The following is a 57,012-nucleotide window of genomic DNA, read 5'->3' as shown; positions in this document are numbered from 1 at the left end:
CCAGCAGGTACTTGCGGAAGATCTGGCCGAGCACCTGGGTGGCGTGCTCGAGCTCGTCGCGGGGCATCTGCTCGGTGACTTCGTCGGCCATGTCCAGGGCGTCTTCGGCACCGTTGACCGCGGCGATCTTGAGCAGAATGTAGGCCTGCACGTTATTGGCCTTGACCCCTTCGCCATGGAAAAACATCGAGCCCAGGCGGTACTGGGCCTGGCCCTGGCCCTGCAGCGAAGCCTTTTCGAACCATTTGAGCGCCTTGTCGAGATGGCGCGGCGTGCCGCTGTAATAGAACTCGCCCAGCTCGTACTGCGCTTCGGCATCCCCGGATTGCGCCGTCTGCTCGCAGGCCTTCAGTGCGTTCGGCAGGTCTTCGGGCGCGGTATCGAGCGTGCAGCGGCCCGTCGTTGGAATCAGCAACGAGTTACCGCCCTCCGCCAGGGCCAGCAGGGGCTGAAGAAGCAACAGGCAGCCCAGGGTCAGGGCGCGGCCGGTGCGGTTCATGGGGATCGACTTACCTCTGCAAAGCTACGGCCAATGTCTCTGGTGGCACATTATGGGATAAGCAGCGCCTACCTTACAAAGTTTTACTCGAATTTCTACAACACGGTGAGCAGTGCAAGGGTGTGACAGGGTTAACGCTTTGCTCATTTGTCGCCTTTGGCGGCCTCATCGCGGGGCAAGCCCGCTCCCACGCATGCCGTTATGGCGTGGAAGCGGGCTTGCCCCGCGATGGAACACCCTTACTTCAGCTTGGCGAACGCCCGCTCGGCTGCATCCAGGGTGATCTGCAGTTCCTTGTCGCCATGGGCGATGGAGGTGAAGCCCGCTTCGAAGGCGCTTGGCGCCAGGTACACGCCGCCGTCGAGCATCAGGTGGAAGAAGCGCTTGAAGCGCTCGGCGTCGCTGGCCATCACGTCGTCGAAGGTGACGATGTCGTCGGCGCCGCTGAAGTACAGGCCGAACATGGCCCCCGCCTGGGTGGTGACGAACGGGATGCCGGCAGCATCGGCGCGCTGTTGCAGGCCATCGAGCATACGGCTGGTGAAGGCGCTCAGCTCGTCATGGAAACCCGGGCGGCTGATCAGCTTCAGGGTGGTCAGGCCCGCGGCCATCGCCAGCGGGTTGCCCGACAGGGTACCGGCCTGGTAGACCGGGCCCAGCGGGGCGATGCAGCCCATGATTTCGCGTTTGCCGCCGAAGCAGCCGACCGGCATGCCGCCGCCGACGATCTTGCCGAAGGTCGACAGGTCCGGGGTGATGCCGTAGTGGCCCTGGGCGCCGCCCAGCGACACACGGAAGCCGGTCATCACCTCATCGAAGATCAGCACCACGCCATGCTTGTCGCACAGCGCGCGCAGGCCTTCGAGGAAGCCCGGCGCCGGCGGTACGCAGTTCATGTTGCCGGCCACTGGCTCGACGATGATGCAGGCGACGGTCTGGCCGACGTCCGCCAGGGTTTTCTCGACGGCGGCGATGTCGTTGAACGGCAGGGTCAGGGTGTGCTTGGCGAAGTCCGCCGGCACCCCGGCCGAGCTCGGCACGCCTTGGGTCAGCAGGCCGGAGCCGGCCTTGACCAGCAGGCTGTCGGAGTGACCGTGGTAGCAGCCCTCGAACTTGATGATGGCGTCGCGGCCGGTGTAGCCACGGGCCAGGCGGATGGCGCTCATGGTCGCCTCGGTGCCGGAGCTGACCATGCGCACCATCTCCATCGACGGCACGATCGAGCAGACCAGGTCGGCCATCTCGGTTTCCATGGCGGTCGGCGCACCGTAGGACAGGCCGTGCTCGAGCTGCCGGCGCACGGCATCCAGCACGTCGGGGTGGCCGTGGCCGAGAATCATCGGGCCCCAGGAACCGACATAGTCGACGTAGCGCTTGTCGTCCTCGTCGATGACGTAGGCGCCTTCGGCGTGCTTGAAGAACAGCGGGGTGCCGCCGACGCTCTTGAAGGCGCGCACCGGCGAGTTGACGCCGCCGGGGATGTGTTTCTGGGCTTGGGCGAACAGGGCTTCGGAACGGGACATGGAGTCTTCTCTCGAAATCAGGAAACGAACAGGGCGTTGAAGGCGCGGGCGCGGCGGGTGACTTCCTGCGCGCTGTCGGCACCGAACAGGCCGTGGATCACCGCCAGCAGGTCGGCGCCATGGGCGACCAGCGGGGCGGCGTTGTCGAGGGTGATGCCGCCGATCACGGCGATCGGCAGCTTGACCTGGGCGCGGGCCTGTTCCAGCAGTTCGACGCTGGCAGCGGGCGCGCCCGGTTTGGTGACGGAATTGAAGAAGCGACCGAAGGCGACATAGGTGGCACCCTCGCTGGCGGCCTGTTGCGCGAGTTCGAGGCTGGCGTGGCAGGTCGAGCCGATGATCGCCTGGCGGCCGAGCAGGGCGCGGGCCGGGGTGAGCGGGCCGTCGGTCTGCCCCAGGTGCACGCCGACACCCAGGCGCGCGGCCAGTTCGGCGTCGTCGTTGATGATCAACTGGGTGCCGTAGCGTTCGCAGAGCTTCGTCAGCTCCTCGGCTTCGCGCAGGCGACGTCCGGCGTCGTCGCTCTTGTCGCGGTACTGCAGCAGGCAGACACCGCCTTCAAGTGCTGCCTCGACATGGCTCAGGAAACGGCCAGCAAGCAGCTGGCTGTCAGTGATGGCATACAGACCGCGGAGCGTCATCGGATGGCCTCGAGTCAGGAACAGAAATCCAGGGGCAGGCGGCGCGGCACGTACTGGCCCTTGCCCAGTTGCTCGGCGTCGCGCAGGGTCCGCCAGGTGTAGTCCAGGGCGCTGCGCACGGCGCTGCTCAAATCTTCACCCAGGGCCAGCCGGCCGGCCAGGGCACTGGCCAGGGTGCAGCCCGAGCCGTGGTAGCTGCCCGGCAGGCGCTGGCAGATCCAGGTGTGCTGCTGGCCGTCGCGGCTGTACAGGCGGTTGTGGATTTCCACCTCGTCGCCGTGACCGCCGGTGATCAGCAGGTGTCTACAGAATGGCAGCAGCTTCTCGGCACATTCGTCTGCAGTACCTTCTGGCAGTTCCGCCAGGATACGTGCCTCCGGCAGGTTCGGCGTGGCAATGGTGGCCAGCGGCAGCAGGCGTTCGCGCAGCGAGTAGCCGACCTCGTCCTTGCCCAGGCGACCGCCGCCGCCGGCGCGCAGCACCGGGTCGCAGACCAGTGGCAAGTGCGGATGGGCGGCGAGCAGTTCGGCGACGGTGTCGACCATCTCGATCGAGCCGAGCATGCCCAGCTTCACCGCAGCCACCGTGGAGTCGGCCAGCACGGCGTTGGCCTGGGCCAGGACCCACTCGCGGTCGAGCACGCGGAAGTCGGAAACGTTGACGGTATCCTGCACGGTCAGGGCGGTCACGGCGGGCGCGGCGTGACAGCCCTGGGCGATCAGGGCTTCGATATCTGCCTGCAGCCCGGCGCCACCACTGGGGTCGTGGCCGGAGAGACAGAGGACAACGGGGCGGGAGCTGTAGGTATTCATGGTCGGCGAGCTTATCACCAAACCTTTTTCTGCGGTTCGCCCGCGGCGAGAGAATTGCTGATCAAGTGGTCAGGTTGGCCTGGTTGTATATTCTGAAACATGCATTCTAGAGCCTCTGAATGAAAATTCTAGGTGGCTGCTGGCCAGTGCTAGAGGCTATGCTAGAGTGCTCGGATAACTCGATAAATGGGTTCTGCCGGATCACGTCGTCTCAAAGGGATGGGAGGCAACCGCGACGCGACCGCACAGGCCATGCTGGGGCTGTATGCGCTATTTGCTGATTGTGCTTCTGGGCTGCTTGCCCATGCTGGCCGGAGCGGTCGAATTCGACGACGCCACCGGGCGCCTGCCGCTGGGCCGCCATATGCAGGTCTATGAAGACCAGGACGGCAGCGCCAGCATTGCCCAGGTCAGCTCTGCGGCGTTCGCCGGGCGCTTCCAGGCACATCAGGACGAAGTGCTCAATGCGGGCTACTCCACCTCGGTGTTCTGGCTGCGGGTCGATCTCGCCTATGCCGCCGCCCCTTCGGCCGCGCCACGTCAGTGGCTGCTGGAACTCGCCTACCCGCCACTGGATCACCTGGAACTCTACCTGCCGGACGCGCAGGGCACCTATCGCCTGGCCCGGCGCACCGGTGACGCGCTGCCCTATGCCAGCCGGGAGATCCGCCAGAACAACTACCTGTTCGAGTTGCCGCTGCAGCCCGGCCAGGCGACCACCGCCTACCTGCGTCTGCATAGCCAGGGCTCGATCCAGGCACCGCTGACATTGTGGTCGGCCGAGGCCTACCTGGAAGACCAGCCCACCCGGCTTTATGTGCTGGGCATGATCTACGGCGTGCTGCTGGTGATGCTGGTGTACAACCTGTTCATCTACCTCAGCGTGCGTGATGTCAGTTACCTGTACTACATCCTTTATATCGCTTCGTTCGGTCTCTACCAGGTGTCGGTCAACGGCGCTGGCATTGCCTATTTCTGGCCGGACAGCCCATGGTGGGCCAACGCCGCCACCCCGTTGTTCATCGGTGCCGCCGGGCTGTTCGGCTGCCAGTTCGCCCGCCACTTCCTGCAACTTGGCAGCCTCAGCCGGGGCTTCGACCGCCTGCTCAAGGGCTTGATGGCCGGCGGCGCGCTGGTCATGGTGCTGGCGGTGACCCTGCGCTACGGTGTGGCGCTGCGCATGGCCACGGTGCTAGCGCTGCTGTTCACCGTCAGTATCTTCAGCGCCGGGCTCTATGCCTGGTGGCACGGATTGCGCGTGGCACGCTGGTTCATCATCGCCTGGACCGCCTTCCTCGCTGGCGGATTGGTCAACACGCTGATGGTGCTGGGCTACCTGCCCAACGTGTTCATCACCATGTACGCCAGCCAGCTCGGCTCGGCACTTGAGGTGGCGTTGCTGTCGCTGGCCCTGGCCGACCGCATCAACAGCCTGCGTGAGCAGCAGGCACAGACCCTGCGCGAGACCGGGCGCACCCTGGAGCAACTTAACTTGCAACTGGCGCGCAGCAACCGGCTCAAGGACGAGTTCCTGGCCACCGTGACCCATGAGTTGCGCACGCCGATGAACGGCGTGATCGGTTCGCTGGAGCTGCTGCACACCCTGCCCATGAGCGCCGAGCAGGCCCAGTACCATCGCACTGCCACAGGGTCGGCCCAGGACATGATGGCGATGGTCGACGACATCCTTATCCTCACCGAGCTGCAGGCCGGGCGCCTGCGCAACCAGGGCATGGCGTTCAGCCTGCGACGCCTGCTCCAGGAACTGCGGGCCGGTTATGCCAGCCAGGCGCTGGCCAAGGGCCTGTACCTGAGCCTGGACATCCCCGCCGACTTGCCCGACAGCCTGGTCGGCGATGCGCAGAAGCTCGCCCGCTGCCTGGCCTGCCTGGTGGACAACGGGCTGAAGTTCACCCATCAGGGGGGCGTCACCGTGCAGGCCCGTGGCCGGCGTACCGGGCCGGACAGCCTGGTCCTGAGCCTCACGGTCAGTGACAGCGGCATCGGCTTCGACGATCTGGACCAGGCGGTGCTGTACCAGCGTTTCTTCCAGATGGACGGTTCGATGACCCGGCGCTACGGCGGGCTGGGCATCGGCCTGTCGATCTGCCGGCAACTGGGCGAGTTGATCGGCGCGCAACTGTCCCATGAGTCGACGCCGGGGCTGGGCAGCCGCTTCGAGCTGACCCTGGCCCTTGCGGTGGCGCAGGTGCAGGTACCACCGGCGCGTGTCGCATCAGGCCTGGAGCGCTTTTGACGGACCCTTCGCAGCGGGCTTGCCCCGCGATCAGGGCGCGAAGCGCCCCCATGTAGTCCGTTTTGTCACTTTGACTCGAGGGCCTGCGGTGCTTCACTGGGTTATCCAGGCATGAACGGATCCAGGAGGCCGCCAATGAACCTGCACCAGTTCGCTGAAACCCACGAAGTCACCAACCAACCGCCGTCCCTGGACGGCGCCAACCTGTATCGCCTCGACCAGCCCCTGCAGGAGTGGTCGCGGCGCTTCGGCGCCGGCTGGGCCGAGTCGCGGATCGACGCCTATGGTGCCCTGGCCGGCGGTCCGTTGATGGCCGCAGGTTTTCTCGCCAATGCCCACAAGCCCGAATTCAACAGCCATGACCGCTATGGCCACCGCATCGATCTGGTGGAGTTCCACCCCGCCTATCACCAGCTGATGCGTACCGCCGTCGAGCACGGCCTGCCCTCGCTGCCCTGGGCCGAGCCGCGGGACGGTGCCCATGTGGCACGGGCCTCGATGACCTATCTGCACAGCCAGGCCGAAGCCGGTACCGGCTGCCCGCTGACCATGACCTTCGCCGCTGTGCCGGCCCTGCGGTTGCAACCTGAGCTTGCTGGCTACTGGCTGCCGAAGGTCCTGGCCCGCGAATATGACCCGCGCAACGTCGGCGACCGGCACAAGGCCGGTGTCACCATCGGCATGGCCATGACCGAGAAACAGGGCGGCACCGACGTGCGCGCCAATACCACCCGCGCCTACCCGGTCGGCACCCCTGGCCCGGGCCAGCCCTATGAGCTGGTGGGCCACAAGTGGTTCTGTTCGGCGCCCATGTGCGACGCCTTTCTCACCCTGGCCCAGACCGACAAGGGCCTGAGCTGCTTCCTGCTGCCGCGCCACCGGCCCGACGACAACCGCAACCAGTTCTACATCCAGCGCCTGAAGAACAAGCTGGGCAACTGTTCAAACGCCTCCAGCGAGGTGGAGTTCCGCGGAGCCCTGGCCTGGATGATCGGCGAGGAGGGGCGCGGCGTGCCGACCATCATCGAGATGGTGGCCATGACCCGTTTCGACTGCATGGTCGGTTCCAGCGCCCTGATGCGCCAGGCCCTGACCCAGGCCGCGCACCACTGCGCCCACCGCAAGGTTGGCGGGCGCGTGCTGGCCGAGCAGCCGCTGATGCAGAACGTGCTCGCCGACCTGGCCTTGGAGAGCGAGGCCGCCCTGGCCCTGAGCCTGCGTATGGGCCAGGCCCTGGACCGCCTCGACGACCCGCAGCAGGCGCACTTCGCCCGCCTGGTCACGGCCGTGGGCAAGTACTGGATCTGCAAGCGTGCCCCCGGGATGATCAACGAGGCCGCCGAGTGCCTGGGCGGCGCCGGCTATGTCGAGGACAGCATCCTGCCGAGGTTGTACCGCGAGGCGCCGGTCAACTCGACCTGGGAGGGCTCGGGCAACGTGCAGTGCCTGGATGTGCTGCGGGCCTTGTCGAAGGAGCCGGGCGTGCTCGAGGCGCTGTTCAGCGAGCTGGGGGATGGCCATGGCGACCCGCGGCTGGCGGCGTTCATCGGCAACCTCAAGGGCGCCTTCGCCGATACCGGCGATATCCAGTACCGCGCCCGGCAACTGACCGAGGATATCGCCGTGGCGCTGCAGGCCAAGCTGTTGCTCGAGGCAGGTAACGCCACGGTGAGCGATGCGTTCATCGGCAGCCGCCTGGGCGGCGGCGGGCGGGTGTATGGCGCGTTGCCGCGCGGCGTGGATGTCGAGGCGCTGGTGGCCAGGGCCACGCCGGTGTGGGCCGGGTAACGCCCTCGTGGGGGTGTATTTGCCCTGCAACGCAGGCAAGATGGCTGTCATGCATTCCATAAGACAGGAAGCCCAGCGTGAGCCAAGCGTTTGTAGTCGTTGATACCCCCGAACAGGCCGTCGACCGTCTGGCGGCCTTGCATGAACAGGCCACCGGGGCCTTGAGCCAGGCCCTCAAGCGCTACCTCAAGGACCGCACCGAGCCGGGCGACGAGGAACGCGCGCTGTTCCGCTACCCGGCCCTGCGCCTGACTTACTCCAGCCAGGGCGAAGTCGCCGCCACCACCCGCGCCTACGCCAAGGTCCAGGTGGACGGCACCTACAGCGTCACCGTCACCCAGCCCGCGGCGTTCCGTGGCTACCTGCTCGAGCAACTGCGCCCGTTGATGCATGACTACACCGTGACCGTGGCAGTCGGCGTCAGCGAGCAGAACATCCCGTACCCCTATGTGGTCGACCAGGGCGACGAACTGGCCGGCAGCGGCATCACCGCCGCGCAGCTGGCGCGGGTGTTCCCCAGCACCGACCTTTCAGCGGCCACCGACAACATCGCCGATGGCCTGTACGACTGGGAAAGCGCCGAGACCCTGCCGCTGGCGCTGTTCGACGCCGCCCGCGTGGACTTCTCCCTGCGCCGCCTGGTGCACTACACCGGCAGTGACTGGCGGCACATGCAGCCGTGGATCCTGCTGACCAACTACCACCGCTACGTCGACCAGTTCATCGCCCATGGCCTTGAGCAGTTGCGCGAGGACCCACGCTTCGTGCGCATGGTCCTGCCGGGCAACGTGATCATCGAGAAGGGCATGGACAATGGCGAAGCCCAAGCCCTGGTCGCCAGCGTGGTCTGGCACCGCTACCAGATGCCGGCCTATCACCTGATCGCCGCCGACGGCGATGGCGTGACCCTGGTCAACATCGGCGTCGGCCCGTCCAACGCCAAGAACATCACCGACCACCTGGCGGTGCTGCGCCCGCACTGCTGGCTGATGATCGGCCACTGCGGCGGCCTGCGCCAGTCGCAGACCATCGGCGACTACGTACTGGCCCACGCCTACATGCGCCGCGATGGCATCCTTGACCGCGTGGTGCCGCCGAACATCCCGATCCCGGCCCTGGCCGAGGTGCAGCTGGCGTTGCAGGAGGCGGCCGCGCAGGTCACCGGCGAGCGTGGCGAGCAGCTCAAGAAGCGCCTGCGCACCGGCACCGTGCTCACCTACGACGACCGCAACTGGGAGCTGCGCTGGGCCCAGGAACGTCCGTTGATCAACCTGTCCCGCGCCGTGGCGGTGGACATGGAGAGCGGCACCATCGCGGCCCAGGGCTACCGCCTGCGCGTGCCGTATGGCACCTTGCTGTGTGTCTCCGACAAGCCGCTGCACAGCGAGATCAAGCTGCCGGGCTCGGCCAACGCCTTCTACAACCGCGCGGTCAGCCAGCACCTGAAGATCGGCATCGCCGCCCTCGACCTGTTGCGCACCGAGCTCAACTCGCTGCACTCGCGTAAACTGCGCAGCTTCGATGAGCCGCCGTTCCGCTGAGGATCCATGCCCCTGCCACCCCGTAGCACACCGCGCCGCCCTGCGGCGCGGCCCACCGGCCCGCGTCGCCAGCCCAAGGCGGCGCCGGCCGAGCCGCGCCTGATCCTGTTCAACAAACCGTTCGATGTGCTCACCCAGTTCAGCGACGGCGAGGGGCGGGCCACACTCAAGGATTTCATCGACATCTCCGGCATCTACCCGGCCGGACGCCTGGACCGCGACAGTGAAGGCCTGCTGCTGCTGACCAACGACGGGCGCCTGCAGGCGCGCATTGCCGACCCGAAGCACAAGCTGGCCAAGACCTACTGGGTTCAGGTGGAAGGCGAGCCGAGTGAAGAGCAACTCAAGCGCCTGCGCGAAGGGGTTGAACTCAATGACGGACCGACGCTGCCGGCCGAGGCACGCTTGCTCGAGGAACCCGGGCTTTGGCCGCGTAACCCACCGGTGCGTTTTCGCAAGAGCGTGCCGACGGCCTGGCTGGAGCTGGTGATCCGTGAAGGACGCAATCGCCAGGTGCGGCGGATGACGGCGGCGGTGGGCTTGCCGACCTTGCGCCTGGTGCGGGTGCGCATCGGCGACTGGACGATCGAAGGGCTGGACCAGGGTTGCTGGCGCGAAGTGCCGGCGAAGCTTTGACATTCGAGTTATGCACGTACCCTGTAGGAGCGGCCTTGTGTCGCGAAAGGGCTGCAAGGCAGCCCCAGGTCCCAGCGTCAAAGCGAAAAATGCTGGGGCCGCTGCGCGGCCCTTTCGCGACACAAGGCCGCTCCTACAAGGAAGTGCGGGGTTGCCAGGCCGCTACACCCCTTCGATAAACCCCACCACCACGCTCTTGATGATGAACGCGAGCACACCAAGGCCCAGCACAAAGAACAGGATCAGCGTGCCAAAGCGCCCGGCCTTGGACTTCTTCGCCAGGTCCCAGACGATGAAGCCCATGAAAGCGATCAGCACGGTGACCAGGACGATCATCATCCATTCTTCGAATACTGCGGGATCCATCGGTTCACTCCAGGCAGATTGAGCCCCCGATCATACGCCGCACGCGCAAGGATTCAACGCAGGTGGGTCAATGGCAGCTCGGTGCTGGCCAGCACCTGGTTGAGCACGAAGCTCGAGCGCACGCTGGTCACCCCTTCGATACGGGTCAGGCTGCCCAGCAGCAGCTTCTGGTAGTGGTCCATGTCCGGCACCACTACCTTGAGCTGGTAGTCGGCGTCCATCCCGGTGACCAGGCTGCATTCGAGCACCTGGGGCAGGCTGCGGATCGCCGCCTCGAAGGTCTCGAAGCGCTCGGGCGTGTGCCGGTCCATGCCGATCAGCACATAGGCGGTCAGACTCAGGCCGAGCTTCTTGCGGTCCAGCAGGGCTACCTGGCGCGAGATGTAGCCGTCGTCCTCGAGCTGCTTGACCCGACGTGAGCATGGGGAGGGCGACAGGCCGATGCGTTCGGCCAGTTCCTGGTTGGAGATGCGCGCGTCGCGCTGCAATTCGGCGAGGATGCTCAGGTCGTAGCGGTCGAGCTTGCTCATGGAAAGGGCCTTTTCTGTTCGGATTGCTGCGAATTATCGATCCTGAGTGAAAAATTGCGCAAGCGCTATTTATCAGAGCAATCTTCGCAATCCTCTGCCCCGGCATCTGGCCTATCTTTATCACCAGAATCACTGCCCGGACATCAGTCCACGGCGACGCGCCCTAGGCGGGCGGTCGCGGCCAGCCATCCAACAGGATCCGCCAGGCCCCCGGGCTACGCACTGTCCAGAAGACGGCGCGAGGTGAGCCGGTGCCACAAGCGCCGAGCACGGACGACAATTCCCGAAGGGAGGCCGCAAGGCCTCCCTTTTTTATTGCGCCGCAGTCTGAACGACTGAGGCCTTGCGGCGGCCGACCACGGCCAGCGCCGCCAGCAGCACCAGCAACCCGCCCGCCACGGCAATCAGGAAGCCGCTGCGCGGTGTCGTGGCGTCCACCCATTGGCCGGCGACTGCCGCGCCGATGGCCACGCCGACATTCAGGCCGGCGAGCAGCCAGGTCAGGCCTTCGGTCAGCTGGCGCTCCGGTACGCTGCGCTCCACCAGGGCCATGGCCACGATCATGGTCGGGGCGAAAAACACCCCGGCCAGCAGCACCGCCGCGGCCAGCAGGGTGAGGTTGCCGACCATGAGCAACGGCAGGGTCGCGAGCGTGGTGGCCAGTGCCCCGAGCAACAACTGGCGGGGCAGCGGTAGTTGCCAGCGCAGGGCGCCGAACAGCAGCCCCGAGACACAGGAACCCACGGCATAGGCCGACAGCACCAGGCTGGCGGCGGCTGGCTGCCCTTGTTCGCTTGCGAAGGCGACGCTGACGATGTCCACCGTGCCGACGATCATGCCCATCGCCACCATCAGCAAGGTCAGTTGGCGTACTGCCGTGCGCCGCCACACCGGCAGGTCATTGGCCAGTGAGATATCGACAGGCGCCGGAGGCGGTTCGCTGGCGGTCTGCAACGTCAGTGCCGCCGTGCCCAACAACAACAGTGCGGCGGCGGCCAGCAACCCGGCCTGGGGCCACAACACCACGCTGAGCCCGACCGCCAGGGGTGGCCCGGCGATGAAGCTGGCTTCGTCGAGCACGGTTTCCAGCGAATAGGCTGTCTGCAGTTGCGGTTGGCCGCGGTACAGATGCGTCCAGCGAGCTCGAACCATGGCCGACATGCTGGGCATGCACCCGGCCAGCAGGGCGGCGACAAATAGCAGCCAGTCGGGGCCGCGCAGCCAGGCGCAGGCCGCCATCAGCAGCAGCCCGAGCACGCTCAGCAGGCCGGCCAGCGGCAGCACCCGGCGTTGGCCCAGGCGGTCCACCAGGCGCGAGACCTGCGGCGACAGCAGGGCGTAGGTCAGCACGAAGCAGGCCGCCACCGCCCCGGCCAGGGCATAGCTGCCGCGCCATTGTGCCAGCAGGGTGATGATACCGATCCCGGTCATCGGTAAGGGCAGGCGTGCCAGCAGCCCGGCCAAGGTGAAGGCTCGAGTCCCGGTGGGGATGAACAATCGGGTGTAGGGGTTGGACATGTTGCTTCCTCCATGAGGCTGCCCGCTTGCCGGTCGCTGGGTGGGGCGTGAATAATACATACAGGGCGTATGATTAAATATTCATACGCGCTGAATGTAAATATTCATACGAAGTGTACGTAAAGGAGAGGCCATGGTTCGCCGCACCCGTGCCGAAATGGAAGAAACCCGTGCCGCCCTGCTGGCGATGGCTCGCCAAGTGCTCGGCGAGCAGGGTTACGCACAAACGTCCATGGACGATCTGACTGCCCGCGCCGGGCTGACCCGCGGTGCGCTGTACCACCATTTCGGCGACAAGCAGGGCCTGCTGGCGGCCGTGGTGGCGCAGATCGACGGCGAGATGGATGCGCGCCTGCTGGCAATCTCTGAATCCTGCGATGATCCTTGGCAAGGCTTCTGCCAGCGCTGTCAGGCGTACCTGCGCATGGCCCGTGAACCGGAGATCCAGCGCATCGTCCTGCGCGATGCGCGGGCCGTGCTGGGCGCCGCCTCGCCCGAGGCGCAGCAGCATTGCATCGCGTCGTTGCAGCGGATGCTGGACGGGCTGGTCAAGGTGGGCGTGGTGGCCGAAGCCGACCCTTGGGCGCTGGCGGCGCTGGTGCATGGCAGCCTGTCGGAGGCGGCGTTCTGGATCGCCCAGGACGAGGACGGCGATGCCCGGCTCGGCCAGGCGCTGGCGGCGCTGGAGCTTCTGTTGCGCGGTCTTTTGGCGCGCTAGGCTGTCGGCTATTTCATCTGCCGGTCGCGGTCCGTGGAGTAGACTGCGACCGGTAAAGGCGGGCGTTTTCATCGAGAGGAACAACATGAGTTCGCGCATCTGGCGGTTGGCAGGTGTTGGTTTGCTGGGCCTGGGCCTCAGCCTGGGGGCCCTGGCCGAGGGGCCTGGGGACGGGCATGACGGTCGTGGCGGCCAACAGGAGCAGGGCGGTGGCGAACGACGTGGATCGCCGCTCAATTCGCGTGATGAAGTGCGCCAGACGCAACCGCCACGCCAGGGCTACTACCAGGACATTCCCCGTCGTTACGGCGACAACCGTTACTGGGAAGCGGGTGGTCCGGGTCAGCGCCCCGGCGGCGACTGGTCAGGCCGGCCCGATGGTCATGGCAATGGCTGGGGGCCAGGGCCACAGTACCATCCCGGGCATACCGTCGACCGCTTCCCGGACCGTTACTGGAAAGTGCCGTACCGCGGGCAGGACTATTTCTACTCCGGCGGTTACTGGTACCGGCCCCATGGCGGCGGCTACGTGGTGGTCACACCGCCCTACGGTGTGCGGGTCGGCTACCTGCCGCCCTATGCCCGAGAGGTGTGGCTGAGCGGTGCGTTGTTCTTCCTGGTGGCCGACACCTATTACCAGTACCTGGCCGATAGCCGCGAGTACGTGGTGGTCAATCCGCCCACCGTGGCGCCTGCGCCTTTGCCGCAGCAGGGTGGCGGCTACGATGTGATCGCCTATCCGATGTACGGCCAGGGGCCTGAGCAGCAGGAGCAGGACCGCTATCAATGCCATCGCTGGGCGGTGAGCCAGTCGGGGTTCGATCCGGCGACCGCCACCTATGCGCCGCCGGCCAATGTGACGGACAACTATCGACGGGCGTTGGGGGCGTGCCTGAGCGGGCGCGGCTACAGCATCAATTGACAGGGCATTGGCGATAACGGGCTACACCGGGTCGGCGTGGACCATCACATCGGCCCGCGGGTAGCGCTGGCGAATGACCTGCGAGGCCTGCACGCACAGCTCATGGGCGGCATGCAGCGGCATGTCGCCGGGCAGTTCCAGATGCAGTTGCACGAACCACTGGCTGCCGGACACCCGCGTGCGCAGGTCGTGCACCCCCTTCACGCCGGGGATCGCCAGCACTACTTCGAGCATGCGCTCGCCGATATCGGTCGGCAGTTCCTTGTCCATCAGGATTGCCGTGCTCTCGCGGGCGATCTGCAGCGCGCTCCACAGGATGTACAGGGCGATCCCCAGGCCGAACAGGGCGTCGAGCTGCGGCCAGCCGAAGCGGGCCAGCAGCAGCGCAAGCAGGATGCTGGCGTTGAGCAGCAGGTCGGAGCGGTAGTGCAGCGAGTCCGCGCGCACAGCGGTGGAGCCGGTCAGGCGGATGACCTTGCGCTGGAACGCCAGCAGCGCCACGGTCAGCGCCAGCGACAACAGCATCACCGCGATACCGGCGGCGGTGTCGCCCAAAGGCTGCGGCGACTTCAGCCGCTCCACCGCCTGGACCCCGATCAGTACCGCGCTGACCCCGATGAACAGCGCCTGGGCCATGCCGGCAAGGGCTTCGGCCTTCCCATGGCCGAAACGGTGGTCGTCATCGGCCGGACGCAGCGCGTAATGCACCGCCAGCAGGTTGAGGAAGGAGGCGGCGGCATCCAGCGCCGAGTCGGTCAGCCCGGCCAGCAGGCTGACCGAGCCGCTCAGCCACCAGGCCACGGCCTTGCTCAGCACCAGGATGCAGGCCACGCTGAGCGAGGCGCGGGTGGCCAGGCGCAGCAGGCGTTGATGTTCGGCGGTGGCGGTCATGCGCAGGGATCGTCCGGATCAGGTCAGGCCGCAGGCACCAGGCCGTAGCTGGCCAGTTGCTCGACGCTGCCGCGGTGCTGGATCAGCCGCGGGTCGTTCAGTGGCAGGCGCTGGCCCAGTTCGCTCTCCAGGATAGCCTGCAGCTTGGTCCTGTCGACCTGGCCGTCGGCATTGATCGCCGGCTTGAGCTTGGCCGGGTCGATCTGCGCGTTCTTGCCGCCGGGGTAATAGATGGCGCCGGTGGCGAAGTCGATGCCGAAGGCGATCAGGCCGGGAATCACGTAGAACAGGATACCGATGGCGTCCATGGCCGCGACCACGGGGTCGATCTTGCCTTCGATCTGGCCGCGACGGTCTGGGTAGAACAGGGTGCCGCAGGCCGTCAGCTGGGTCAGCAGGGTGGCGATGAGGGCGCCACCGATGACGCGGGATGGGATGCGCATGTGAATCTCCGGAAGAAAACGACAAACAACGGCGCGGCAATCGCCTGCGCCTGAGGTTAAGACCATGATAGGGCAGCCTCGGTTCGCCGTTATACTCGGTCGATTGTTCGAGGACCACCATGATTTCATTACCGATCGATGCCGTACTGTCCGACCTGCGCCAGGCCCTGGCCGAACGTGACGAAGCGGTGCTCGAGGCGCCTCCCGGCGCCGGCAAGACCACCCGCGTGCCACTGGCCCTGCTCGCTGAGCCCTGGCTGCGGGGGCAGACCATCCTCATGCTCGAGCCCCGGCGCCTGGCCGCCCGCGCCGCCGCCGAACGCCTGGCCAGCGAACTGGGGGAGAAGGTTGGCGAAACCGTGGGCTACCGCATCCGCCTGGACAGCAAGGTTGGCCCGAACACGCGTATCGAAGTGGTCACCGAGGGCATCCTCACCCGCCGCCTGCAGGCGGATCCTGCGCTGGATGGCGTGGGGCTGCTGATCTTCGACGAGTTCCACGAACGCAGCCTGGATGCCGACCTGGCCCTGGCCCTGAGCCTCAACGGCCGGGCGCTGCTGCGTGACGAGCCGCCTCTGAAGATCTTGCTGATGTCGGCGACGCTGGAGGGCGAGCGTCTGTCGCGCCTGCTCGACGCGGCGCCGATCATCAGCAGTCAGGGGCGCATGCATCCGGTGGATATCCGCTGGAGCCGGCCCTGGCAGCCCGGCGAGTTCGTCGAGCCACGCGTGGTCGACTGCGTGCTCCAGGCCCTGGCCGACGAATCCGGCAGCCTGCTGGTGTTCCTTCCCGGCCAGGCCGAGATCCGCCGTGTGCACCAGGCACTGCAGGAGGCGTTGGGCGAGCGCCCGGATATCTTGCTCTGCCCGTTGCACGGTGAGCTTGACCTGAGTGCCCAGCGCGCCGCCATCGAGCCGGCGCCCAAAGGCCTGCGCAAGGTGGTGCTGGCCACCAACATCGCGGAAACCAGCCTGACCATCGACGGCGTGCGCGTGGTGATCGACGCAGGTCTCGCGCGGGTGCCACGCTTCGATCCCGGCAGCGGCATGACTCGCCTGGACACCCAGCGCATTTCCCGCGCCAGTGCCACCCAGCGTGCCGGGCGTGCAGGTCGCCTCGAACCCGGCGTGTGCTATCGGCTTTGGTCCGAAGCGCAACACGACCAGCTGGCAGCCCACGGCAGCGCCGAGATCCTCCAGGCCGACCTGGCCGGCCTGGCCCTGCAACTGGCGCGCTGGGGTGTGCCGCCGGAGCAGCTCAGCTGGCTCGACCAGCCGCCAGCGGCCGCCTTTGCGCAAGCCCAGGACCTGCTGGCCCGGCTCGGCGCCTTCAAGCCCGGCTGCCGCGACAACCTGAGCGTCCATGGCCAGGCCATGGCCGAGCTGCCTGCGCATCCGCGCATCGCCCATCTGCTGCTGCGCGGCCAGGACCTCGGGCTGGCCGACATGGCCTGCGACGTCGCCGCGTTGCTGGGCGAGCGCGACATCCTGCGCGGCGGCGGTGCCGACCTGCACAGCCGGCTGACGCTGCTCAGCGGCGAAAGCCGCGTCTCCCGTGGCGGGCAAGGCGGCGTGCAGCGCGCCCGGCAACTGGCCCGGCAGTACCGCGGCCAGTTGCGTGGCAAACCGCGCAGCCCGGTCGCCGACCCCGACCATCCCCGCTGGCTGGGCGCGGTGCTGGCGCTGGCCTACCCCGACCGGGTGGCGCAGCAGCGCCGCGAAGGCGGCGCCGAGTACCGCCTGGCCAATGGCCGGGCGGCGCTGTTCGCCGAAGCCGATGGGCTGATGAAAAGCCCGTGGCTGGTGATTGCCGATCTGGGCAGCCGTCAGGGGCAGCGCGAAGAGCGCATCTACCTGGCCGCCGAGTTCGACCCGGCGCTGTTCGACGATGTGCTGGCCGAACAGGTGGAGCAGGTTGAACTGCTCGACTGGGATGAGCGTGAACAGGTGCTGCGCGCCGAGCGCCAGCGCAAGGTCGGCGAGCTGGTGCTCAGCCGCGAGCCGTTGCCGGGGCTCGATGACGACGCACGGGCCAGGGCATTGCTGGGGCTGGTGCGGCGCAAGGGCCTGAACCTGCTGACCTGGACCCCGGAACTGCGCCAGTGGCAAGCCCGCGTCGCGCTGCTGCGCAAGCTGGATCTGGAAAAGGACGGCCACAGCGAGTGGCCCGACCTGGGTGACGACGCCTTGCTCACCAACCTGGAAAACTGGTTGCAACCTTATCTGGGCAAGGTGTCGCGGCTGAGCCACTTCGCCAACCTGGACCTGCCCTCGATGCTGCGCAACCTGCTGCCCTGGCCGCTGCCCCAGCGCCTGGACGAGCAGGCGCCCTCACACTTGGCCGTACCCTCGGGCTCCAGCATTCGCCTGGACTACAGCGAGCAGCCACCGATCCTCGCCGTGCGCCTGCAGGAGCTGTTCGGCCTGGCCGACACCCCGCGCATTGCCAATGGCCGCCAGCAGGTCAAGCTGCACCTGCTGTCGCCTGCGCGCCGACCGGTGCAGGTGACCCAGGACCTGGCCAACTTCTGGCGGACCACCTATGCCGAGGTGAAGAAGGACCTGAAAGGGCGTTATCCCAAGCACTACTGGCCGGACGATCCACTGGTGGCGCAAGCCACGGCCAGGGCCAAGCCAAGGAAAGCCTGACGCCTGGGTTGGTTCGAGGGAATGCCGGCCTCAGGCGCCGGCTTCACCCTCGAGCAGCATGAACAGGCGGTACAGCACCACGGTGCTGAACAACTGCAGGAAGCCGCTGAGGCTGTCCAGCGCCAGTTGCACACCGGGCTGCGGCTCGGGGAACAGCTGCAGCAGCAGGCCGTCGATCAGCCACAGCGGCGCCAGCACCGACAGCATGCAGACCATGATGCGCAGGAAGTGCCCGGTGGTCATGCGCGCGCTGGTGCGCATCGACTCGATCACCGGCAGGCCGCGCAGCACCAGCAGGTACTCGGCGAACACCAGATTCACCATGATCCACACGCCGGGGAAGATGAGCAGCGCCAGGCCCGCCATGATCAGCAGCGAGCTGATCACGATCAGCAGGGCGAGCATCGGCCACAGCTGCAGTGCGCGGGCGAACAGGTCGCGCTTGGCGGTGTCCTGGCCATTGCTGCGAGTGTCGAGGTAAAGGATCAGTGCGGCGCTGTACAGCGGGTAGAACAGCAGGCTGACGAGCATGCCGTAGGCTGGCGAGGCCTGCTCGCCCAGCTGGTTGTAGAGCAGTTGGGTGCCGAGGACTTCGAGTACGATCAAAGGCAGGCACAGTTGCAGGATGCTCGTCAGGTGACGGCGGAAGAAGTACAGGGAGTCGCGCAGAACGCTCAGCGGATTCATCGGTCAACATCGCATGGCAGAAAAAGCAGGGCGTAACTTTAGCCCAGTCGGCCCGCTTGCTGAAAAAAGTTTCATGGCCCGGACAATTGAATCGCCAAGCCCGGGCCTCCATCTTTGACGCTGTCCGATGTCCTGTTCAGCGCACGAGGTTGCCCCGATGAACACTGAAGAACAAACCCTGATCGATGGCCTGTTCGGCCGTCTCAAGCAAGCCGAGGACCCGGCCCAGCCGCGTGATGCCCAGGCCCAGGCGCGGATCGAGGAGCACCTGCGCCAGCAGCCGGCGGCGCCTTACTACATGGCCCAGGCGATCCTGGTCCAGGAGGCGGCGATCAAGCGCCTGGACGAGCAGAACAAGCAGCTCGAGGCCGAACTGCGCCAGGCACGCGCGCAATTGGATGCGAGCCGCCCCAGCAGTGGCGGTGGTTTCCTGTCCAGCATCTTCGGCGCGGGAGCCCGCAATCCGGAGCCGCAGCGCCCGGTCGCGCCGCCGTCTCCTTCCTCGGGAGGCTGGCGCGAACCGGCGCCCCAGGCTTATGCCCCGCCACCGCAGCAGCAGGGCTTCGGCGCGGCGCCCGCCCCGGCGCGCGGCGGCGCCAGCAGCTTCCTCGGTGGTGCCATGCAGACTGCCGCGGGTGTGGCCGGTGGCGTGTTGCTGGCCCAGGGCATCAGCAGCCTGTTCAACCATCACTCGCAACCTGAAGAAATCGTCGAGGTGATCAAGGAAGAGCCGGCGCCAGCCAGCGACGCTGGCGGCTGGAACGACCAGGACAGTCAGCGTCAGGTGGCGGACAACGGTGGCTGGGGCAATGACCAGGGCGGTTATGCCGATGCCGATTACAGCGGTGACGGTGGCGGCTTCTTCTCGGACGACGACTACGTCTGAGGGCTCTGGCATACTGCTGCTTCCTATCGCGGGGCAAGCCCGCTTCCACGAAGACGTGGGAGCGGGCTTGCCCCGCGATCGTTTGCCACTGCCAGAGAGAGGCTTCAGGTGAAGAAAATCGCGCTGTTCGCCGATGTGCAGAACCTCTACTACACGGTTCGCCAAGGCCATGGCTGCCATTTCAACTACGCCGCGCTGTGGGCCGAGGTCAGCCGCGAAGGGCAGATCGTCGAAGCGGTGGCCTATGCCATCGACCGTGGCGACAGCAAGCAGCAGCAGTTCCAGCAGATCCTGCGCAACCTCGGGTTCGAGGTGCGCCTCAAGCCTTTCATCCAGCGTGCCGATGGCTCCGCCAAGGGCGACTGGGACGTGGGCATCACCCTCGATGTGATCGAGGCAGCGGCGCGGGTCGACCAGGTGGTGCTGGCTTCGGGCGACGGTGATTTCGACTTGTTGCTGGAGCGGGCGATGCAACGCCATGGCATCGAGACAGTGGTCTACGGTGTGCCCGGCCTGACGGCCCTGGCGCTGATCCGCGCCGCCAGTCGCTATGTGCCCATTGAAGGCAAGCTGCTGTTGCGCCACTGACCTGTTCCAATGCTGGGCTGGAGCGGTGCGTGGGAGCGGGCTTCAGCTCTTCTTGCCATTGCCCTCCAGATGCCCCAGCGGCACCCGTCGCGCCACCGCGCTCGACAGGATGATCGACGTCTTGGTGAAGCCCAGCTGCGACACGCGGTTGATCAGTGCCTCCAGCTCGCCCATCGACGTGACGGCCGCCTGCATGATCACGCACGGGTCGCCAGTCACCCGATGGCATTCGGTGAGTTCGGGGATTTTCTCCAGGGCCTCGTAGGCCTGCTGGTTGCCATGGCTGGCCAGGCGCAGTTCCATCACGCACTGGATAGGCAGGCCGATTTTCTCCAGGTCGACCTTGGCCGTGTAGCCGCTGATCACCCCGCTGGCTTCCAGCTTGGCCACCCGTTCGGCCACCGCCGGTGCCGAGAGATTGACCTGGCGCGCCAGCTGCGCGTAGGTGGCCCGGCCATTTTCCAGCAAGGCGGCGAGGAGCATGCGGTCGTACTTGTCCATGGTGATTCCTGTTGACTTTGCAATCGATGGGAAAGGCGCTGCATAACCATGCATTACAAAGTGTTTCGGTGTTTTAAACGTGTTTTGTAACTTAAGTTTGCGTCAGGGCCTTTCTAAACTAATCCACCCGTAAACGGATTTCGAGCCCTTGCCATGTCCACTGCCCGTCGCTTCCCGTTGTTGCTTGTCGGCGCCTTTCTCGCCCTGTACCTGGTCTGGGGCTCGACCTACCTGTTCATTCGCATCGGCGTGGAGTCCTGGCCGCCGATGCTGATGGCCGGGGTGCGTTTCGTGATTGCCGGTAGCCTGCTGTATGGCTTCCTGCGCTGGCGCGGCGTGCCGGCGCCGACCTGGCCCCAGTGGCGCGCGGCCGGGGCGATCGGTTTCCTGTTGCTCAGTTGCGGCAACGGCGGGGTGACCCTGGCCGAGCATGCCGGGGTCGCCTCGGGCGTGGCGGCGTTGGCGGTGGCCACGGTGCCACTGTTCACCCTGGTGTTCGGCCTGTTCTTCGGCCATCGCAACTCGCGCCTGGAGTGGGCGGGGATCGCTCTCGGGCTGGTCGGCATCGGCATGCTCAACATGGGCTCGAACCTGCAGGCCAGCCCCATGGGCGCGGCACTGATCCTGTTCGCCGCGGCAACCTGGGCCTTCGGCTCGGTGTGGAGCAAGAGCCTGCCGCTGCCCCAGGGGGCGATGGCCAGCGCGGCGGAAATGCTGGTGGGCGGTGCCGCGTTGCTGATCGGCAGTGCCGTCAGCGGCGAGCGCCTGACGCAGATGCCCACCGCCGCCGGTTGGGGCGCGTTGGCCTACCTGGTGTTCTTCGGCTCGATCCTGGCGTTCAGTTCCTACATGTACCTGCTCAAGCACGTGCGCCCGGCGGCGGCCACCAGCTATGCCTACGTCAACCCGGCGGTGGCGGTGCTGCTGGGGATCGTCTTCGCCGGCGAGCAGATCGGTGCCGAGGAGTGCGTGGCCATGGCAGTGATCATCGGCGCGGTGGTGTTGATCGGCCTGCCGCAGTGGCGCAAGGCGCCGGAGCAACCTGTGCCGCTCAAAGGCGAAATGTGCAAGTAGGGTAGGGCGTTGCGGTAAACTTGCCGCCTTCGCTGAACCCCCTGACGGTATTGCCATGAATTTCGCCCAACTCGGCCTGATCGAACCGCTGCTGCGTACCCTGCAGACGCTGGACTACACCACCCCCACCCCGGTCCAGGCCAAGGCCATCCCCGCCGTGCTTGCCGGTCGCGACCTGATGGCCGCCGCCCAGACCGGCACCGGCAAGACCGCCGGCTTTGCCCTGCCGGTACTGCAGCGCCTGGCGCTGGAAGGGGAGAAGGTCGCCAGCAACTCGATCCGAGCGCTGGTGCTGGTGCCGACCCGCGAGCTGGCCGAGCAGGTGCACAACAATGTGCGCGAGTATGCCGAGAACCTGCCGCTGAGTACCTACGCGGTGTACGGCGGGGTCAGCATCAACCCGCAGATGATGCGCCTGCGTCGTGGCGTCGACCTGCTGGTGGCGACCCCAGGCCGCTTGCTCGACCTCTTCCGCCAAAACGCGGTGAAGTTCAATCAGGTGCAGACCCTGGTGCTCGACGAAGCCGACCGCATGCTCGACCTGGGTTTTGCCGAAGAACTGCAATCGGTGTACGCGGCTTTGCCGCGCAAGCGCCAGACACTGCTGTTCTCCGCCACCTTCTCCGAGCAGATCCGCCTGCTCGCGGGCCTGGCGCTGAACGATCCGCTGAGCATCGAGGTGAGCCCGCGCAACGCCGCCGCCACCACGGTCAAGCAGTGGCTGGTGCCTGTGGATAAAAAGCGCAAGACCGACCTGTTCATCCACCTGATGCGCAAGCAGCGTTGGAAGCAGGTGCTGGTGTTCGCCAAGACTCGCAACGGTGTCGATCAACTGGTCGAGCGTCTGTTGGCCGAGGGCGTGAACGCCGACGGCATCCATGGCGACCGCCCGCAGGCCACGCGCCAGCGCGCCCTGGACAGCTTCAAGGCCCGTGAAGTCCAAGTGCTGGTAGCCACCGATGTGGCTGCCCGTGGCCTGGATATCGACGACCTGCCGCTGGTGGTCAACCTCGACTTGCCGATCGTTGCCGAGGACTATGTGCACCGTATCGGTCGCACTGGCCGCGCGGGCAATAAGGGCGAGGCAATCTCGCTGGTGTGTGCCGACGAGGTGCAACTGCTGGCGTCGATCGAGACGCTGATCCGCCAGGTACTGCCGCGCCATGAGGAACCAGACTTCATCCCCGACCACCGGGTACCGGTGACCGATGCCAGCGGACAGGTGCTGAAAAAGCCGAAGAAACCCAAGAAGCCCAAGGAGAACAGCACCAAGCGTGGCCTGGGGCGCTGGATGGACAGCGCAGAGGCGGGCGCTGCGGCACCGGTGGCCAAGGCGGTGCGCAAGGTGCCGAGCTTTGGTGGCAAGCCGGGCAAGCGCAAGCCTTGAGATCTTGGGGCCGCTTTGCGGCCCTTTCGCGGCACAAGGCCGCTCTCATGGAACAAACCGTAACTTATTGATTTATCTAGGCCCTGTGGGAGCGGCCTTGCGTCGCGAAAGGGCCGCAGAGCGGCCCCGGCGATCTTTGCATCAACACTGAGAACCTGGGGCTGCTACGCAGCCCTTTCGCGACGCAAGGCCGCTCCCACAGGGGGACAGTTCCCTGCGCGACAGCGCAGCCCGGCAATCTCAGGCCATGCGCGCCAGCCAATCCGCCGCCGCGCTCCCTGCCCGCAACCCACTGGCAAAACACGCCGTCAGCAAGTACCCACCCGTCGGCGCCTCCCAATCCAGCATCTCGCCCGCGCAGAACACCCCTGGCAGGTTGCGCGCCATCAGCCCCTCATCCAGCCCTTCAAAGCGCACGCCGCCGGCGCTGCTGATCGCCTCGTCCAGCGGCCGGGTCCGCACCAGCGTGATCGGCAGGGACTTGACCGCCGCCGCCAGGCGCTCGGGGTCGGCAAAGGTCGCCTGGTCGGTCAACTCGCGCAACAAGGCCGCCTTCACCCCGTCGATCCCCAGCTGGCCGTGCAGGTGCTTGGCCATCGAGCGCGATCCCCTGGGCTTGGCCAGGGCCTGGGCAATCTTGTCCACAGGCCGGTCCGGCAGCAGGTCGAGCAGCAGCGTTGCGTGCCCGTCGCGGTCGATCGCTTCGCGCAGCGCCGCCGACCAGGCATACACCAGACTGCCCTCCACCCCTTGGGCGGTGAGGATGAATTCGCCCTTGCGCGACCCGGCGCCGGGCATGCCGAGGGCGATGTTCTTCAGCGGCGCGCCGGCGAACTTGTCCTTGAGCAGATCGCTCCAACCCTCGACCTCGAAACCGCAGTTGCTCGCCCGCAGCGCAGAGATATCCACACCCCGTTCAGCCAGCAGCGGTACCCAGGCGCCGTCCGAGCCCAGGCGCGCCCAGCTGCCACCACCCAGGGCCAGCACCACGGCATCGGCCTGTACCTGCAGCTCGCCTTGTGGATAACTCATCCGCAGGGCGCCTTCGGCTGTCCAGCCCAGCCAGCGGTGCCGGGTGTGGATAACTACGCCGGCTTCGCGCAGGCGCTTTAGCCAGGCGCGCAGCAGTGGCGCGGCCTTCATGTCGCGAGGGAACACGCGGCCCGAGGTGCCGACGAAGGTTTCGATGCCCAGGCGGTGAATCCACTGGCGCAGGGCCTCGCCATCGAAGTCGCGCAGCAGCGTGTCGATTTCGCCCTGGCGCGTGCCGTAGCGGCCGACGAAAGCGGGGTAGGGCTCTGAATGGGTGATGTTCATGCCGCCGACGCCGGCCAGCAGGAACTTGCGGCCTACCGAAGGCATGGCGTCGAACACTTGCACCGCCATCCCGCGCCGGGCCAGGGTCTCGGCGGCCATCAGGCCGGCAGGGCCGCCACCGATCACGGCGACAAGGGGGCGGGAAGCGGGGCGGGGATCGTTCATGGCGGGCGACAGGCTGTGGAAAAGAGCGCGCATTCTACCCCAGCAGGGCCTGCCACGACACTGTTCAAAAAACGATCAATTCTTTGCAGCTCAGGCAGTTAAAGGGCTGGAGCGGCTTTCCCGCAGGTTATCCACAAGCGGTTCCACAGTCATTGTGAACAACCGAGCACCCGCGCCGCGCTGTGGTGGAGGATGCCGTGGCGACGGGCCAGGGCTTCGCGGTCCTTGCTGTAGCCGCCGCCGATCACGCCCATCACCGGGATGTCGCGGCCCAGGCACTGGCGCAGCACATGCTCGTCGCGGGCGGCCAGGCCCTCGTCGGTCAGGTGCAGGTAGCCCAGGGCGTCGTCCTTGTGCACATCGACGCCGGCGTCGTACAGCACCAGGTCGGGCTGGTACAGCGGCAGCAGGTAGTTCAGCGCATCCTCGACCACCTTGAGGTAGGCGCTGTCGTGCATGCCGCGGGGCAGGGGGATGTCCCAGTCGCTCTGGGCCTTGCGCGCCGGGAAGTTCTGCTCGCAGTGCAGCGACACGGTGATTGCCTCCGGGGTGTCGTGGAGCATGCGCGCGGTGCCGTCGCCCTGGTGCACGTCGCAGTCGAAGATCAGCACCCGGTGCACGCGGCCGGCCTCCAGCAGGTAGCGGCTGATCACCGCCAGGTCGTTGAAGATGCAGAAGCCGGCCGGATGATCGTAGTGGGCGTGATGGGTACCGCCGGCCAGGTGGCAGGCGATGCCGTGTTGCAGCGCCTGCTCGGCGGTCAACAGCGAACCGCCCACGGCGCGCACGGTGCGCCGGGCCAGGGCCTCGCTCCAGGGCAGGCCGAGGCGGCGCTGGTCCTCGCGGGACAATTCGCCGTTCATGTAACGCTCGATGTAGTCGCGGTCATGGGCCAGGGCGAGGATGTCGTTGGGGCAGATCTGCGGGCGCAGCAGGGCGGCGTCGGTGGTCAGGCCGCTGTCCACCAGGTGATCGCGCAGCAGGCGGAACTTGTCCATCGGGAAACGATGGTCCGGTGGGAACTCGGGGCTATAGTCGTCGTGGTAGATCAGCGGCAGAAGAGGCATGTCGGTTTCAGGTTGAGGGCCTGTGTCGATCTTGCCTGTTTTGCGGTGATCACGCTCGCCCATTGAAAAGGAGCTCCTGGATGTAAGCTTGCAACAAGTCCTACGCTGTACACTGCGAGACCGTGATTTCGGAGCCATGCCGATGCCCCCCATCCTCGAACTGGAAAGTCCGCGCCTGGTGTTGCGCCAATGGCAGGACGACGACCTGCGCGAGTTCGCCGCCCTGTGTGCCGACCCGCAGGTGATGCGCTACTTCCCCGCGCCGATGACCCGGGTCGAGGCGGCGGCGCTGATCGGCCGGATCCGCGGCCATTTCAACGAGTACGGCTTCGGCCTGTGGGCCCTGGAGCGCAAGGACAGCGGCGCCTTCATCGGCATGACCGGCCTGCTCAACGTCAACTTCGACGCCCCGTTCGGCCCGGCGGTCGAGATCGGTTGGCGCCTGGCCCGTCGCCACTGGGGGCTGGGCTTCGCCAGCGAGGCGGCCTGGGCCTGCCTGCGCTGTGCCTTCGCCCAGTTGCACCTGGACGAGGTAGTGTCGTTCACGACCGAGGGCAACCTGCCGTCGCAGAAGGTGATGCAGGCCATCGGCATGGTCCAGGACCTGGCGGGCAGCTTCGAGCACCCGCGCCTACCTCCCGGCGATCCGCTGCGCCCCCACGTGCTGTACCGCATCGACCGCGCCCGCTGGCAACAGAACCTGCGCGGCTGAATAGGTCGCCATTCGTACGACGGGACGAACGGTAAAACCCTGTATCATTCGCCGGTATAACAGCGCCGTATTGCCTTGCCAGGAGAACCCCATGAGCCACGTACTCGACGATCTGGTCGACTTGCTGAGCCTCGAGTCCATCGAGGAGAACCTGTTCCGCGGACGCAGCCAGGACCTGGGCTTCCGCCAGCTGTACGGTGGCCAGGTGCTCGGCCAGTCGTTGTCGGCGGCCAGCCAGACGGTCGAGGACGCCCGCCACGTGCATTCGCTGCACGGTTACTTCCTGCGCCCGGGCGATGCCAGCATGCCGGTGGTCTATTCGGTGGACCGCGTGCGTGACGGCGGCAGCTTCAGCACCCGGCGGGTCACGGCGATCCAGAAGGGCCAGCCGATCTTCACCTGCAGCGCGTCGTTCCAGTACGACGAGGACGGTTTCGAGCACCAGGCGCAGATGCCGGACGTGGTCGGCCCGGAAAACCTGCCCAGCGAAGTCGAGCTGGCCAGTGCCATGGCCGACAAGCTGCCCGAGCGCATCCGCGAAAAGGTGCTGTGCGCCAAGCCCATCGAGATTCGCCCTATCACCGAGCGCGATCCGTTCGACCCCAAGCCGGGCGAACCGATCAAGTACGCCTGGTTCCGCGCCGACGGCAGCCTCCCGGACATCCCGGCGCTGCACAAGTACCTGCTGGCCTACGCCTCGGACTTCGGCCTGCTGACCACTTCGTTGCTGCCCCATGGCAAGTCGGTGTGGCGCAAGGACATGCAGATCGCCAGCCTCGACCATTCGCTGTGGTTCCACCGTGACCTGCGCGCCGACGAGTGGCTGCTGTACGCCACCGACAGCCCCTGGGCCGGCAACGCCCGCGGCTTCTGCCGTGGCAGTATCTTCAACCGCGCCGGGCAGTTGGTAGCCTCGTCCACCCAGGAAGGCCTGATCCGTCATCGCAAGGACTGGGCATGAGCCTGCGCGACATTCGCCACTGGGTATTCGACATGGATGGCACCCTGACGGTCGCCGTGCATGACTTCGCGGCCATCCGCGAAGCGCTCGACATCCCCTCCGACCACGACATTCTCACTCACCTGGCCGCCTTGCCGGCGCCGGAGGCGGCGGCCAAGCATGCCTGGCTGCTGGAGCACGAGCGCGACCTGGCGATCGCCTCGAAGGCCGCAGACGGCGCGGTGGAACTGGTGCGTGAGCTGGCCGGACGCGATTGCCGGCTGGCCATCCTCACCCGCAATGCCCGCGAACTGGCCCATGTTACCCTCGAGGCCATCGGCCTGGCCGACTGCTTCCCGGTCGAGCACATCCTCGGGCGCGACGAAGCGGCGCCCAAGCCCAGCCCGGACGGGCTATTGCAGATCGCCCGGGCCTGGGGCGTGAGCCCCGGTGAAATGGTGATGGTCGGTGACTACCGCTTCGACCTCGACTGTGGCCGGGCCGCGGGCACCCGCACCGTGCTGGTCAACCTGCCGGACAACCCATGGCCGCAGCTGGCCGACTGGCATGCGGCCGATTGCCGGGCGCTGAGGGCGTTGCTGGGCTGATGCCTCTGCACAATCTCTCCCACAGGGGCTGGGCCGAATCCTGGAAACCTTGCCATCTTGAGGCTCGAGCTTTCCCCGCGATCCTCCAGACCTGTCTAAGCTGCACTGCATCTTTTCCCTCGATGGAGACCCACCCATGAGCACCAAGGCCCTCTACGTCCTGCCCGGCGGCGGCTACGACAAGGTCCAGGTCGGCACCTGCGAAACCGCCGCGCCCAAGGCCGGCGAGATCACCGTGCGCCTGCACGCCAGCTCCCTCAACTACCACGACTTCGCCGTGGTCAGCGGCATGTGGGGGCCGAGCGAGCGGCGCATCCCGATGGCCGACGGCGCTGGCGAAGTGATTGCGGTGGGAGCAGGGGTCAGTGAGTTCCAGGTCGGCGATGCGGTGGTCAGCACCTTCTTCCCCGACTGGCTCGACGGTCAGGCCCAGGTCGAGGGTTTCGCCAGCGTGCCGGGTGACGGCATCGACGGCTATGCCCGTGAACAGGTAACCGCCCGGGCCACCGCCTTTACCCTCGCTCCCAAGGGCTACAGCCATGCCGAGTCTGCAACCCTGACCACCGCCGGCCTCACGGCCTGGCGCGCCTTGATGAGCGACGACCACCTCAAGCCCGGTGACAGCGTGCTGGTACAGGGCACCGGTGGCGTGTCGATCTTCGCCCTGCAATTCGCCAAGCTGGCCGGCGCCACGGTGATCGCCACCTCGTCCAGCGACGCCAAGCTGGAGCGTCTCAAGGCGCTCGGCGCGGATCACCTGATCAACTACAAGACCACGCCCGCCTGGGGCGAAAAGGTCCGTGCACTGACCGGCGGACGCGGCGTGGACCATGTGATCGAAGTCGGTGGTCCGGCCACGCTGGAGCAGTCGATGGTCGCCGCCCGGATCGGCGGGCATGTGTCGCTGATCGGCATCCTCACCGGCGTGGCCGGGCAGTTGCCGCTGGTGCAGGCGCTGGTGCGGCAGATTCGCCTGCAGGGCGTGCTGGTGGGCAGTCGCGCCCAGCAACAGGCGATGGTCCGCGCCATCGACGCCAATGGCCTGCGGCCGGTGGTGGACAAGCATTTCGAGCTGGAGCAGATGGTCGAGGCGTTCAGGTACCAGGAGAGCAACAGGCATTTCGGCAAGATCTGCCTGACCTGGTGACCGTCTGCGCAAGGCCCTGTGAAGAGGTGGCGCGCTGTCTGGCGTGGGAGCCAGTTCAGGTATGGGACAGCAATGGAAACATCAGCACCTGCCTATCGACACTGGTGGGTGCCGCCCCCCAGACGAACAGCGCATCATCGTTATCCACAACCCGCGCCGCGAAGCCCTCGCTGTTCAGCGGCGCAAACCCCAGCACCACCTCCCGGGTCGTTGCCGTGACCAGTTCGGCCACCGCATCGGCCAGCGCTAGCTCCCGCTCGCAGAATACATCCACCAGCACCATCCGCTCGCCGTCGTGCTCCACCACCACGTATGCTTCGTGTCTTGAGGAATGGAACAAGGCTTCTCGGTAGGGGCCGTCACAGTAGAACATTGTCAACGGCACATTCGGCATCAGGCTCAACCGTGCCTGTGGACAACTTTTCATTACCGCTGCCATGAAGCGTTCACGTTGTGTGCTGTCGCCAAGATCCACAGGATGGAACGTGCTGACTTCAGGGGGCGTCGACCAGGCTTGGAAATATTCGTGTTCGATCACCCGGCGGAAACCGAACCGAGGATAGAGATCCAGCACGGTGCTATTGGCGAACAGGTACAACAGGTCACATTGACCTGCCCATCGCTCTACAAGCACTTCCATCAGGTAGCGGCTGTAGCCACGGCCTTGTGCCGCGGGCGCTGTCATCACCGTGCCGATCTGGACACAACGCAGATGCTGGCCATCGAGGGTGAAGTCGAGCAGGTTGGCCGAGGCGTTGGCCAGCATTTTCCCGTCGCTAACCAGTGAGCATGGCTGGTTGTCTTCTTGCCAGAAGCCAGCCTGGTACCAGTCTTCGAAGTCGAAGCCGTAGGTCTGACGGGTGAGGGCGTTGAGTTCGGCACGCAGGTGCGGGTCGTCGTGGTAGTGCTCGATCTGCGCGAGCGCGGGGTCGTCGAGGAGGATTGCCATGGCGTCCATACCTGTCCGTGAAGTGAGGGTGAACGTTAACCGTTGCGCGGATGAAAAGTTGTAAGGGTTTGTGCCATCGCGGTGGGGGCAGACGCAGAAAGATGGCCGCCCGCACCGCAGTCAGGCGGCGGTCTCTGTTTACGCCGCAGTTTCACTCCCTGCATACACCACCACCGCCGCCCGCAACTTGCACCCGCCGAACAGGCTCATGCGCTGGAACGCCTGATGGCTGACCGGCAGATGCTGACAGTCCAGCGCCTGCCGGTGACGAGCGTGGTCGGTGTCGGGGTCGTGCAGGTAGACGAAGTCATCATCGCAGGCGGTGACCAGCACCCAGTGCAGTGCCTTGCTGCCGGTCAGCCGGTAGTTGCTGATCAGCACCAGCGCCAGGCCGCCTTCGGCCAGCACCCGGGGCAGATCGGGCGCCTGCCGCGCGATGACCACGTCGCTGTCCTGCAGCTCGGCGCAGAAGTCCTCATGGACCAGGCGCATGACCTCCTTCTTGCCGGGCTGGCGCACGCCGTCGAGAAACAGCGGCCCCTCGGTATTGAGCAGCAGCCTTACGCGAAAGCCCCGGCGCCAGGCGGCCAGCGCCAACCCATGAGGGCTGCAGCCGCCGTGGCCGGAGGTCATGAACACGGTGGTCGCCTCGCGCCATAGGCGCAGTTCCTCGCGACGGCTTGGCGTTCGTTGCGGTTGCAGCGCGGCCATGGCCATCAGCAGGCAGGCCGGGCCGCAGGTGAAGTCGGTGGTCTGGGCGTAGTAGGGGACCGGTCGCGTCTCGCTCGTCGGGTGCTGGAGGATGCGCTTTTCGTAGCGCAGGGCGCTGGTGTGGTCCTCGTAGTAGTCGTCGACCTGTGCGAAGCGCCGGTAACCATGGCGTTCGTACAGGGCGATGGCCTTGGGATTGTCGGTGCGCACCTCAAGACGCAGGTAGGCGCGCTCGTGCTCCAGGGCGCAGCGTTCGGCCTGTTCCAGCAGGCGGGCGCCAAGGCCATGACCACGCGCCTGCTCGGCAATGGCGATGGAATACAGCCTGGCCAGCGAGGTGCCACGGTGAAAGAGTAACAGGGCATAACCCATCAGCTGCCCGTCGCGTTGCGCCACCAGCAGGCTGGCGTTGGCGTGGGACAGCATCCAGCGAAAGCTGCGCGGGGTCAGCCGGTCGAGGGCGAAGCACTGGTTCTCCAGCGCCAGCAGGGCCGGCAGGTCGTCAACCGTTGCCAGGCGAAATTCGATGTGCATAGGGCCGCCGTAAAAGTTGCGTAATGAAACGGGACATTCGAAAAACTTCGTGCTTAATAGAACCCGTGTCTACCCAACACAGGGCTTCAAACATGTCTTCGTTTCAGGAACCTTTACCTGGCTGGTCCGGGGAAAGTTCACACTCAAGTACAACTGGTGTTATTTATCCACTGACCCTGGATAACAAGTCAAGTCAGCTGGTGATCATCGTGGAACGGCGTGAGGACTGGGCTTCGTACCTGCCCAGCGAGGACGTCGTGACGGCCCAGGAGTACCTGGAGGTGCCACGCGAGGCCGATAACGGCAAGCGTGTCCAGGTAATAAACCTATGTCGTAATTACAAGTATCTAGGTCACGGTTATTATTGTTCGTTGTTGGCCGAGGCGCGCGGGCATAAAGTCATTCCCTCGGTCAGAAGTATCAGTGAGTTGACCCGAAAGTCGTTGTACGGATTGGCCCTCGACGACATGGCACGCAGCCTGGAAAGCGCCCTGGCCAATCACCCCTACGGCGAAACCGAAGGGTTCACCCTGACCCTGTATTTCGGCCGTACCGATCTGGAACCGCTGCAGGACATCGCCCGCCAGCTGTTCGAAAGTTTCCCGTGTCCGATCCTGTTGGTGGAGTTCCGCAAGACCAGCACCTGGCATATCGCCGGGGTCAAGGCTGGTGCGCTGCACAAGTTGCGTGAAGACCAGCAGGACCCGTTCGCCAATGCCCTCAATGGCTTCAGCCGCCGTATCTGGCGTCAGCCGCGCTCGCGGCGGGTGGCGCGTTACGACCTGGCGATCCTCCACGACCCTGATGAGGCGCTGCCGCCTTCGAACCCCAAGGCGCTGGAATATTTCATTCGCGCCGGTCGTCAGCTGGGGGTCGACGTCGAGCTGATCGGCAAGAAGGACTACGCCCGCCTGGCCGAGTACGACGCGCTGTTGATCCGCGAGACCACCAGCGTCGACAACCACACCTACCGCTTCGCCAAGAAGGCCGAGAGCGAAGGGCTGGTGGTAATGGATGACCCGGCGTCGATCCTGCGTTGCACCAACAAGGTCTACCTGACCGACCTGCTGCGCAGTCACCGCCTGGCCATGCCGGCCAGCGAGATCCTCTACCGCGACAACCCCCAGGCACTCGAAGGGATCGGTGAACGGCTGGGCTTTCCGCTGGTGCTGAAGATCCCCGACGGCTGTTTCTCCCGGGGCGTGATCAAGGTCAAGGACGCCGCCGAACTCCAGGCCGCCACCGCCGAACTGTTCGAGCACTCGGTGCTGCTGCTCGCCCAGGAATACCTCTACACCGAATACGACTGGCGCATCGGCGTGCTTAACCGCAAGCCGATCTTCGCCTGCCAGTACTTCATGTCCAAGGGCCACTGGCAAATCTTCAACCACCAGGCCCAGCGCGACGAGGTCAACGGCGAGTGCCGCACCCTGGCCGTGCACGAGGCGCCGCGTGCGGTGGTGGAGCTGGCGGTGAAGGCCGCCAACCTGATCGGCGATGGCCTGTACGGCGTCGACCTCAAGCAGGTCGGTGATCGGGTGGTGGTGATCGAGGTCAACGACAACCCCAACCTCGATGCCGGCATCGAAGACGCCTACCTGCACGACGACCTCTACACCCTGGTGCTGGAGGAATTCATCCGCCGCCTGGAGCAGAAGCGCCGGGGGCAAGCCTGGTAACGAGGTGCTGGCATGATCGAAAGCTACAGCCTGGCCCATGGCCAGTTGCGCAAGCGCGAAGGGCTCGATTGCGAGGTGCTGCTGTTCGTCGAACCGGACAGTGCCGAGCGTGAACTGTTGCAGGCCTGGTTCCACCTGGATGCCCATGCCCTGGCTTCGGCACTCGACCCGGACGAGGTGTCTCGCATCGAGTTGCATCGCGATGGGCTGTTCCTGATCTGGAAGCGCCCGGAGAGCTACACCGGTGGCGACAGCTTCGCCTTCCAGGTGTCTTCGTTCGGCATGCTGATGGTCGACGGCCACCTGGTGCTGATCGCCCCGGATGCCTCTTTACTCGATGGCCTCGGGCAGCGCCATGCGCTGCACGATCCGATGGATGTGCTGCTGGCCATCCTGCTGGACAACCTGCATCACTACCTGGGGCACCTGAAGGTGATCAAGATGGTCGCCCGCGAACTGCAGCAACGCTTCGAGCAGTCGCTGGAGAACCACCACCTGATGCAGATGTTCAACCTCAGCGAGAGCCTGATCCACTACATCAACGCCATCCACAGCAATGGCGCGGTGCTCTCGCGCCTGCGCGCCCATGGCGAGAAGCGCCATTTCAACCCCGAGGTGCTGGCGCTGATCGACGACCTGGTCATCGAGAACAACCAGTGCCACAAGCAGGCCGAGATCTACTCGACGGTGTTCGCCGGCCTGATGGACGCCCGCGGCAACCTGGCCAACAACGCAATGAACGAGACCCTGCGCAAGCTCACCCTGATCAACGTGGTGTTCCTGCCGCTGAACCTGATCGCCAGCATTGGCGGCATGTCCGAGTTCAGCATGATGACGGCGGGCGTGCCCTGGTGGCTGGCCTATGCCGTGCTGGTGCTGGCGATGATGCTGCTGGGCGTGCTCATGGTGCTGGCGCTCAAGCGCCTGGCCCGGGGTCGTGTGGGAGCGGGCTTGCCCCGCGATAGCGTCAGCCCAGGCAGAGAGGACTCCCCTGCAATCGCAATCGCGGGGCAAGCCCGCTCCCACGCCATAGCTGATGCGTGCAACGCCATGAACGGGAGAACGCCATGAGCAACCTGCAGATCGGTCTGATGATCGTCACGGTGATCGTGGTGTTTGCGGTGGTGAACTTCTACTGGGACTACCTGCGCGACCGCGACTGACGCAAACAGGCATGTCCGGGGGCTTGACTGACGTGCATGGGCACGCGGTGTCGTGATCGAACAGTTGTCTGACGTTTTCGAGCATTTTGCTCGTGCCGCGCCCGGCTTAAAGTGAAGCCCGCACCCCCACGGTGCGTTGCCACGGGCGCGTGAGAAGGCCGTAACAGAGCGTGTGCAACGTACTCCGCCCTTAGCCGAGGAGACCGTTTCGCCTGCCCTTGCCCGTCCCTTCCTTGTGTCAGCAAAAAGAGAACAAGACCAATGAACACCGTGGGAACTGATGGCAACCTTGCTCAAGGTTTCAAGCCACGTCACGTAACGATGCTGTCCATCGCCGGCATCATCGGCGCGGGGCTTTTCGTCGGCTCCGGACACGCCATCGCGGCGGCCGGTCCGGCCACCATCCTCTCCTATTTCGTGGCCGGCACCCTGGTGGTGCTGGTCATGCGCATGCTCGGCGAAATGGCCGTGGCCCACCCCGACACCGGCTCGTTTTCCACTTATGCCGATCAGGCCATCGGTCGCTGGGCCGGCTACACCATCGGCTGGCTGTACTGGTGGTTCTGGGTGCTGGTGATCCCCATCGAGGCACTGGCCGCCGGGCATGTGCTCAACGCCTGGTTCCCCCAGGTGGACAGCTGGATCTTCGCCCTGACCTCGGTGCTGCTGCTGGCCTGCACCAACCTGTTCAGCGTGGCCAAGTACGGCGAATTCGAGTTCTGGTTCGCCATTCTCAAGGTCACCGCCATTCTCGGCTTCATCGGCCTGGGCTTCGCCGCGCTGGCGGGCTGGTTGCCGGAGCGCGAGGTCAGTGGGCTGAGCACACTGGTGGACGAGCACGGCGGCTTCGCGCCCAAGGGCTGGTCCGCGGTGGTCGGCGCCTTCATCACCGTGATGTTCAGCTTCATCGGCACCGAGGCGGTGACTATTGCCGCCTCCGAGTCCAGCGACCCTGCGCGCAATATTGCCAAGGCCACCCGTTCGGTGATCTGGCGCATCAGCACCTTCTATATATTGTCGATCTTCGTGATCATCTCGGTGGTGCCGTGGAATGACCCGCAACTGGCGGTGGTGGGTTCGTACCAGCGTGCGCTGGAGATCATGAACATCCCCAATGCTGCGCTGATGGTCGATTTCGTGGTGTTGATCGCGGTGACCAGCTGCATGAACTCGTCGATCTACATCGCTTCGCGAATGATGTACTCGCTGGCCAGGCGTGGCGATGCCCCGGCCTTGCTGAAGAACACTTCCAAGGTGGGTGTACCCCGCGCCGCGGTGTTCGGCAGCACCCTGATCGGCGCGGCCATCGCCATCCTCAATTACTTCGCACCCAAGGGCGTGTTCGAGTTCCTGCTCGCCAGCTCCGGCGCCATCGCGCTGCTGGTGTACCTGGTGATCGCCATTTCGCAACTGCGCATGCGTGGGCGGCTGGAGCGCGAGAACGCCAACCTCAAGTTCCGCATGTGGCTGTTCCCCTGGCTGACCTGGGCCGTGATCCTGTTCATCAGCGGTGCCCTGGCCGTGATGATGTTCACCGAGGAGCACCGCGCCGAGGTGACCGCCACCTTGAGCCTGGCGATCGTGATCTCGTTCCTGGGGATCGTCACTACCCGGGGCCAGGCGCGCCGAGAGGTGGGGGCGCAGTCGCCGGGATGAGCCCCTGTGGGAGCAACTGTCTGGCAGAGTGTTGGTAGTTTACGCCTGCCCCTGTGGGAGCGGCCTTGTGTCGCGAAAGGGCCGCATAGCGGCCCCAGCGTTCTTAGCGTCAAAACGGAGATCCCTGGGGCCGCTACGCAGCCTTTCGCGACACAAGGCCGCTCCCACAGAGGGAGGCGGCGCATATTCGAATGATCTGAGCCGACCGCCCTGGTTCTTCATCCCTGTGATATATCCGTGCCATCATTTTTTGTCTTACACTCCCGCCAATAGCTCGCAAGGGAGTGCGCAACATGCTTCGCGGTTTCCGTCTGGCTTTGACCCTGGGTCTGTTGCATCTGCCGCTGGCACAGGCCGGCGAGGCACCTGCCGACCCCTTGCTCGATCTCCCCGCAGCCACCAGCGCCGGGCAGGACCCCCGCGGTGTGCTGCGTGCCCGTGACCAGGCCGTGCTGTCCAGCGAGCTGGCCGGGCGCATCGTCGAAATGCCCTATGCCGATGGCCAGGACTTCAAGCAGGGCAGCACCCTGGCGCGCTTCGATTGCAGCGCCTACCAGGCCCAGCTCAATGCTGCCCAGGCCGCCGTGCGCGCCGCCAGTGAAGAACTCAGGCACAACCGCCAGTTGGCCGCGTTGAAGTCGGTCGGCCAGTTCGAGGTGTCGCTGGCCGAGGCCAAGCAAGCCCAGGCCCAGGCCGAAGCCCAGGTGTATCAGGTGCAGATCAGGCGCTGCGTGGTCACCGCGCCGTTCGACGGGCGGGTGGTACAGCGCCGGGCCCAGCCCCATGAAAGCGTGCCCAGCGGTGCGCCGTTGATCGAGGTGGTGGACAACCGCTCCCTGGAAATCCACCTGCTGGTGCCCTCGCGTTGGCTGGGGCGGCTCAAGCCTGGCCAGCCGTTCGAGTTCGTTCCGGATGAAACCGGCAGGCCGCTGCAGGCGCAGGTCAAGCGTGTCGGCGCGCGGATCGACGAAGGCAGCCAGACCCTGCTGCTGATCGGTGAGTTGCCCCGCGACAACCAGGGGCTACTGGCCGGCATGAGCGGTACCGCCCACTTCGCGCAACAGCCATGACCGCCGCTGCAGCAGGCGTGGCCGAGCATGCCTTCGCCCACTTTCTCGGCTTGCAGCGCCAGGCGCGTCAAGCCGCCAGCACCGAGCAGCTGGCCTACGGCATGGTCAACGATGGCCAGGCGCTGTTTGGCTTTCGCCATGCCGCGCTGCTGATCGCCGGCAAGGTCCGTGCGCTGACCGGCATCAGCGTGGTAGAGCCCCATGCGCCGTTCGTGGCGTTCGTCGAGCACGCCGCCCGCATCTTGCAGGTGGCCGGATTGGCCGGGCAGGCCGCCGCGGTGGACCCGGCCAGGCTGGATGCCCAGGCCCTGGCCGACTGGCAATCGTTGTCGGCCGCCCATGCCTATTGGTTGCCGCTGCTCGATCGAAAGGGGGATGTGTTCGGTGGGCTTTGGCTGGCCCGCGATCAAGCGTTCGCCCCCGCCGAGCAGACTTTGCTCGATCAGTTGGGGGAAACCTACGCCCATGCCTGGCTGGCTTTGCAACCTGCCCGCCCCTGGCGCCTACGGTGGCCACGGCGGCGTCTGCTGGCGGTGGCCGGAGTACTGTTGCTGGTATTGCTGGTGCCGGTGCGCCAGTCGGTGCTGGCACCGGCGGAGGTCGTGCCACGGGCGGGAAGGGTGGTCGCCGCGCCCCTGGACGGGGTGATCGCCGAGTTTCTGGTCAAGCCCAACCAGACGGTCGCCGTCGGCGACGTGCTGGTGCGCTTCGACGCCACCACGCTCAAGGCCCAGGCCGATGTCGCTGAGCGTGCCCTCGGCGTGGCCGAGGCCGAGCTCAAGGCCAGCACCCAGCGCGCCTTCAGCGACGCCGAGTCCAATGCACGCCTCGATCTGCTGGCCGCCCGTGTGGAGCAGAAGCGCGCCGAGCTGGATTACGCCCGCCAGCTCCTCGGCCGTAGCGAGATCCGCGCCGAGCGTGCGGGGATAGCGGTGTTCGCCGATGCCGAGCGCTGGACCGGCAAACCGGTGCAGACCGGCGAGCGCCTGATGCAGCTGGCCGATCCACAGCAGGCCGAGCTGCGCCTGGAACTGCCGGTGGGCGATGCCATCACCTTGCAGCCTGGCGCCGAGGTGGCGCTGTTTCTCGACAGCGATCCGCTGCATCGCCATGGCGCTCGCCTGGAACGGGCCGCCTACGAGGCCCAGGCCACTGCCGTCGGGCAGCTCGCCTACCGGCTTGACGCCGGTTTCGAGGAGGTGCCCCCGCGGATCGGCCTGCGCGGGACCGCCAAGCTGTATGGCGAGCGCGCGCCGCTGGTCTACTACCTGCTGCGTCGACCACTGGCGGCGTTGCGTCAGGGGCTTGGGCTATGAACCTGCCGCCGCTGCGGGCCGACCTGCAACTGTCCGCGGCGGCGCCCGGGCACGATGGCGCGCCCCAGTGGACCCTCGCCGACCCATTGCGCGGTCGTTACTTCAAGCTCGGCGCCATTGCCGTGCGCTTGCTACAGCATTGGCGCCTGGGCGACCCGCAGCATGTGCTGGCGGCCGCCAATGCCGAGCCCGGCCTGGCCATCGACCAGCAGGCGCTGGAAGAACTGTTGCTGTTCCTCGGCCAGCACGACCTGATCAGCGCCGAGGACGCCCGCCAGCGCGACAACTATGCGACCAAGGCCGCCGCCACCCGGCAGAGCCTGTGGACGCGCGTGCTGCACCAGTACCTGTTCTTCCGGATTCCTTTGTGGCGCCCGGACGCCTTCCTCAATCGTGCCTGGCCGGTACTCGAACGGCATGGCGGCTGGATGTTGCGCGTGGCCCTGCCGCTGGTACTGGCGCTGGGGGTGTTCCTGGTGGTGCGCGACTGGTCACGCTTCATTGCCACCTTCCCGCACCTGTTCAGCTTGGGCGGCATCCTCGCCTTCGGCGTGGCGCTGGGGTTCGCCAAGCTTTGCCACGAGTTCGGTCATGCCTTCATGGCCAAGCGCGCCGGTTGCCGGGTGCAGAGCATGGGGCTGGCGTTCATGGTGCTGTTGCCGATGTTCTATACCGACGTCAGCGATGCCTGGCGGGTCAGCGACCGTCGCTCGCGGCTGCTGATCGATGCCGGTGGGGTATTCGCCGAGTTGCTGCTGGCGGTGTTGGCACTGCTGGCCTGGTCGCTGCTGCCCGACGGCCCGGCGCGCACGGCGGCGTTCATGCTGGCCAGCGCCACCTGGATCACCACCTTGCTGGTCAACCTCAATCCGTTCATGCGTTTTGACGGCTATTTCCTGGTCAGCGACCTGTGGGGTGTCGAGAACCTGCAGAACCGCGCTTTCGCCCTGTGTCGCTGGCGACTGCGCGAGGCGCTGTTCGGCTATGGCGAGCCGGCTCCCGAGCCCTGGCCGCCGGTGATGCGTCGGCGGTTGCTGGTCTGGGGGTATGGCGCGTGGTTATGGCGTGCGGTGTTGTTCTTCGGTATCGCCCTGGCGGTGTATCACCTGTTCTTCAAGGTGTTGGGCATCTTCCTGATGCTGGTGGAGCTGGTGTGGTTCATTGGCCTGCCGGTGTGGAAAGAATTGCAGCAATGGTGGCGACGGCGTGGCCAGGCGGCGCCGGGCAAGGCGTTGCGGGTCGCGGGTGGGCTGGCGCTGCTGCTGGCCGTGCTGGTGGTGCCCTGGCGCGGTGCGGTGGATGTGCCGGCGATGCTCGAGGCGTCCCGGGTCAGTGCCTTGCACGCGCCCGTGGCGGCACGGGTGAAACGCCTGCCGGTGCAAGAAGGGCAGATAGTCGCCCAAGGTGAGCTGCTGCTGGAACTGGAGTCGCCCGACCTGGCATCGCGCCAGTCCATCGTGCGCCGTGAGATCGATATCCTGCAGCTGCTCTTGCGGCGTCAGGCCGGCCGTAGCGAGACGGCGGGCGATGCCGGCGTGCTCGAGCAGCAGCTGGCCGAGGCCGTGGCCGAGTACCGGGGGCTGGCGGCCCAGCGTGGGCGCCTGCAGCTGCGTGCGCCGCGTGCGGGGGTACTGCGTGATCTGCCGACCGACCTGGCCCCTGGGCAATGGGTCAGCCCGGCCCAGACCCTGGGGCGTGTCGTCGAACCCGGACTGCGCCTGCGCGGCTACCTGGCCGAGGCCGACCTGTGGCGGGTGCAGTCCGGCAGCGAAGGTCGCTTCATCGCCGATGACCCTGCGCGGCCGGCGTTGCCGGTGCGGGTCGAGCAGGTCGATGCCACCGGGGTGGCGGTGCTGGAACTCGAGGCGCTGGCGTCCGATCGCCATGGTCCGGTGGCCGTGCGTCGCGATGCCCAGCAGCGCGCGGAGCCGGTCCAGGCCCACTACGGCGTGCGCCTGAGCCCGCTGGCCGAGGTGTCCGATGTGAGCCAGCCGTTGCGCGGGGTGGTGGTGCTCGACGGGGCCCGGGAGTCGCTGCTGGGCACCGCGTGGCGTCGGCTGGCGGCATTGGGCGTGCGCGAGAGCGGTTTCTAGGAAACATTCACTGCGAGGAGCCTTAATGGCCGAGGTCACATTGCCGCGTTGTTCCCGACTGGCTCTGGCCGCGGACTTGCCAGCATTGCTGCAGGCTCTGGCTCGGATACGGGCCGAGGCCTGGCAGGCGCATTTCAACAGCGGTTATCACGAGGGGGACTGGAGCGGTGTGGCCTTGGTCACCGCCGAGGACGCTCCCCTGCCACTGGCCCCAGGCCTGGGTGCTCCAAAAGACCTGAGCTGGTGGCAGGGCGAAGCAGCCTGGCAAGCGGTGCTGGCGCCGTTCCAGCCCTCGCTGCGCGCCGCCCGCCTGCTGCGCCTGGGGGAGGGGGCCAGGATCCATGAGCACCGCGATCCCGACCTGGGCCGCCCCGGTGGCTGCTTGCGCCTGCACATTCCGTTGCTCAGCCCGCCCGGCGTTGAATTTCTGGTGGACGGCCTGCAAGTGCCGATGCGCCCGGGCGAATGCTGGTTCATCGACCTGTCGCGACCTCACCGAGTCAACAACCCCGGGCCCGGCGAACGCATCCACCTGGTGCTCGACTGCGCGGCCGACCCTTGGTTGCTGGCAGTGATCGAGGCCGGTCTGGCGCGCACGCCAACGTTGCATCCGGGCCGGGCGGGGCAGGCATTCGAACGGTTCCGTCAGCAAGTGGCCGAGGCGCCGGCATTGGCCGCGCGTCTACAGGCACTGGAAGACGCTCGGGAGTTCGTCGCCGAAACGGTGCGATTGGGCGCCGAACAAGGGCTGGCATTTTCCGACGCAGAGGTCCTGGGCGCGATGCGCCGGGGCAAGCAGGCATGGAGCGATCAATGGCGAGTGTGAGCACCCCGACGGACTTTCACGGCTGGCTGCCCATTCGCCTCTGGCAGGGTGAGCCCGGGTGGCGGGTGGACTGGTGCTGGTTCGGCGAACGGCGCCTGACCCGACCGTTCTTCCGTGACGATGTCGATCTGGCCCTGCGCCTGCCGTTCAACCAGGCCATGCGCCGTGACACCGATGTCCAGGCTTTGCTCGACTGGCACGCCTGCAGCCCGGGGCTGGCGCCTGCGGCCCTGGTGTTTCACGCTTCGCGCTGTGGCTCGACGCTGGTCGCCCAGTTGCTGGCCAGCCAGGCGCGGAACATCGTGTTGTCCGAACCGCCACCCTTGGACAACCTGCTGCGTGCCGCGCGCCAGGACCCGGCCGCCGCCACGTGGCAGGTCGAGGCATTGCGCGCGCTGTGTTCGGCGTACGGCCAGCGCCGCAGGGGCGACGAGCGGCAATTGCTGATCAAGCTCGATGCCTGGAACGTCTTTGACGCACCGCTGCTGACGGCGCTGTATCCCGACGTTCCACGGGTCTTCCTCTACCGCGATCCGTTGGAGATCGTCGTCTCGCAACTGCGCCAGGCGGGCATGCACCGGGTGCCCGGCCTGCTCGGCGCCTCGGGGCTAGACAGTGCGCTGCCGGATACCCAGGCCATGGGTGCGGTGGAGTACACCTGCCGAATGATTGGCGAAATCCTCGTGGCTGGCCTAGCGTTGTGTGAACGCCAGGGGGCAATTGCAGTGAACTACAGCGAATTGCCCAGCGCCGTCTGGGGGCGCCTCGGCCCCCTGTTCGGCATCCAGCCAGACGATGTACCGGATCTGCAGGCGGTCGCGGCCTTCGACGCCAAGCAACCGGCCATGAACTTCAGCGCCGACGGCCAGCGCAAGCGTGACGAGGCCAGCGAAGAAGTACGCGCCGCAGTCGCCCGTTGGGCACAGGAACCTTACAACGCGTTGGAATCCATACGGTTGCGAAATGCCTAGAAAATGGCGTCAAGACACCTCGAACGGCTGTTTGAGAAAATAGTTGCAAAGACCATGCTCGAGTAGTGGCTATCTGCCTTGTTCTTCGGCTACGCTGCTGGCAATCGTGTAGGACAATTCACTTGGATGTGCGCCCCTCACCATGGGGTAACCTTACGCAGGGAAGCCAGACCCGATGTCCATCCCCGAGGTGAGCCTCCGTCCCATGGTGGACGCCGACCTGGCGTTCCTGCGCGACCTTTATGGCACCACGCGTGCCGCCGAAATGGCCCTTCTGCCGTGGCCGCAGACCGCCATCGATGCCTTCCTGGACCAGCAGTTCCAGGCTCAGCATGACCACTACCAGACCCACTTCGCCGACGCCGGCTTCTTCGTCATCGAAGCCGCGGGCGAGCGCATCGGTCGTGCCTACCTGCAATGGACCGACAACCACGTGCAGTTCATCGACATGGCCCTGCTGCCCGCCTGGTGCGGCCGTGGCATCGGCAGCCGGTTGCTCGGCCAGTGGCTGGCGCAGGCCGATGCCGATGGGTTCAGTGCCGGCCTGCATGTCACCCCCCACAACCCTGCGTTGCGGCTCTACCAGCGCCTCGGGTTCGAGGTGGTCGGCGACACCGGCCTTTCTCTGAAGATGCGCCGACCGGCGCTCACTACCGCCAGTCGCGCCTGAAGGATCAGCCCCATGTATGCCATGCCCACGTTCGTCGACCTGCAACAGGCCACCGGCAACCACTTCCAGCTGTGGATCAGTGACGACCAGGCGCTCGAGGCGCAATTGCTGGCCGTGACCGAGGGCCAGGCCATGTCGCCGCGCCACCAGCGCTATGCGGCGGAGTTCGCCCTGCCGGCCGGTACGGTATTGCCGCAGGCGGTGTTCCGCCTGTCGCCACCGGGCGAAGAAGGCTGGCTGTTGATGATGACCCCGGTGGGCCCCGATAGCGATGGGCGGCCGGTGCTGGAAGCGATTTTCCATGTCGACCGGCCGCTCTGAAGGGGCCCGTCACGCGAATCTGTTTCAGCGGGCCATGGGGCCCGCCTTTGTAGCGTTGTCATAGGAGAGCAGCAAATGAGTGAGCCGTTCCTGGGTCAAATCACATTGTTCGCAGGCAACTTCGCACCTCGGGGCTGGGCCCTGTGCAATGGGCAGATTCTGCCCATCCAGCAGAACACGGCGTTGTTCGCGATCCTGGGCACCACCTACGGAGGTAATGGCCAGAGCACCTTCGGCTTGCCTGACTTGCGTGGCCGTGCCCCCGTCCATGCGGGGCAAGGGACGGGGACGGCCAATATCCTGTTGGGCGAGACGGGAGGGACGACATCGAACACCCTGACGATTGCGAACATGGTGCCGCAGACCTTGACCATCCCCGCTGCAACAGTGTCGGTCGCCATCCCGGCCACCACGGGTACCGCCGAACTGGATACGCCTTCGACCGGTGCGGTGCTGGCCAAGTCGGTCGACACAACAGGCTCGGGGCCTGAGATCAAGATCTACACGGCAACAGCCACCAACACCACGCTCAAGCCGTTCAACATCACGGTCCCGGCCAGCGCGGTGGCGGTGCAGGGGAGCAACCTGCCGTTCACGAACCAGAGCCCTTACCTGGGCATCAACTTCATCATCGCGCTCGAAGGGGTCTTCCCGTCCCGTAACTGAGGCCGGGCAACCAGCAGGCAGGGCAGCGGGGCGCACATCGGCGCCCCGTCGTCCGTTCAGGATTTCCAAACAAGGACAGGCCGTCCTCATCGCAAGGACGGCGATACAACCAGCCCCCAGGGCTGAGCGAGGGCATCATGGCATTCTGGAAACGCGGCAAGGACACCCACACACCCAACGTTTCCGCGAGCCGGCCCAGCCTGATCCAGGCCCTGGAACCGCGAATGATGTTCGACGCCTCGGTGGGTGTGGTCGCCGACCAGGGTGCCCAGGCGGTCGAGGCGGCCGCGGCTGCCACCACGGCCAAGGACACCAGCGCCGCCAGCGACGCGGCCAGCACCCGCGACAGCGCCACCCACGAGCCGGTCCACGAGGCGGCGCCGGCCACCGCGCCGGTCACGGCGACGTCGGGCAACCATGAAGTGGTGTTCGTCGACTCCGCCGTCAGCGACTACCAGAAGCTCATCGCCGGCTTGCCCGCCGGGGTCGAGGTGGTGGTGCTGGAGAACGGCAAGGATGGTTTCAAGCAGATCGCCGATTACCTCGATGGCCGCAACGACGTGACCTCGATCGATATCATCAGCCACGGCGACAAGGGTTATGTCTACCTGGCCGGCAACGCCATCTGGGCCAACCAGCTGGCCAACCATGGCGCGGACCTTGCGCGTATCGGCAGCAGCCTGGCGCCGGGCGGCGACATTCGCTTTTTCGCCTGCAATACCGGCGCAGGTAGCGACGGCCAACTGTTCGTCAACGAAGTGGCACGGCTGAGCGGTGCCGACGTCGGCGCTTCGTCCGACTCCACTGGCAACCGCGCTGGCGAGGACTGGGCACTGGAGACCGTGTCCGGCGTGGTGGCCAGCGGTGTGGGCGTGCAGCGTGGCAACCTGTCGGCGTTCAGTACCTCGCTGGCAACTATCACCGTCACCAGTGCCGATGCATCGGCCATCACGGGCGATGGCCAGGTATCCCTGGCCGAGGCCATCCAGGCCGCGAACAACGACACATCGGTGGATGGCTCGGCCGCCGGCAGCGGCAACGACATCATCGTGTTCCACCAGAACCTGAAAGGGCAGACCATCCGCTGGTCCTCGGCCACGGCGCTGGCGGTGACCAGCAACATCACCATCAACGGCGATGTCGACGGTGACGGCAAGGGCGACATCATCCTCAGCGGCGATGTCAACAACAACGGCAGCCGCGATACCCTCGAAGCCTCGGGCCTGCAAAGCAACGGCGGTGGCGTGCTGACTGTGCGCAACCTGGATTTCCGTCATTTCTCCAGCAACATCGCCGGCGGCGCGATCCGCGCCAATGGCGGCTCGATCACCGTCGAGGATTCCAACTTCGAGAGCAACGCCGGCACGGTGATCAACTCGGCGACCACGGCGGGATCCACCGTGGTGGTGCGCAACACCACGATCCACGACAACAGCGCCAGCATCGTCGGCGGCACCTCCATGTCGACCCTGGTGCGTCTGGGCGGCAGCAACAACCACGTGCTGGAAAACGTGGCGATCTACAACAACACCGGCACCTACGGCGCTACCGGCAACGTGGCGGCCGGTTCGATCATCGTGCTGGGCAACAGCGGCGGCACGGTGCGCATCACCAACAGCACCGTGGCCAACAACGTGTTCCTCAACACCAGCACCGGCAGCATCACCTCGGGCGGCCTCGGCTGGGCCAGCGGCCAGGCCGGCACGGTGACGGTGCAGAACAGCATCTTCACCGGCAACACGGTGAACGGCACCCAGCTCGATGCGGCCACCAATGGTGGTGTCGGCGGCGGCTACACCAGCACCACCAACCTGATCGGTACCGCAGTCAACTTCGTCAACACCGCCACGGGTGACTACCGCTTGGCCAGCAGTGCCAGCAACGCCATCGATCAAGGCACCCTCGCCGGTGCACCGCTTACCGACCTGCGCGGCTTCGACCGACCCCGTGGTGGCGGCATCGATATCGGCGCCTACGAGGTGCTGTACTCGGCGCCACCGGTAGTCGACCTGGACACCGGCACCGGCGGCAACGACAGCACGGTCAACTTCACCGGCAGCCCGGTGGCCATCGTGCCGAACCTCAGCCTCACCCAGACCGACGGCGACACCCAGGTCAGTGGCGCGACCCTGACCCTCGGTGGCGTGCTTGACGGCGGTAACGAAACCCTGTCGCTCAGCGCCGGGCAGATCGCCACGGCGGCCAGCTACGGCATCACCATCACTGGCTCCGGCACCACAGTGCTGTCGCTCAGCGGCGTGGCCACCCTGGCCCATTACCGTTCGATCCTCGCAGCGGTGACCTACGGCAACAGCACCGTGGCCTGGACCAGCGGCACCCGCAGCGTGACGGTCAGCGTCAACGATGACATGGGCAGTACCACCCGCACGGCCTCGGTTGTGGTCCAGCCGGCCAACGCCGTGCCAGTGATCGCCAACCTCAACGGCGACAGCCAGACCTACTCTCAGGGCGCAGGCCCCGTGCTGCTCGACAGCGGCGGCAATGCCACGGTCACCGACAGCGATTCGGCCGACTTCGCCGGCGGCAACCTCACCGTGGCGGTCAGCGGCAATGGCGTGGCCGGCGAGGATGTACTGGGTATCCGCAATCAGGGCAACGGCGCCGGACAGATTGGCGTCAGCGGCAACACAGTCAGCTACGGCGGCGTAACCATCGGCACTTATGCCGGAGGCGCGGGCGGTGCCAACCTGGTACTGACGCTCAACGGCAACGCCACGGCCGCGGCGGTCCAGGCGGTGGTGCGCAACCTCACCTACGACAACAGCAACGCCGCCAACAGCATCGGCCAGGCCACCCGCACCCTGTCGGTCACCGTCAACGATGGCGACGGCGGCACCTCCAGCGCGGCGTCGGTTTCCGTGGCCATCCACGAGACCGTCCCGCCCACCGCGACCATCACCCTCAGCGACACGGCCCTGAAAGTGGGCGAGACCGCGACGGTGACGATTACCTTCAGCGAGGTGGTGAGCGGTTTCACCAATGCCGACCTGACCGTGGCCAACGGCACCCTGAGCGCGGTGTCCAGCAGCGACGGCGGCAAGACCTGGACCGCGACCTTCACCCCGACCAACAGCATCACCAACGCCAGCAACGTCATCACCCTGAACAACGCCGGTGTCACCGACCTGGCCGGCAACGCTGGCGCCGGCACTACCAGCTCGGCCAACTACAGCATTGATACCGTGCGCCCGACCGCGACCATCGTGGTCACCGACACCAACCTGGCTATCGGCGAAACCTCGCAGGTGACCATCACCTTCAGCGAGGCGGTAAGCGGCTTTACCAATGCCGACCTGACCGTGGCCAACGGCACCTTGAGCGCGGTGTCCAGCAGCGACGGCGGTATCACCTGGACGGCGATCTTCACCCCGACCAACGCCATCACCGACGCGACCAATCTCATTACCCTGGACAACACCGGGGTGACCGACCTGGCGGGCAACGCAGGCAGTGGTACCACCAACTCGAACAACTACGCCATCGACACCGTGCGCCCGACCGCGACCATCGTGGTGGCTGACAGCAACCTGAGCATCGGTGAGACGTCGCAAGTCACCATCACCTTCAGCGAGGCGGTGACGGGCTTCACCAATGCTGACCTGACCGTGGCCAACGGCACCTTGAGCGCGGTGTCCAGCAGTGACGGCGGTATCACCTGGACGGCGACCTTTACCCCGACCAGCGCCATCACCGACGCGACCAACCTCATCACCCTGGACAACACCGCAGTGACCGATGCTGCCGGCAACGCCGGTGCCGGCACCACCGACTCGAACAACTACGCCATCGACACCGTGCGCCCGACCGCGACCATCGTGGTGGCCAACAGCAGCCTGGCCATCGGCCAGACGTCGTTGGTGACCATCACCTTCAGCGAGGCGGTGACCGGCTTCAGCAATGCCGACCTGACGGTGGCCAACGGCACCTTGAGCGCGGTGGCCAGCAGTGACGGCGGCATCACCTGGACCGCCACCTTCACCCCATCGAGTAGCATCACCGACACCAGCAACCTGATCACCTTGGACAATACCGGCGTGACGGACCTTGCGGGCAACGCTGGCAGCGGTACCACCGATTCGAACAACTACGCCATCGACACCGTGCGCCCGACCGCGACCATCGTGCTGGCCGACCCCAGCCTGACCGTGGGCGAGACCACTACGGTAACCATCACCTTCAGCGAAGCGGTCACCGGCTTCACCCTGGCCGACCTGACTGCGCCGAACGGTGCCCTGAGCGGGCTGTCCAGCAGCGACGGCGGCATCACCTGGACGGCCACCTTCACCCCGACGATCAACGTGCAGGACGCCACCAACGTCATTACCCTGAGCAACACCGGGGTGAGCGACCTGGCCGGTAACGCCGGCTCCGGCACCACCAACTCCACCAACTACACGGTCAGCACCCTGCAGCCAACGGCTACTGTGGTGGTGAGCAACCCGGCCCTGCGCGTGGGGGACACCAGCCTGGTGACCTTCACCTTCAGCGAGGCGGTAAGTGGCTTCACCAATGCCGACCTGACCGTCGCCAACGGCACCCTGAGCGCGGTGTCCAGCAGCGACGGCGGTATCACCTGGACCGCCACTTTCACCCCGACCGGCAACATCACCGACAGCACCAACCTGATCACCCTCGACAACAGCGGCGTGGTCGGCGCGAGCAGTGGCAATGCCGGTTCCGGCACCACCAGCTCGAACAATTACGCCATCGACACCCAGCGCCCGACCGCGACCATCGTGGTGGCCGACAGCAACCTGGCCGTCGGCCAGACGTCGCTGGTGACCATCACCTTCAGCGAGGCGGTGAGTGGCTTCACCAATGCCGACCTGACCATCGCCAACGGCACCTTGAGCGCAGTGAGCAGCAGCGACGGTGGTCTGACCTGGACGGCGACCCTGACCCCGGCCGCCGGTATCACCGACACCAGCAACCTGATCACCCTGGACAATACCGGCGTGACGGACATCGCGGGCAATGCCGGCACCGGTACCACCGACTCGAACAACTACGCCGTCGATAGCCAGCGCCCGACCGCCACCATCGTGATCGCCGACAGCAACCTGACCGCTGGCGAGACCACCACGGTGACCTTCACCTTCAGCGAGGCGGTGTCTGGCTTCACCAACGCCGACCTGACTATTGCCAATGGCACGCTGAGCACCGTGAGCAGCAGCGACGGAGGTATCACCTGGACTGCCACCTTCACTCCGAGCGGCGGGGTACGGGACCTCAGCAATGTGATCACTCTGAACAATACCGGTGTCAGCGACATGGCCGGCAATGCCGGTGTCGGCACCACCTCGTCGGCCAACTACACGGTCGACACCGTCGTCCCCACGGCCACCGTCGTGGTCGCCGACACGGCCCTGCGCGTTGGCGAGACATCACTGGTGACCATCACCTTCAGTGAAGCGGTCAGCGGATTCACCCTGGCCGACCTGAGCGTGGCCAACGGTACCCTGAGCGGGTTGAGCAGCAGCGATGGCGGCATCACCTGGACCGCGACCCTGACCCCGGCCGGCAATGTCGAAGACACCAGCAACCTGATCACCCTGGACAATGCCGGCGTGGTCGGCGCGAGTTCCGGCAACGCCGGGATAGGCAGCACCGACTCCAACAACTACGCCATCGACACCCGCGCCCCCAGCGTGACCAGCGTCGGAGGCCCAGCCGGGGTTTCCTACAACGCAGGCGACACCTTGGTGTTCGTGGTCAATGCCAGCGAAGCAGTGCAGGTGGCGGGCTCGCCGCGCCTGGCCCTGGATATCGGCGGCCACACGGTGTTCGCCGACCTGGTGGCCGGGGCCGGTACCACGACCCTGGTGTTCCAGTACACCATCCAGCCCGGCGACAACGACAGCGATGGTGTCACCATCACCGGGCTCACCGCCAATGGCGCGACCCTCACCGACGCCGCGGGCAACGCCATGAACCTGGCCCTCAATGGCGTGGTCGACACCCATCAGGTACTGGTCGACACCCAGGCGCCGACAGCGGTCGGTATCGTCACCCTCGATCCGTCACCGAGCAATGCACAGAGTGTGCGTTTCACGGTGACCTTCAGCGAACAGGTCAACGGTGTCGACCTGGCCGATTTCACCCTGGTCGCCAGCGGCTCGGCCTCCGGCACGCTCAGTGGCCTGCAAGCGCTGGGGGGTGGTGTCTATGTGATCACTGTCAGCGGCGTCAGCGGTACCGGTACCTTGGGCCTGAACCTCAATGGCAGCGCGACCGGCATCACCGACGTGGCCGGCAACGCGCTGGTCGGCGGCCTCACCGGTGCCGTGTACGGCATCGACCGTGACGCCCCCACGGTGGACAGTGTCAGTGTGCCGGTCGGTGTTCCCTACAACACCGGTGATGTGCTCACCTTCGTGGTCAACACCAGCGAAGCAGTGGTGGTCGACGGTGTACCCCGTCTGGCCCTGGATGTGGGCGGGCGTACGGTCTACGCCGATTTCGTAGCTGGCTCGGGCACACCGACGCTGGTGTTCCAGTACCAGGTCCAGGTGGGCGACAACGACGCCGATGGCATACAGGTGCTTGGCTTGTCGGCCAACGGCGCACGCCTGCACGACAGCGCCGGCAACGCATTGACGCCGGCACTGAACAATGTCGGCGATACCCATGGCGTGGTTGTCGATGGCACCTCGCCGACGGTGGCGTCGATCGTCGCCAATTCTTCGCCGACACCGGGTAGCCAGTCGTTTACCGTGACTTTCAGCGAGAACGTCAGCGGTGTCGACCTGGGCGACTTCGAACTGGTAAGCAATGGCAATGCCAGCGGCACTCTGCAATCGCTGGTACGCCTCGACGGTCGTACCTGGCAGGTCAACGTCGGCGGCGTGGCCGGTGCCGGCAGCCTGGCCCTGGCGCTCAAGGCCAGTGGTACCGGCATTACCGATGCCGCGGGCAATGCCCTGGTCGGCGGCTTTACCGGGCAAGGCGTGGCTCTACAGTCGAACGACGGCGATCCGCAGTTCCGTGCCTACCCGCCGGCGCAACCGGTGCAGGTCAGCCCGGGCACGCCCATGACGGTCTCGCCCGTGCCGGTGACTGCGCCTTTCCAGTCCCCGCTTTTGCCACAGCCGTTGTTCGATGTTCCGACATCGGGTGGCGGGTTGCCGGCCTTGGGCAATCTCTTTATTCAGAACGGAGCGCTGGCGCCGAGCTACCTGGCCCAGGTATTCGTCGGCCACCAGGGTGAAAGTGCTATCGGCAATGGCTCGGGCTCCGGATTCCTTGGCTTTGGTGGTGGGGACGCCAGTGTCTTCGGGGCTAGCAGCCTGGCCAACATCTTCGACAAGACGCTGCCGGATGACGGTGGCCAGTTCGAGCTCAGTGGCGGCAAGCCGTTCCGCCAGGGCGCAGAGGTGGGGTCAGGCAAGGGTTTGACCGGGGCTCCGACCCTGGAGCAGCAACTGCAGGCCTTCCGGGAGGGGGAGCAACGTCAGGCCAGGCAACTGGCGCAGGCGTTGGGGCAGGTAGAAGTACCCGCGCCGCAGGCATGAGCCAGCGGACGCAAGCTATCCATTAGAAGAACAGCAGTGCCGTACCAAGGGGGCGGACAGGGATGAGCAAAGCATCGAGGATTTTCGCGGTAAGCGTGCTGGCACTGGCGGTGACGGGGTGCGCGGTCAAGACCCAGCCCATCGACCGCAGCGTCAGCGAGCAGCGTGCAAAGGCCGACCTGGCCAGCATGTTCAAGGGCCAGGAGGCGCTGCACGGGCCGTTGACGTTGCACCAGGCCATGGCCAGGGCGGTCAAGTACAACCTGGAGGCCCGCCTGAAGGTCATGGAGGAGGCCCTGGCCCAGCGCCAGGTCGACCTGGCCAGCTTCGACATGCTGCCACGCATGGCCCTGTCGGCCGGTTATGCCGGGCGCAGCAACGTCAGCGCGTCGAGCAGCCGCAGCGTGCTGACCAACACCCAGTCCCTGGAACCGTCGACCTCCCAGGACCGTGACCGCGACGTGGCCGACCTGACCATGGTGTGGAACGTGCTCGACTTTGGCGTCAGCTACGTCAGCGCCAAGCAGCAGGGCGACCAGCGCCTGATCGTGCAGGAGCGTCGGCGCAAGGTGGTGCAGACCATCATCCAGGACGTGCGCTCGGCCTATTGGCGGGCCGTGGCTGCCGAACGCCTGCTCAAGCAGATCGATGCGCTGATGGTGCGCGTCGACCAGGCCAGGGACAACAGTCAGCGTCTGGGCGAGCAACGCATCGGCGATCCGATCCAGGCGCTCGGCTACCAGCGAGCGCTGATCGAGGCCACCCGCCAGCTGGAAGAGCAGCGTCGGGCCTTGTCGCTGGCCAAGACCGAGCTGGGCGCGTTGATCAACCTGCCGCCCGGCACCGAGCTGACCCTCGCCGCCACCGACGACTACAGCGTGCCGGAGTTGAAGGTGGCGTTGGAGACGCTGGAGCAGCAGGCTCTGGCGACCCGCCCCGAGCTGCGCGAGCAGGACTACCAGGCACGCATCAGCGCCGCCGAAGTGCGCAAGTCGATGCTGCGCATGTTGCCGGGGCTGGAGTTTTCGGCCGGAGGTCACTACGACAGCAACAGCTTCCTGATCAACCAGCATTGGGCCGATTATGGCGTGAAGGTCACCTGGAACCTGTTCAACGTGCTGTCGGGGCCTGCCTCCATAGATGTGGCCAAGGCCGGCGAGCAGGTGGTCGAGGCGCGGCGCCAGGCCATGTCCATGGCTATCCTGGCTCAGCTGTACGTGGCCAACGCCAACTACAACGAAGCCCGTCGCCAGTTCACTACCAGCCAGCAACTGGTGGCCCTCGACCAGCAGATCGTCGAGCAACTGCGTAACCGTCACCAGGCCCAAGGGATCGGCGAACTCGAATTGATCCAGGGCGAGCTGAATGCACTGCAGGCCGACCTGCGTCGCGATTTGGCTTATGCCGAGCTGCGCAACAGTTATGGCCAACTGTTCGCCAGCGCCGGTCTCGACCCGTTGCCGCAGAGCCTGCCTTCCAATGAGCTGGCCGATATTGCCCAGGCCTTGAGCAACAATGAGGCGCGCTGGCAGCGTGGCGATATCGCCCCGGGCAGCTGAGCGCAACCAGCAGGCGCGGGGCCAGCCCGCGCCTACTGCGGTTGGTACAGTACCCGCTGCTGTACGTACGCCAGCAGTTGCGCCGTTGCTATCGGCAGCGGCACGTGTGCCGTCTCCACCACCAGTTCCGGTCGCTCCGGCACTTCGTAGGGCGCATCGATCCCGGTAAAGGCCGCCAGCTCCCCCGCTCGGGCGCGGCGATACAGGCCCTTGGGATCGCGGGCCTCGCAGGTGGCCAGATCAGCGTTGACGTGCACCTCGTGGAAGCCCGCCTTGCAGGCCTGGCGTGCGGCGGCGCGCCCCGCGCGATAAGGTGAGATCAACGCGGCGATGCAGATCAGCCCGGCATCGGCGAGCAGCGCCGCCACCTCGGCTGTGCGGCGGATGTTTTCATGGCGATCCTCGGGTGAGAAACCCAAGTCGGCATTTAGCCCTGTGCGTAATACATCACCGTCGAGCACGTAGCAGCCATGTCCCAGCTCATGGAGCTCTCGGGCCAGGGCCTGGGCCAGTGTCGACTTTCCCGCGCCTGAGAGTCCGGTAAGCCAGATGACCGCGCCAGATCGGGCACGTGCCGGTGGATGTTCATCGCTTCCTGCGTGATGCACCTTGGGCGTCTCCGAAAGGGGGAGGGGCCGAGTGTACTGCGCGGCGTGGTGGTATGTCAGTGGCCGGAAAACAGCAGCTGGGCAACGCCTGGATCGGTCAGCAGGCGGGCGGGGTCATGGCCAATGCCCGGCAGTACGTACTGGCGATGCGCGAGCGCTATCGACCAGCGCTGTGAAAGTAAAGCCTCGTAGCGCAGGTAGTTGAGTTGCCGCTCGACCCGGTCACGACCCTGGGCCTGGGCTGCACAGCTGCGGTCCATGATCCGGCTGTGCGGGTGACGGTCGCGCTCGCCGACCAGGTAGGTCACGTCGCGTGCGGCGTAGCGGCTGAGCACCTGACGGGCATCGAGATGCTGCGTGGCGAAGTAGTCCGGTGCGCCCGGCAGGCCATAGCGGTAACGGTCGTAGTCGGGGCACTGCGCGGCAGCTAAAGGGGCGAAGCCTTCGCCAAGGGGGCGGTTGGCATCCAGGTACAGGTAGGTGGAGGGGCTGGCGACAATGTAGCGCACATGGATACCAAGGGCTCGCAGCGCCTGGTCGCCCGTGCCGAGCAGCGTGTAGCGCTGCAACAGTTGGCCGCCGGCGGAATGACCGATCAACGTGATGTCTTCAAGGTGTGGAAATCGATGACGATCGCCAAGGTAGGCGAGAAGGTCGTCGAGCACCGCGAATGCTGAGATGCCGGTGCGTCCGGCCACGGACTCGTGGCCCTGCAGCCATTGGCTTTTTACCCACAAGGGCGCAGTGGGCGTTGTCTGGGGATCGTCTTCGCTGAAGAAGCGGGGGGCCAGCAGCAGCGTGTCATCCTGGGTGAGTCCCGCATTGCCGAGCAGGATCAGGCCGTTGCGATAGTAGTGGTCGGCATCACGGTGCACGCCATGGAGCACGATCACTGCGTGTTGGACCGGCAGGAGGATGTCGAGCCTGACATTGGCATAGGTGAAGAAAGGGTAGGGCGCAGGCTTGCCCAGCGCCATCGTCTGCATGGCGTCGCCGGCCCACGCGGGCCAGGCCAGGCAGGCGAGCAACGCCAGCAGCACCCGATAACCGGTACGTAGTTGATCATTTGGCACCTTGGCGCACTCCTTCTATATAGCGCAGCACTGCGGGCGACTTTTCGAAGCGGCGGTGCACCAGGCTCAGCCATGAACTTGCCTGGGCGTCGGCGATGGGCCGGTAGTTGACCTGGGGCAAACTGATACGCTGGACCACCGACGCCGGTACCACGGCCACGCCCTGGCCCAGTGACACCAGGGTGAGCACCGCCACCAGGCTGCCCGGTTGCGGCCCCAGGCGCGGGGTGAAATTGCCCTGGGTGGCAATTGCCAGTGTGCCGGAGATCTGCTCGGGCAAGATGAAGGTTTCGTCGGCCAGGCGTGAGGCCGGGATGGTCTTCAGTTCGTTGAGGCGCGAGCTGGCCGGTATCGCCAGGACGAAACCTTCCTGATGCAAGGCGACGGCTTTCAGGGGCTGCGGCAGCTCCATCGGTGAACGCAAGTAGGCGAGGTCGAGCTGCCCCTCGTCGACAAGAGAGGGGAGCTCGAGCATGGGCACTTCGCGAATGTTCAGCTGTACGTCGGGATAGGCCTGGACAAACCGACTGACCTGTTGCTGCAGGGTACCGGAGTAAGCTGCAGAGGCAACGTAGCCGAGTTCGATCCTCCCACTGTCGCCGCGACCTGCACGCTGCGCACCCAACTGTGCTGCGTCGAACTGCTGCACCGCCTGTTCGGCCTCGGTAAGCAAGGCATGGCCGGCGGCGGTGAGGCTTACCTCGCGCTGGCTGCGTTCGAACAGCCGCACTCCCAGCTCACGCTCCATGTCCTGGATCTGCCGGCTCAGGGTCGGCGGGGCGATGCCCAGTTGCTCGGCGGCGCGGGTGAAGTGGCCGTGGCGGGCGACGGCAAGGAAGTAGCGGAAGTGACGTATCTCCATGGGGCCTCGTTAGCCAGGCGCTAATGACGCGGGACGTGCTGGCTAACAAGCCAGGTGCCCGGCGGCGTTATGGTGAAGGCAACACTACAAGGCTGGCGTCGTGGCGGTAAAGCGGCGACGACCCGCCTGCTCTTTATAACGGAGCCTTCATGCCTGCCGCCGCCTCACCACGCTTCACCCTGTTCACCGCCTCGGCGGTGTGCGCCTTGATCATCCTCGACACCAACATCGTCGCGGTCAGCCTACCCAGCATTGCCCGTGATCTGTCCGGCTCGTTCAGCGACATCGAATGGGTGGTCAGTGCGTATTTGCTGGCGTTCGCTGCCTGTCTGCTACCCGCTGGCAGCCTGGCCGACCGCTTCGGCAGGCGGCGCATGCTGCTGCTCGGCCTGGCGCTGTTCGGCGCTGCCTCGCTGGCGTGCGGCGCCGCGCCCAGCCTGTTGTTCCTTGATCTGGCTCGCGCAGCCAAGGGCATCGGTGCCGCGTTGTTGCTGACTGCCGCGCTGGCCGCCATCGGCCACCGTTTCCATGCGCCGCAGGAACGCATGCGGGCCTGGGCCTTCTGGGGCGCCTGCATGGGCGCGACCATCACCTTCGCGCCGCTGCTCGGTGGGCTGATCGCCAGTACCTTGGGCTGGCGCTGGATCTTCTATATCAACCTGCCGCTGGTGATCGTGCTGGCGTTCATGGTCGTAAGCAGTATCGAGGAGTCCCGCGACGGTTCGGCGGCGCGGTTCGATCCACTGGGCAGCCTGACTTTCGCCGGTGGCCTGGGCAACCTGACCTGGGCCTTGATCGACGCCAATCGGGTTGGTTGGGATAGCGCCCCCACGTTGGGGCGTCTGCTGATCGGCGTGTTCCTGCTTGGTCTGTTCGTGATGGTCGAGCGCAGCCAGGCGCGGCCGATGGTCGACCTCGGCCTGATGCGCAGCGGGCGTTTCATCGGTGCCTTGCTGGGGATGTTCGCCTATGCCGCCTGTGCGCAGGTGATGATGACCTTGCTGCCGCTGTACCTGCAGAGCGGTTTGCAGCTCTCGGCCCTGGCCGCGGGCGCGGGCATGCTGCCGTTCGCCGTGGCCATGCTGCTCACGCCTCGGCTGGGCATGCGCATGGCTGCGCGCCTGTCGCCGGCCCAGGTGTTCGCATTGGGGTTGGTCCTGGTAGGGGGGGGCAACCTGGCCTGCGCCTGGGCCACCGGCCAGAGTGGCTATGCCGCGTTCGCCCTGGCCAGTGTCGTGCTGGGCGCCGGAGCCGGGCTGCTCAATGGCGATACGCAGAAGAACATCATGGCCTGCGTGCCGCGTGAGCGCACCGGTATGGCTTCGGGGCTGAGCACCACCACGCGCTTCGGGGCCATCGTCCTTGCCATAGGCATTCTCGGCGGCATCCTTGCGGCGCGCAGTGGGCAACTGCTGCGCGACGCCCTGACGATCCAGGCACCCGAGGCGTTGGGTGTGGCGGGGGAGATGGCTACGCGGGTGGCAGCGGGGGATCTGCATGCCGCGTTGGCGTTGCTCGACCCAAGGCTGAGAGAGGTGGCGGCACCACTGGCGCGCCAGGCGTTCATCGGCGGCTTCGAGGCGGTGCTGTGCAGCGCTGGTGTCGCGGCGCTGATCTTTGCGGTGCTGGTGGGGGTATTGCTGAACAAGCCCTTGCCGATCGGGGAGGCTCCTCATCAGACAGCGCCGGACATTGCAAATATATGAAATAAACGGTTGACGGGCTTTCAGATCCCCTTATAATGCGCCCACTTCCGACGTAGTCGAAACGGAAAACCTTTTGTTAATCAATAGGTTGAATGTTTCAGGTAGTATCGGAGGTGCTTCGATCATCTGATCGGCAGCGGTGAAAAAGGCAGTTGACAGCAGGTTGTAACGCTGTATGATTCGCCTCCCGCTACGAGAGATCGCAGCGAGTCAAGTGTTTGAAGTTGAACGAAAA

At 66.0% G+C, this 57,012-nt stretch carries 47 protein-coding genes (1 of these 47 only partly in view); 29 read left to right on the top strand and 18 right to left on the bottom strand.

Annotated features, from left to right (window positions below):
• From DMX06_RS13645 to DMX06_RS13630, 4 genes are all read right to left on the bottom strand, one after another.
• Positions 1-499, bottom strand: partial view of a tetratricopeptide repeat protein gene (locus tag DMX06_RS13645; RefSeq protein ID WP_110737907.1) — the 5' portion only. It extends 47 nt beyond the left edge of the window; 499 of the gene's 546 nt are visible here — the first part of the coding sequence; its start codon is at positions 497-499; its stop codon lies beyond the left edge, outside the window.
• Positions 500-738: 239 nt separating this feature from the next.
• Complete coding sequence (hemL, locus tag DMX06_RS13640) at positions 739-2,022, bottom strand: glutamate-1-semialdehyde 2,1-aminomutase (protein ID WP_110737905.1); 1,284 nt, start codon at positions 2,020-2,022, stop codon at positions 739-741.
• A gap of 17 nt (positions 2,023-2,039) precedes the next feature.
• Positions 2,040-2,663: a thiamine phosphate synthase gene (gene thiE / locus DMX06_RS13635; protein WP_110737902.1), complete on the bottom strand. Its 624-nt coding sequence runs from the start codon at positions 2,661-2,663 to the stop codon at positions 2,040-2,042.
• A gap of 14 nt (positions 2,664-2,677) precedes the next feature.
• The gene (locus DMX06_RS13630) at positions 2,678-3,475 is read right to left on the bottom strand and encodes a hydroxymethylpyrimidine/phosphomethylpyrimidine kinase (RefSeq protein WP_110737900.1); all 798 of its coding nucleotides are present in this window, start codon (positions 3,473-3,475) and stop codon (positions 2,678-2,680) included.
• A 265-nt stretch (positions 3,476-3,740) separates the two neighbouring features.
• On the opposite strand from DMX06_RS13630, the gene DMX06_RS13625 reads away from it, so the two are divergent.
• The 4 genes from DMX06_RS13625 (at position 3,741) to DMX06_RS13610 (ending at position 9,697) form a co-directional block, all read left to right on the top strand.
• Positions 3,741-5,732, top strand: coding sequence for a sensor histidine kinase (locus DMX06_RS13625; RefSeq protein WP_110737898.1), 1,992 nt, complete (start codon positions 3,741-3,743; stop codon positions 5,730-5,732).
• 135 nt (positions 5,733-5,867) lie between these two features.
• Positions 5,868-7,520 (top strand): acyl-CoA dehydrogenase family protein, encoded by a 1,653-nt coding sequence (locus DMX06_RS13620; RefSeq protein WP_110737896.1) that lies wholly within the window; start codon positions 5,868-5,870, stop codon positions 7,518-7,520.
• A 77-nt stretch (positions 7,521-7,597) separates the two neighbouring features.
• Positions 7,598-9,061 (top strand): AMP nucleosidase, encoded by a 1,464-nt coding sequence (amn, locus tag DMX06_RS13615; protein ID WP_110737894.1) that lies wholly within the window; start codon positions 7,598-7,600, stop codon positions 9,059-9,061.
• Between the two features lie 6 nt (positions 9,062-9,067).
• Complete coding sequence (locus DMX06_RS13610; protein WP_110737892.1) at positions 9,068-9,697, top strand: pseudouridine synthase; 630 nt, start codon at positions 9,068-9,070, stop codon at positions 9,695-9,697.
• A gap of 162 nt (positions 9,698-9,859) precedes the next feature.
• Here the strand turns inward: DMX06_RS13610 and DMX06_RS13605 are convergent, their stop codons facing one another.
• The 3 genes from DMX06_RS13605 to DMX06_RS13595 form a co-directional block, all read right to left on the bottom strand.
• Positions 9,860-10,063 carry a DUF2788 domain-containing protein gene (locus DMX06_RS13605; RefSeq protein ID WP_110737890.1) on the bottom strand — a complete coding sequence of 68 codons (204 nt, stop codon included), beginning with the start codon at positions 10,061-10,063 and terminating at the stop codon, positions 9,860-9,862.
• A 53-nt stretch (positions 10,064-10,116) separates the two neighbouring features.
• Positions 10,117-10,593 (bottom strand): Lrp/AsnC family transcriptional regulator, encoded by a 477-nt coding sequence (locus DMX06_RS13600; protein WP_011535815.1) that lies wholly within the window; start codon positions 10,591-10,593, stop codon positions 10,117-10,119.
• 312 nt (positions 10,594-10,905) lie between these two features.
• A complete protein-coding gene (locus DMX06_RS13595; protein ID WP_110737888.1) occupies positions 10,906-12,111 on the bottom strand; it encodes an MFS transporter in 1,206 nt (401 codons plus the stop codon).
• Between the two features lie 133 nt (positions 12,112-12,244).
• Between DMX06_RS13595 and DMX06_RS13590 the strand changes: the two genes are divergently transcribed.
• Together DMX06_RS13590 and DMX06_RS13585 are read left to right on the top strand one after the other, a co-directional pair.
• Complete coding sequence (locus DMX06_RS13590) at positions 12,245-12,829, top strand: TetR/AcrR family transcriptional regulator (protein ID WP_110737886.1); 585 nt, start codon at positions 12,245-12,247, stop codon at positions 12,827-12,829.
• An 85-nt stretch (positions 12,830-12,914) separates the two neighbouring features.
• On the top strand, positions 12,915-13,751 hold the full coding sequence (locus DMX06_RS13585) for a DUF6515 family protein (protein ID WP_110737884.1): 837 nt from the start codon (positions 12,915-12,917) through the stop codon (positions 13,749-13,751).
• Between the two features lie 21 nt (positions 13,752-13,772).
• Here DMX06_RS13585 and DMX06_RS13580 read toward each other — a convergent pair whose 3' ends face one another.
• The gene (locus DMX06_RS13580; RefSeq protein WP_110737882.1) at positions 13,773-14,642 is read right to left on the bottom strand and encodes a cation diffusion facilitator family transporter; all 870 of its coding nucleotides are present in this window, start codon (positions 14,640-14,642) and stop codon (positions 13,773-13,775) included.
• Between the two features lie 23 nt (positions 14,643-14,665).
• On the bottom strand, positions 14,666-15,085 hold the full coding sequence (locus DMX06_RS13575; protein ID WP_110737879.1) for a polyribonucleotide nucleotidyltransferase: 420 nt from the start codon (positions 15,083-15,085) through the stop codon (positions 14,666-14,668).
• Between the two features lie 119 nt (positions 15,086-15,204).
• Here DMX06_RS13575 and hrpB point away from each other — a divergent pair, with 119 nt between their 5' ends.
• The gene (hrpB, locus tag DMX06_RS13570; protein ID WP_110737876.1) at positions 15,205-17,733 is read left to right on the top strand and encodes an ATP-dependent helicase HrpB; all 2,529 of its coding nucleotides are present in this window, start codon (positions 15,205-15,207) and stop codon (positions 17,731-17,733) included.
• A gap of 30 nt (positions 17,734-17,763) precedes the next feature.
• Here hrpB and DMX06_RS13565 read toward each other — a convergent pair whose 3' ends face one another.
• Positions 17,764-18,420, bottom strand: a complete 657-nt coding sequence (locus DMX06_RS13565; protein ID WP_110737873.1) for a YciC family protein — start codon at positions 18,418-18,420, stop codon at positions 17,764-17,766.
• 157 nt (positions 18,421-18,577) lie between these two features.
• On the opposite strand from DMX06_RS13565, the gene DMX06_RS13560 reads away from it, so the two are divergent.
• Positions 18,578-19,306: a DUF2076 domain-containing protein gene (locus DMX06_RS13560; RefSeq protein WP_110737870.1), complete on the top strand. Its 729-nt coding sequence runs from the start codon at positions 18,578-18,580 to the stop codon at positions 19,304-19,306.
• A gap of 108 nt (positions 19,307-19,414) precedes the next feature.
• Entirely contained in the window at positions 19,415-19,894 is a 480-nt protein-coding gene (locus DMX06_RS13555) for an NYN domain-containing protein (protein WP_110737868.1), read from the top strand.
• Between the two features lie 42 nt (positions 19,895-19,936).
• Here DMX06_RS13555 and DMX06_RS13550 read toward each other — a convergent pair whose 3' ends face one another.
• Positions 19,937-20,395, bottom strand: a complete 459-nt coding sequence (locus tag DMX06_RS13550; protein WP_110737865.1) for an Lrp/AsnC family transcriptional regulator — start codon at positions 20,393-20,395, stop codon at positions 19,937-19,939.
• Between the two features lie 153 nt (positions 20,396-20,548).
• Between DMX06_RS13550 and yedA the strand changes: the two genes are divergently transcribed.
• Positions 20,549-21,469 carry a drug/metabolite exporter YedA gene (gene yedA, locus DMX06_RS13545; protein ID WP_110737862.1) on the top strand — a complete coding sequence of 307 codons (921 nt, stop codon included), beginning with the start codon at positions 20,549-20,551 and terminating at the stop codon, positions 21,467-21,469.
• Between the two features lie 55 nt (positions 21,470-21,524).
• Entirely contained in the window at positions 21,525-22,856 is a 1,332-nt protein-coding gene (locus DMX06_RS13540) for a DEAD/DEAH box helicase (RefSeq protein ID WP_110737859.1), read from the top strand.
• A gap of 240 nt (positions 22,857-23,096) precedes the next feature.
• Here the strand turns inward: DMX06_RS13540 and DMX06_RS13535 are convergent, their stop codons facing one another.
• Entirely contained in the window at positions 23,097-24,338 is a 1,242-nt protein-coding gene (locus DMX06_RS13535) for a TIGR03862 family flavoprotein (RefSeq protein WP_110737857.1), read from the bottom strand.
• 149 nt (positions 24,339-24,487) lie between these two features.
• Positions 24,488-25,405, bottom strand: a complete 918-nt coding sequence (locus DMX06_RS13530; RefSeq protein WP_110738045.1) for a histone deacetylase family protein — start codon at positions 25,403-25,405, stop codon at positions 24,488-24,490.
• 142 nt (positions 25,406-25,547) lie between these two features.
• Here DMX06_RS13530 and DMX06_RS13525 point away from each other — a divergent pair, with 142 nt between their 5' ends.
• The 4 genes from DMX06_RS13525 to DMX06_RS13510 all read left to right on the top strand — a co-directional run bounded on the left by DMX06_RS13525 (position 25,548) and on the right by DMX06_RS13510 (position 28,812).
• Positions 25,548-26,117, top strand: coding sequence for a GNAT family N-acetyltransferase (locus DMX06_RS13525; protein ID WP_110737855.1), 570 nt, complete (start codon positions 25,548-25,550; stop codon positions 26,115-26,117).
• A gap of 91 nt (positions 26,118-26,208) precedes the next feature.
• Positions 26,209-27,078 carry an acyl-CoA thioesterase II gene (tesB, locus tag DMX06_RS13520; protein ID WP_110737852.1) on the top strand — a complete coding sequence of 290 codons (870 nt, stop codon included), beginning with the start codon at positions 26,209-26,211 and terminating at the stop codon, positions 27,076-27,078.
• Positions 27,075-27,665, top strand: coding sequence for an HAD family hydrolase (locus tag DMX06_RS13515; protein ID WP_110737850.1), 591 nt, complete (start codon positions 27,075-27,077; stop codon positions 27,663-27,665). Before tesB ends, DMX06_RS13515 begins: the two co-directional genes overlap by 4 nt.
• A 136-nt stretch (positions 27,666-27,801) precedes the next feature.
• Positions 27,802-28,812: a zinc-dependent alcohol dehydrogenase family protein gene (locus DMX06_RS13510; RefSeq protein WP_110737848.1), complete on the top strand. Its 1,011-nt coding sequence runs from the start codon at positions 27,802-27,804 to the stop codon at positions 28,810-28,812.
• A gap of 55 nt (positions 28,813-28,867) precedes the next feature.
• Here DMX06_RS13510 and DMX06_RS13505 read toward each other — a convergent pair whose 3' ends face one another.
• Both DMX06_RS13505 and DMX06_RS13500 read right to left on the bottom strand, forming a co-directional pair.
• Positions 28,868-29,761 carry a GNAT family N-acetyltransferase gene (locus DMX06_RS13505; RefSeq protein ID WP_181427825.1) on the bottom strand — a complete coding sequence of 298 codons (894 nt, stop codon included), beginning with the start codon at positions 29,759-29,761 and terminating at the stop codon, positions 28,868-28,870.
• 138 nt (positions 29,762-29,899) lie between these two features.
• A complete protein-coding gene (locus DMX06_RS13500; RefSeq protein ID WP_110737843.1) occupies positions 29,900-31,006 on the bottom strand; it encodes a peptidase C39 family protein in 1,107 nt (368 codons plus the stop codon).
• 92 nt (positions 31,007-31,098) lie between these two features.
• On the opposite strand from DMX06_RS13500, the gene DMX06_RS13495 reads away from it, so the two are divergent.
• From DMX06_RS13495 to DMX06_RS13435, 13 genes are all read left to right on the top strand, one after another.
• Positions 31,099-32,685: a RimK family protein gene (locus tag DMX06_RS13495; protein ID WP_110737840.1), complete on the top strand. Its 1,587-nt coding sequence runs from the start codon at positions 31,099-31,101 to the stop codon at positions 32,683-32,685.
• 12 nt (positions 32,686-32,697) lie between these two features.
• On the top strand, positions 32,698-33,756 hold the full coding sequence (locus DMX06_RS13490; RefSeq protein WP_258378855.1) for a magnesium transporter CorA family protein: 1,059 nt from the start codon (positions 32,698-32,700) through the stop codon (positions 33,754-33,756).
• Between the two features lie 353 nt (positions 33,757-34,109).
• Positions 34,110-35,504, top strand: coding sequence for a GABA permease (gabP, locus tag DMX06_RS13485; RefSeq protein WP_110737838.1), 1,395 nt, complete (start codon positions 34,110-34,112; stop codon positions 35,502-35,504).
• 293 nt (positions 35,505-35,797) lie between these two features.
• Positions 35,798-36,574, top strand: coding sequence for an efflux RND transporter periplasmic adaptor subunit (locus tag DMX06_RS13480; protein ID WP_110737834.1), 777 nt, complete (start codon positions 35,798-35,800; stop codon positions 36,572-36,574).
• Positions 36,571-37,890, top strand: a complete 1,320-nt coding sequence (locus DMX06_RS13475; protein WP_110737832.1) for an efflux RND transporter periplasmic adaptor subunit — start codon at positions 36,571-36,573, stop codon at positions 37,888-37,890. Before DMX06_RS13480 ends, DMX06_RS13475 begins: the two co-directional genes overlap by 4 nt.
• Positions 37,887-39,983, top strand: coding sequence for an HlyD family efflux transporter periplasmic adaptor subunit (locus DMX06_RS13470; protein WP_110737830.1), 2,097 nt, complete (start codon positions 37,887-37,889; stop codon positions 39,981-39,983). The genes DMX06_RS13475 and DMX06_RS13470 overlap by 4 nt, the downstream gene beginning before the upstream one ends.
• 25 nt (positions 39,984-40,008) lie before the next feature.
• The gene (locus DMX06_RS13465) at positions 40,009-40,809 is read left to right on the top strand and encodes an aspartyl/asparaginyl beta-hydroxylase domain-containing protein (RefSeq protein WP_110737828.1); all 801 of its coding nucleotides are present in this window, start codon (positions 40,009-40,011) and stop codon (positions 40,807-40,809) included.
• Entirely contained in the window at positions 40,797-41,780 is a 984-nt protein-coding gene (locus DMX06_RS13460) for a sulfotransferase family protein (RefSeq protein ID WP_110737826.1), read from the top strand. Before DMX06_RS13465 ends, DMX06_RS13460 begins: the two co-directional genes overlap by 13 nt.
• 175 nt (positions 41,781-41,955) lie before the next feature.
• Positions 41,956-42,450 (top strand): GNAT family N-acetyltransferase, encoded by a 495-nt coding sequence (locus DMX06_RS13455; RefSeq protein ID WP_110737823.1) that lies wholly within the window; start codon positions 41,956-41,958, stop codon positions 42,448-42,450.
• A 12-nt stretch (positions 42,451-42,462) separates the two neighbouring features.
• Positions 42,463-42,771, top strand: coding sequence for a DUF6916 family protein (locus tag DMX06_RS13450; protein ID WP_110737820.1), 309 nt, complete (start codon positions 42,463-42,465; stop codon positions 42,769-42,771).
• A 75-nt stretch (positions 42,772-42,846) separates the two neighbouring features.
• Positions 42,847-43,437: a phage tail protein gene (locus DMX06_RS13445; protein WP_110737818.1), complete on the top strand. Its 591-nt coding sequence runs from the start codon at positions 42,847-42,849 to the stop codon at positions 43,435-43,437.
• Between the two features lie 137 nt (positions 43,438-43,574).
• Complete coding sequence (locus tag DMX06_RS13440) at positions 43,575-50,969, top strand: Ig-like domain-containing protein (protein ID WP_258378854.1); 7,395 nt, start codon at positions 43,575-43,577, stop codon at positions 50,967-50,969.
• Between the two features lie 62 nt (positions 50,970-51,031).
• Entirely contained in the window at positions 51,032-52,528 is a 1,497-nt protein-coding gene (locus tag DMX06_RS13435; RefSeq protein ID WP_110737814.1) for a TolC family protein, read from the top strand.
• Between the two features lie 32 nt (positions 52,529-52,560).
• On the opposite strand, the gene cysC is transcribed toward DMX06_RS13435, so the two are convergent.
• Genes cysC through DMX06_RS13420 form a run of 3 tightly spaced genes read right to left on the bottom strand, consistent with a single transcriptional unit; the run spans position 52,561 to position 55,071 of the window.
• Positions 52,561-53,136: an adenylyl-sulfate kinase gene (gene cysC / locus DMX06_RS13430; protein WP_110737812.1), complete on the bottom strand. Its 576-nt coding sequence runs from the start codon at positions 53,134-53,136 to the stop codon at positions 52,561-52,563.
• A gap of 56 nt (positions 53,137-53,192) precedes the next feature.
• On the bottom strand, positions 53,193-54,209 hold the full coding sequence (locus tag DMX06_RS13425; protein WP_181427824.1) for a hypothetical protein: 1,017 nt from the start codon (positions 54,207-54,209) through the stop codon (positions 53,193-53,195).
• Complete coding sequence (locus DMX06_RS13420; RefSeq protein WP_110737810.1) at positions 54,199-55,071, bottom strand: LysR family transcriptional regulator; 873 nt, start codon at positions 55,069-55,071, stop codon at positions 54,199-54,201. Before DMX06_RS13420 ends, DMX06_RS13425 begins: the two co-directional genes overlap by 11 nt.
• 149 nt (positions 55,072-55,220) lie before the next feature.
• Here DMX06_RS13420 and DMX06_RS13415 point away from each other — a divergent pair, with 149 nt between their 5' ends.
• On the top strand, positions 55,221-56,777 hold the full coding sequence (locus tag DMX06_RS13415; RefSeq protein ID WP_110737808.1) for an MFS transporter: 1,557 nt from the start codon (positions 55,221-55,223) through the stop codon (positions 56,775-56,777).
• Positions 56,778-57,012: the final 235 nt, after the last annotated feature.

The organism is Pseudomonas mosselii (genome assembly GCF_003205295.1).
Taxonomy (GTDB): domain Bacteria; phylum Pseudomonadota; class Gammaproteobacteria; order Pseudomonadales; family Pseudomonadaceae; genus Aquipseudomonas; species Aquipseudomonas mosselii_B.
The sequence above is the reverse complement of the archived record's forward strand: the minus strand, read 5'-3'. Positions and strand labels throughout refer to the sequence as shown.

Excerpts from the sequence above, each read along its gene's own strand:
- hemL (WP_110737905.1), bottom strand. The coding sequence starts at position 2,022 with ATGTCCCGTTCCGAAGCCCTGTTCGCCCAAGCCCAGAAACACATCCCC.
- thiE (WP_110737902.1), bottom strand. The coding sequence starts at position 2,663 with ATGACGCTCCGCGGTCTGTATGCCATCACTGACAGCCAGCTGCTTGCT.
- DMX06_RS13630 (WP_110737900.1), bottom strand. The coding sequence starts at position 3,475 with ATGAATACCTACAGCTCCCGCCCCGTTGTCCTCTGTCTCTCCGGCCAC.
- DMX06_RS13625 (WP_110737898.1), top strand. The coding sequence starts at position 3,741 with ATGCGCTATTTGCTGATTGTGCTTCTGGGCTGCTTGCCCATGCTGGCC.
- DMX06_RS13620 (WP_110737896.1), top strand. The coding sequence starts at position 5,868 with ATGAACCTGCACCAGTTCGCTGAAACCCACGAAGTCACCAACCAACCG.
- DMX06_RS13610 (WP_110737892.1), top strand. The coding sequence starts at position 9,068 with ATGCCCCTGCCACCCCGTAGCACACCGCGCCGCCCTGCGGCGCGGCCC.
- DMX06_RS13605 (WP_110737890.1), bottom strand. The coding sequence starts at position 10,063 with ATGGATCCCGCAGTATTCGAAGAATGGATGATGATCGTCCTGGTCACC.
- DMX06_RS13600 (WP_011535815.1), bottom strand. The coding sequence starts at position 10,593 with ATGAGCAAGCTCGACCGCTACGACCTGAGCATCCTCGCCGAATTGCAG.
- DMX06_RS13595 (WP_110737888.1), bottom strand. The coding sequence starts at position 12,111 with ATGTCCAACCCCTACACCCGATTGTTCATCCCCACCGGGACTCGAGCC.
- DMX06_RS13590 (WP_110737886.1), top strand. The coding sequence starts at position 12,245 with ATGGTTCGCCGCACCCGTGCCGAAATGGAAGAAACCCGTGCCGCCCTG.
- DMX06_RS13585 (WP_110737884.1), top strand. The coding sequence starts at position 12,915 with ATGAGTTCGCGCATCTGGCGGTTGGCAGGTGTTGGTTTGCTGGGCCTG.
- DMX06_RS13580 (WP_110737882.1), bottom strand. The coding sequence starts at position 14,642 with ATGACCGCCACCGCCGAACATCAACGCCTGCTGCGCCTGGCCACCCGC.
- DMX06_RS13575 (WP_110737879.1), bottom strand. The coding sequence starts at position 15,085 with ATGCGCATCCCATCCCGCGTCATCGGTGGCGCCCTCATCGCCACCCTG.
- hrpB (WP_110737876.1), top strand. The coding sequence starts at position 15,205 with ATGATTTCATTACCGATCGATGCCGTACTGTCCGACCTGCGCCAGGCC.
- DMX06_RS13565 (WP_110737873.1), bottom strand. The coding sequence starts at position 18,420 with ATGAATCCGCTGAGCGTTCTGCGCGACTCCCTGTACTTCTTCCGCCGT.
- DMX06_RS13560 (WP_110737870.1), top strand. The coding sequence starts at position 18,578 with ATGAACACTGAAGAACAAACCCTGATCGATGGCCTGTTCGGCCGTCTC.
- DMX06_RS13550 (WP_110737865.1), bottom strand. The coding sequence starts at position 20,395 with ATGGACAAGTACGACCGCATGCTCCTCGCCGCCTTGCTGGAAAATGGC.
- yedA (WP_110737862.1), top strand. The coding sequence starts at position 20,549 with ATGTCCACTGCCCGTCGCTTCCCGTTGTTGCTTGTCGGCGCCTTTCTC.
- DMX06_RS13540 (WP_110737859.1), top strand. The coding sequence starts at position 21,525 with ATGAATTTCGCCCAACTCGGCCTGATCGAACCGCTGCTGCGTACCCTG.
- DMX06_RS13535 (WP_110737857.1), bottom strand. The coding sequence starts at position 24,338 with ATGAACGATCCCCGCCCCGCTTCCCGCCCCCTTGTCGCCGTGATCGGT.
- DMX06_RS13530 (WP_110738045.1), bottom strand. The coding sequence starts at position 25,405 with ATGCCTCTTCTGCCGCTGATCTACCACGACGACTATAGCCCCGAGTTC.
- DMX06_RS13525 (WP_110737855.1), top strand. The coding sequence starts at position 25,548 with ATGCCCCCCATCCTCGAACTGGAAAGTCCGCGCCTGGTGTTGCGCCAA.
- tesB (WP_110737852.1), top strand. The coding sequence starts at position 26,209 with ATGAGCCACGTACTCGACGATCTGGTCGACTTGCTGAGCCTCGAGTCC.
- DMX06_RS13515 (WP_110737850.1), top strand. The coding sequence starts at position 27,075 with ATGAGCCTGCGCGACATTCGCCACTGGGTATTCGACATGGATGGCACC.
- DMX06_RS13510 (WP_110737848.1), top strand. The coding sequence starts at position 27,802 with ATGAGCACCAAGGCCCTCTACGTCCTGCCCGGCGGCGGCTACGACAAG.
- DMX06_RS13505 (WP_181427825.1), bottom strand. The coding sequence starts at position 29,761 with ATGGCAATCCTCCTCGACGACCCCGCGCTCGCGCAGATCGAGCACTAC.
- DMX06_RS13500 (WP_110737843.1), bottom strand. The coding sequence starts at position 31,006 with ATGCACATCGAATTTCGCCTGGCAACGGTTGACGACCTGCCGGCCCTG.
- DMX06_RS13495 (WP_110737840.1), top strand. The coding sequence starts at position 31,099 with ATGTCTTCGTTTCAGGAACCTTTACCTGGCTGGTCCGGGGAAAGTTCA.
- DMX06_RS13490 (WP_258378855.1), top strand. The coding sequence starts at position 32,698 with ATGATCGAAAGCTACAGCCTGGCCCATGGCCAGTTGCGCAAGCGCGAA.
- gabP (WP_110737838.1), top strand. The coding sequence starts at position 34,110 with ATGAACACCGTGGGAACTGATGGCAACCTTGCTCAAGGTTTCAAGCCA.
- DMX06_RS13480 (WP_110737834.1), top strand. The coding sequence starts at position 35,798 with ATGCTTCGCGGTTTCCGTCTGGCTTTGACCCTGGGTCTGTTGCATCTG.
- DMX06_RS13475 (WP_110737832.1), top strand. The coding sequence starts at position 36,571 with ATGACCGCCGCTGCAGCAGGCGTGGCCGAGCATGCCTTCGCCCACTTT.
- DMX06_RS13470 (WP_110737830.1), top strand. The coding sequence starts at position 37,887 with ATGAACCTGCCGCCGCTGCGGGCCGACCTGCAACTGTCCGCGGCGGCG.
- DMX06_RS13465 (WP_110737828.1), top strand. The coding sequence starts at position 40,009 with ATGGCCGAGGTCACATTGCCGCGTTGTTCCCGACTGGCTCTGGCCGCG.
- DMX06_RS13460 (WP_110737826.1), top strand. The coding sequence starts at position 40,797 with ATGGCGAGTGTGAGCACCCCGACGGACTTTCACGGCTGGCTGCCCATT.
- DMX06_RS13455 (WP_110737823.1), top strand. The coding sequence starts at position 41,956 with ATGTCCATCCCCGAGGTGAGCCTCCGTCCCATGGTGGACGCCGACCTG.
- DMX06_RS13450 (WP_110737820.1), top strand. The coding sequence starts at position 42,463 with ATGTATGCCATGCCCACGTTCGTCGACCTGCAACAGGCCACCGGCAAC.
- DMX06_RS13445 (WP_110737818.1), top strand. The coding sequence starts at position 42,847 with ATGAGTGAGCCGTTCCTGGGTCAAATCACATTGTTCGCAGGCAACTTC.
- DMX06_RS13440 (WP_258378854.1), top strand. The coding sequence starts at position 43,575 with ATGGCATTCTGGAAACGCGGCAAGGACACCCACACACCCAACGTTTCC.
- DMX06_RS13435 (WP_110737814.1), top strand. The coding sequence starts at position 51,032 with ATGAGCAAAGCATCGAGGATTTTCGCGGTAAGCGTGCTGGCACTGGCG.
- DMX06_RS13420 (WP_110737810.1), bottom strand. The coding sequence starts at position 55,071 with ATGGAGATACGTCACTTCCGCTACTTCCTTGCCGTCGCCCGCCACGGC.
- DMX06_RS13415 (WP_110737808.1), top strand. The coding sequence starts at position 55,221 with ATGCCTGCCGCCGCCTCACCACGCTTCACCCTGTTCACCGCCTCGGCG.